General features: G+C 75.1%; 39 protein-coding genes (1 of these 39 running past the window's edge). 14 read left to right on the top strand and 25 right to left on the bottom strand.

Annotated features, from left to right (window positions below; genetic code table 11):
• From AWW66_RS09195 to AWW66_RS09175, 5 genes are all read left to right on the top strand, one after another.
• On the top strand, positions 1 to 1704 hold the 3' portion of the coding sequence (locus AWW66_RS09195) for a DUF8189 domain-containing protein (protein WP_067362717.1). The gene continues 30 nt to the left of window position 1, outside the view; only the last 1704 of its 1734 coding nucleotides appear in the window; the start codon falls outside the window, past its left edge; its stop codon occupies positions 1702 to 1704.
• A 445-nt stretch (positions 1705 to 2149) separates the two neighbouring features.
• Positions 2150 to 2560 carry a peptidase inhibitor family I36 protein gene (locus tag AWW66_RS09190; protein ID WP_067362714.1) on the top strand — a complete coding sequence of 137 codons (411 nt, stop codon included), beginning with the start codon at positions 2150 to 2152 and terminating at the stop codon, positions 2558 to 2560.
• A gap of 108 nt (positions 2561 to 2668) precedes the next feature.
• The gene (locus tag AWW66_RS34810; protein WP_211271888.1) at positions 2669 to 15460 is read left to right on the top strand and encodes a non-ribosomal peptide synthetase/type I polyketide synthase; all 12792 of its coding nucleotides are present in this window, start codon (positions 2669 to 2671) and stop codon (positions 15458 to 15460) included.
• 76 nt (positions 15461 to 15536) lie between these two features.
• Entirely contained in the window at positions 15537 to 16313 is a 777-nt protein-coding gene (locus AWW66_RS09180; RefSeq protein WP_067362706.1) for an SIR2 family NAD-dependent protein deacylase, read from the top strand.
• Positions 16314 to 16393: 80 nt separating this feature from the next.
• On the top strand, positions 16394 to 16783 hold the full coding sequence (locus tag AWW66_RS09175; RefSeq protein WP_157527297.1) for a MerR family transcriptional regulator: 390 nt from the start codon (positions 16394 to 16396) through the stop codon (positions 16781 to 16783).
• A 92-nt stretch (positions 16784 to 16875) separates the two neighbouring features.
• Here AWW66_RS09175 and AWW66_RS09170 read toward each other — a convergent pair whose 3' ends face one another.
• A complete protein-coding gene (locus tag AWW66_RS09170) occupies positions 16876 to 17310 on the bottom strand; it encodes a hypothetical protein (protein ID WP_157527295.1) in 435 nt (144 codons plus the stop codon).
• Positions 17311 to 18081: 771 nt separating this feature from the next.
• Here AWW66_RS09170 and AWW66_RS09165 point away from each other — a divergent pair.
• Positions 18082 to 18750, top strand: a complete 669-nt coding sequence (locus AWW66_RS09165) for a YceI family protein (protein ID WP_067362699.1) — start codon at positions 18082 to 18084, stop codon at positions 18748 to 18750.
• Between the two features lie 156 nt (positions 18751 to 18906).
• On the opposite strand, the gene AWW66_RS09160 is transcribed toward AWW66_RS09165, so the two are convergent.
• Positions 18907 to 20280 (bottom strand): cellulase family glycosylhydrolase, encoded by a 1374-nt coding sequence (locus AWW66_RS09160; RefSeq protein WP_067362696.1) that lies wholly within the window; start codon positions 20278 to 20280, stop codon positions 18907 to 18909.
• Positions 20281 to 20553: 273 nt separating this feature from the next.
• Between AWW66_RS09160 and AWW66_RS09155 the strand changes: the two genes are divergently transcribed.
• Positions 20554 to 21606, top strand: a complete 1053-nt coding sequence (locus tag AWW66_RS09155; protein ID WP_211271887.1) for a LacI family DNA-binding transcriptional regulator — start codon at positions 20554 to 20556, stop codon at positions 21604 to 21606.
• A gap of 120 nt (positions 21607 to 21726) precedes the next feature.
• Positions 21727 to 23217 (top strand): family 43 glycosylhydrolase, encoded by a 1491-nt coding sequence (locus AWW66_RS09150; RefSeq protein WP_067362693.1) that lies wholly within the window; start codon positions 21727 to 21729, stop codon positions 23215 to 23217.
• A 24-nt stretch (positions 23218 to 23241) separates the two neighbouring features.
• Here the strand turns inward: AWW66_RS09150 and AWW66_RS09145 are convergent, their stop codons facing one another.
• The gene (locus AWW66_RS09145; protein WP_211271890.1) at positions 23242 to 23628 is read right to left on the bottom strand and encodes a VOC family protein; all 387 of its coding nucleotides are present in this window, start codon (positions 23626 to 23628) and stop codon (positions 23242 to 23244) included.
• Positions 23628 to 23924, bottom strand: coding sequence for an ArsR/SmtB family transcription factor (locus tag AWW66_RS09140; protein WP_067362686.1), 297 nt, complete (start codon positions 23922 to 23924; stop codon positions 23628 to 23630). The genes AWW66_RS09145 and AWW66_RS09140 overlap by 1 nt, the downstream gene beginning before the upstream one ends.
• A 119-nt stretch (positions 23925 to 24043) precedes the next feature.
• On the opposite strand from AWW66_RS09140, the gene AWW66_RS09135 reads away from it, so the two are divergent.
• Complete coding sequence (locus AWW66_RS09135) at positions 24044 to 25156, top strand: calcium:cation antiporter (RefSeq protein WP_067362741.1); 1113 nt, start codon at positions 24044 to 24046, stop codon at positions 25154 to 25156.
• A gap of 93 nt (positions 25157 to 25249) precedes the next feature.
• Here AWW66_RS09135 and AWW66_RS09130 read toward each other — a convergent pair whose 3' ends face one another.
• From AWW66_RS09130 to AWW66_RS09120, 3 genes are all read right to left on the bottom strand, one after another.
• Entirely contained in the window at positions 25250 to 25687 is a 438-nt protein-coding gene (locus AWW66_RS09130) for a SitI3 family protein (protein ID WP_067362683.1), read from the bottom strand.
• A 14-nt stretch (positions 25688 to 25701) separates the two neighbouring features.
• Positions 25702 to 26124 (bottom strand): CdiA C-terminal domain-containing protein, encoded by a 423-nt coding sequence (locus AWW66_RS09125; protein ID WP_067362680.1) that lies wholly within the window; start codon positions 26122 to 26124, stop codon positions 25702 to 25704.
• Positions 26125 to 26273: 149 nt separating this feature from the next.
• Positions 26274 to 26801, bottom strand: coding sequence for a DUF6244 family protein (locus AWW66_RS09120; RefSeq protein ID WP_067362677.1), 528 nt, complete (start codon positions 26799 to 26801; stop codon positions 26274 to 26276).
• 212 nt (positions 26802 to 27013) lie between these two features.
• Here AWW66_RS09120 and AWW66_RS09115 point away from each other — a divergent pair, with 212 nt between their 5' ends.
• The gene (locus tag AWW66_RS09115; RefSeq protein WP_067362674.1) at positions 27014 to 27475 is read left to right on the top strand and encodes a PaaI family thioesterase; all 462 of its coding nucleotides are present in this window, start codon (positions 27014 to 27016) and stop codon (positions 27473 to 27475) included.
• On the opposite strand, the gene AWW66_RS09110 is transcribed toward AWW66_RS09115, so the two are convergent.
• The 17 genes from AWW66_RS09110 to AWW66_RS09030 form a co-directional block, all read right to left on the bottom strand.
• Positions 27454 to 29082, bottom strand: coding sequence for a beta-ketoacyl [acyl carrier protein] synthase domain-containing protein (locus tag AWW66_RS09110; protein ID WP_245648066.1), 1629 nt, complete (start codon positions 29080 to 29082; stop codon positions 27454 to 27456). The genes AWW66_RS09115 and AWW66_RS09110 overlap by 22 nt on opposite strands.
• A complete protein-coding gene (locus tag AWW66_RS09105; protein ID WP_067362671.1) occupies positions 29082 to 30167 on the bottom strand; it encodes a branched-chain amino acid aminotransferase in 1086 nt (361 codons plus the stop codon). Before AWW66_RS09105 ends, AWW66_RS09110 begins: the two co-directional genes overlap by 1 nt.
• Positions 30164 to 31423 carry a beta-ketoacyl-ACP synthase II gene (fabF, locus tag AWW66_RS09100; RefSeq protein ID WP_067362668.1) on the bottom strand — a complete coding sequence of 420 codons (1260 nt, stop codon included), beginning with the start codon at positions 31421 to 31423 and terminating at the stop codon, positions 30164 to 30166. Before fabF ends, AWW66_RS09105 begins: the two co-directional genes overlap by 4 nt.
• A 100-nt stretch (positions 31424 to 31523) precedes the next feature.
• Complete coding sequence (locus AWW66_RS09095; RefSeq protein WP_067362665.1) at positions 31524 to 33272, bottom strand: condensation domain-containing protein; 1749 nt, start codon at positions 33270 to 33272, stop codon at positions 31524 to 31526.
• A 34-nt stretch (positions 33273 to 33306) separates the two neighbouring features.
• A complete protein-coding gene (locus tag AWW66_RS09090) occupies positions 33307 to 34557 on the bottom strand; it encodes a cytochrome P450 (RefSeq protein ID WP_067362661.1) in 1251 nt (416 codons plus the stop codon).
• A 58-nt stretch (positions 34558 to 34615) separates the two neighbouring features.
• On the bottom strand, positions 34616 to 36499 hold the full coding sequence (locus AWW66_RS09085; RefSeq protein ID WP_067362657.1) for an ABC transporter ATP-binding protein: 1884 nt from the start codon (positions 36497 to 36499) through the stop codon (positions 34616 to 34618).
• Positions 36496 to 38499: an ATP-binding cassette domain-containing protein gene (locus AWW66_RS35930; protein ID WP_067362654.1), complete on the bottom strand. Its 2004-nt coding sequence runs from the start codon at positions 38497 to 38499 to the stop codon at positions 36496 to 36498. The genes AWW66_RS09085 and AWW66_RS35930 overlap by 4 nt, the downstream gene beginning before the upstream one ends.
• Entirely contained in the window at positions 38496 to 40490 is a 1995-nt protein-coding gene (locus AWW66_RS09075) for an FAD-dependent oxidoreductase (protein WP_067362650.1), read from the bottom strand. Before AWW66_RS09075 ends, AWW66_RS35930 begins: the two co-directional genes overlap by 4 nt.
• Entirely contained in the window at positions 40487 to 41281 is a 795-nt protein-coding gene (locus AWW66_RS09070) for an SDR family oxidoreductase (RefSeq protein WP_067362647.1), read from the bottom strand. The genes AWW66_RS09075 and AWW66_RS09070 overlap by 4 nt, the downstream gene beginning before the upstream one ends.
• Positions 41278 to 42426, bottom strand: a complete 1149-nt coding sequence (locus AWW66_RS09065; protein WP_067362644.1) for an acyl-CoA dehydrogenase family protein — start codon at positions 42424 to 42426, stop codon at positions 41278 to 41280. Before AWW66_RS09065 ends, AWW66_RS09070 begins: the two co-directional genes overlap by 4 nt.
• Positions 42423 to 45362, bottom strand: a complete 2940-nt coding sequence (gene aroA / locus AWW66_RS09060; RefSeq protein WP_211271886.1) for a 3-phosphoshikimate 1-carboxyvinyltransferase — start codon at positions 45360 to 45362, stop codon at positions 42423 to 42425. The genes AWW66_RS09065 and aroA overlap by 4 nt, the downstream gene beginning before the upstream one ends.
• A 41-nt stretch (positions 45363 to 45403) precedes the next feature.
• Positions 45404 to 46243, bottom strand: a complete 840-nt coding sequence (locus AWW66_RS09055) for an SDR family oxidoreductase (RefSeq protein WP_211271885.1) — start codon at positions 46241 to 46243, stop codon at positions 45404 to 45406.
• Positions 46240 to 46497: an acyl carrier protein gene (locus AWW66_RS09050; protein WP_067362638.1), complete on the bottom strand. Its 258-nt coding sequence runs from the start codon at positions 46495 to 46497 to the stop codon at positions 46240 to 46242. Before AWW66_RS09050 ends, AWW66_RS09055 begins: the two co-directional genes overlap by 4 nt.
• 30 nt (positions 46498 to 46527) lie before the next feature.
• Positions 46528 to 47658 (bottom strand): radical SAM family protein, encoded by a 1131-nt coding sequence (locus tag AWW66_RS09045; RefSeq protein WP_067362635.1) that lies wholly within the window; start codon positions 47656 to 47658, stop codon positions 46528 to 46530.
• A gap of 22 nt (positions 47659 to 47680) precedes the next feature.
• Entirely contained in the window at positions 47681 to 48400 is a 720-nt protein-coding gene (locus AWW66_RS09040; RefSeq protein ID WP_211271884.1) for a Phenylacetic acid catabolic protein, read from the bottom strand.
• A gap of 274 nt (positions 48401 to 48674) precedes the next feature.
• The gene (locus tag AWW66_RS09035; protein WP_157527293.1) at positions 48675 to 50237 is read right to left on the bottom strand and encodes a class I adenylate-forming enzyme family protein; all 1563 of its coding nucleotides are present in this window, start codon (positions 50235 to 50237) and stop codon (positions 48675 to 48677) included.
• A complete protein-coding gene (locus AWW66_RS09030; protein WP_067362629.1) occupies positions 50230 to 50478 on the bottom strand; it encodes an acyl carrier protein in 249 nt (82 codons plus the stop codon). The genes AWW66_RS09035 and AWW66_RS09030 overlap by 8 nt, the downstream gene beginning before the upstream one ends.
• Before the next feature lie 201 nt (positions 50479 to 50679).
• Here AWW66_RS09030 and AWW66_RS09025 point away from each other — a divergent pair, with 201 nt between their 5' ends.
• The 4 genes from AWW66_RS09025 (at position 50680) to AWW66_RS09010 (ending at position 55739) form a co-directional block, all read left to right on the top strand.
• Complete coding sequence (locus AWW66_RS09025; RefSeq protein WP_067362626.1) at positions 50680 to 51768, top strand: IS630 family transposase; 1089 nt, start codon at positions 50680 to 50682, stop codon at positions 51766 to 51768.
• 429 nt (positions 51769 to 52197) lie between these two features.
• Entirely contained in the window at positions 52198 to 53253 is a 1056-nt protein-coding gene (locus tag AWW66_RS33530; protein WP_067362622.1) for a hypothetical protein, read from the top strand.
• 250 nt (positions 53254 to 53503) lie between these two features.
• The gene (locus AWW66_RS09015) at positions 53504 to 55471 is read left to right on the top strand and encodes a non-ribosomal peptide synthetase (protein WP_067362619.1); all 1968 of its coding nucleotides are present in this window, start codon (positions 53504 to 53506) and stop codon (positions 55469 to 55471) included.
• The gene (locus AWW66_RS09010) at positions 55464 to 55739 is read left to right on the top strand and encodes an acyl carrier protein (protein ID WP_083978341.1); all 276 of its coding nucleotides are present in this window, start codon (positions 55464 to 55466) and stop codon (positions 55737 to 55739) included. Before AWW66_RS09015 ends, AWW66_RS09010 begins: the two co-directional genes overlap by 8 nt.
• A 5-nt stretch (positions 55740 to 55744) precedes the next feature.
• Here AWW66_RS09010 and AWW66_RS09005 read toward each other — a convergent pair whose 3' ends face one another.
• Positions 55745 to 57436 carry a condensation domain-containing protein gene (locus AWW66_RS09005; RefSeq protein WP_067362611.1) on the bottom strand — a complete coding sequence of 564 codons (1692 nt, stop codon included), beginning with the start codon at positions 57434 to 57436 and terminating at the stop codon, positions 55745 to 55747.
• Positions 57437 to 57671: the final 235 nt, after the last annotated feature.

The following is a 57671-nucleotide window of genomic DNA, read 5'->3' as shown; positions in this document are numbered from 1 at the left end:
GCGGTGAGCGTCGCGGGCGCGATGCTGGTGAGCACACCGGCAGTGGCCCAGCCCACGCCGGACCGCGCCGCGCTGGAACGGATCAAGGTCCGGCTGGACCACGCCACGACGGTGCCGGTCGGCGTGACCGGGTGGCACACCGACGCCGACGGGCACACGGTGGTGCTTCAGACGCTGCCGGGCACGGCCGGGGCGGCCCGGCAGTTCGCCCAGGACAACGGGGTGCCGCCGGAAGCGGTACGCGTCGACGAGATCGCCGGCCAACCCCTGCAGCAGTCGGACCGGCTGGCCGCCGGCCGGGGGTACCAGATCGTCGGGGCCACCCAGACCGCCTCCTGCTCGGCCGGCTTCGCCGTGACGGAGACGGCCAGCGGGGACGCCGGGTTCGTCACCGCCGGGCACTGCCGCGCCTTGCCGCAGCCCGGTCCCCTCGTCGCCGACGGCCGGCCGCTGGGCACCTGGGGCGGCCACGTCTTCCCGGACAACGACATGGCCTGGGTCCGCACGAACGCCACCTGGCGGCCGACCGCCGAGGTGACCGGCCTCGGCCCGGTCAACGGTGACGAGCCGGCCACCGAGGACACCACGGTCTGCCGCAGCGGCATCACCACCGGCGTCCAGTGCGGAACCGTCCTGGCCACGGACGTCACGGTCGTGTACCGCAGCCGGACCGGCGGCCCGGACAACCGGGTCGTCGGCCTGACGATGACCGACGCCTGCGCCCAGCCGGGTGACTCCGGCGGCCCGTTCGTGGCGGGCGACCAGGCCCAGGGCGTGGTCTCCGGCGCCACCGACGCCACCTGCGACCAGCCCGGCTTCCGGTCGTACTTCCAGCCCGTCCGGCCGATCCTGGAGCGCTTCGGGCTCACCCTGCGCCGCTACTGGCAGGGCTGGACCGAGGTGCCCGGCGGACAGTTCGTCACCTCCAGCCCGGCGGTGACGACCTTCGCCGGCAGCGAGTACGTCTTCGCCCGCCGGGCCGACGGCCAGATCGTCCACAACGCCCGCACCGGCACCCACTGGTCGGGCTGGTCCCCGGTGCCCGGTGGCCGCACCACCCCCGACGCACCGGCGGTCACCGTCCACAACAACATGCTCTACCTCTTCGTCCGGGACGACGCCGGCCGGGTCCACGTCCAGACGGCCACCCGGACGACGTGGTCCGGGTGGAGCGTGCTGCCAGGCGGCACCACCCCGAGCGCCCCCACCGCCGCGGTCGTCGACGGCAGGTTGCACCTGATCGTGCGGGCCGGCAACGACAAGCTCGTCGAGAACGTCCACGGCGACACCGGTTGGTCCGGCTGGAGCGTGCTGCCCGGCAACGGCACCACCCCCGACGCGCCCACGGTGACCGAGCACGACGGCACGCTGCGGCTGGCCGTCCGCGCCGAGAACGGTCGCATCTACCTGAACACGTACGCCAGCGGCGCCTGGGCCGGCTGGATCCCGGTCTCCGGCAACGGGTGGACCGCCAGCCCGCTGGGCCTCGCCAGCTACGACGGCCTGCTACGGCTGTTCGCCAGGGGCGGCAACGACCACCTGTTCACCGCCAGCTCCAACGGCACCACCTTCAGCCGTTGGGTCGAGTTGTCCGGCAACGGCGCCACCCCGAGCGCCCCGGCCGCCAACGTCTACGACGGCACGCTGCACCTGTACGCCCGGGGGCTGAACGACCGGGTCTACGTCAACACCGCCCGGTCCTGACCCCCGCCCGGCCGGGACCGGACCATCCGGTTCCCGGCCGGGTACGGTCCGGGACGTGGTGGAGCGGGTGTCCTTCTTCGATCCGGTGCATGGGATCGGCCTGCGGGTCGCTGCCGGTAGTGGCCGGAGCTGGTCGGCGCGGCCCGGCTGGACGACACCGGCGACCTGCTCAGCGTCCACCTGCGGCGGGACGGTCGGCTGCGCGCAGAGACGACGGGCACCACGTCACCCTGACCGTGCGCTGCCGGACGGCGGGGGACCGGCACTTCGGCACCCGTGAGGACCTGCCCGGCCTCGCCGGTCGGGTCCGCGCCGCGGTGGCCCGGACCCGTCCCCCGCACCCGTCGTAGCCCGGCCCGCCCCGACCGGCCCGCCCTGCGCAATGAATCGATGACTGCTAATCTCCACCTGTCCGCTCTTCGACCGACGGTACGGGGGTCTCGAGATGTCGATGCGCAGCCGGATGACGTACGGCCTCGCCGTGGTGGCGCTCACCGCCACGACCGTGCTCACGGCCGCCACACCCGGCACGGCCACCCCCGCGACGGCCACACCCCGGGCCGGTTACGCCGCCTCCGCCGTGGTCGACTGCCCGGCCGGCGCCCTGTGCCTGTTCGACCAGACCGGCTACGTCGGCACCCGACTCACCGTCGCCTCGGCGGTGCCCGGCGGCACCTGCGTCAGCCTGGTCGACCACGGCTTCGCCGGGCAGGCCCGCTCGGCGTTCAACACGCACTCCTCCGCCGCCGCCCTGTTCGCCAACGACGACTGCGTCGGCGGCCCTTACCAGGTGCCCGGCAACGGTGGCGTCACCGACCTCGGCTCGTTCCGGGCGACCAGCGTCTGGGTGCCCTGACATCCTCCGTCGCGGCCGGGACCGGCCCGGCCAGCGGCGCTGCCGCCGGTCGGCGATCCGCCCCGGCCGGCCGCCCGGGTACTCGATCATGGCCGATAGCATCGTCGCGTGCGGACAGTGCGCGGACCCGGCGGCCAACGGACGCTGCTCGACGTCCTCCTCGACGCCGCCGACCGGACACCCGACCAACTCGTCGTGCACGTCCGCGAGGACGGCACCGAACGGCCGGTCACCGTCCGCGAGCTGCGGGACGAGTCGCTGCGGGTGGCCGGCGGCTACCGCGCGGCCGGGGTGGCCCCCGGCACGCCCGCGATCCTGCTCGCCGACGCCGGGGACGACTTCCAGCCGATGTTCTGGGGAGCGCTCGCCGCCGGCCTGGTCCCGGTCCCGCTGCCGCCCGAGCCGGCCCGGGTGCGGGCGGTCCGTGACCTGCTCACCGACGCGGTGACGGTGACCGACGACGCCACCGCCGCCACCACCGACGGGCTGCCCGGCCCGGTGCTGCGGCTGGCCGCCCTGCGCGCCGGCGCCCCGCCGGACGACCTGCCCGCGCCCGCCCCGCACGAGGTGGCCTTCCTCCAGTTCTCCTCCGGCAGCACCGGCACGCCGCGCGGGGTGGCCCTGACCCACGCCAACGTGCTGGCCAACCTGGAGCAGGCCCGGGTGGCCAGCGGCGCCCGACCGGACGACGTCCTGGTCACCTGGATGCCGTACTTCCACGACATGGGGCTCATCGGCACCCACCTGACCCCGCTCGCCGTCGGCTGCACCCAGGTCCGCATCCCGCCGCTGGCGTTCGCCAAGCGCCCGGCGCTGTGGTTCACCACCGCCCACCGGCACCGCGCGACCCTGCTGTCGGCGGCGAACTTCGCTCTGGCCCTGGCGGTCCGGCGGGTTCCGGCGCAGACCCTCGCGGCGCTCGACCTGAGCCGCGTCCGGTGTGTCGCGGTGGGCGCGGAACCGATCTCGGCGGCGGTGTGGCGGGACTTCCTGGCGCACACCCGCCCGGCCGGGCTCGACCCGGCCGCGCTCCGACCGGTGTACGGGCTGGCGGAGGCGACCCTCGCGGTGACCTTCCCGCCACCCGGGGAGGTCGCGGTCCCGCTGCTGGTGGACCGGGACGCGCTGAGCCGGGGACGGGCGGTGGCGACGCACCCGGGCGGGCACGCGGTGGAGTTGATGGACCTGGGCCACCCGGTGCCCGGCTGCGAGGTCCGCGTCGTCGACGACCGGTACCGGCCGGTGCCCGACGACCGGGTGGGCCTGATCGAGGTCCGGGGCCCAAACGTGGCGCCGGGCTACCACCGCGCGCCGCAGGCCAGCCGGGAGACCTTCGTGGACGGCTGGCTGCGTACCGGCGACCTGGGTTTCCTGCGCGACGGCCGGCTCTGCGTCACCGGCCGCGCCAAGGACGTGGTCTTCGTCAACGGGCGGACGTTCCACGCCGCCGACCTGGAGGCGGTGGCCGTCGCCACCCCCGGCCTGCCGCCCGGGGCGACCGTGGTGCTCGGCTGCACCGACCCGGACTCCGGCGGGGAACGGATCGTGGTGCTGGTGTCGTGGGCCCGCCCGCCGGCCGGCGCGGCCGGGGTGCTCGACACGGTACGGGCCCGGGTGGCGGAGGCGGCCGGGCACGACGACGTCCGGGTGCTGCCGCTGCCGCCGGGCGCGTTCGCCCGGACCACCAGCGGCAAGCTCCGGCGGCGGCGGATGCGCGACCGGTACCTGGCCGGCGACTTCGCCGACCGGGAACGCCGCTGGCACCCAGCACCCCCGACCCCCGCCGGCCCACCCGAGGGACCATCCACCGGCACCCCCGAGGGCCCGTCGGACAGCGCCACCGCCGGCACGCCGGTGCGGACCCCGGCCGGGGACGCCGCGCGGCTGCCGCGCCGGGAGGTCGAGCGGATCGTCCGCGCGGTCTGGGCCCGCGTGCTGGACCGGCCGGCCGACACGATCGGGCCGCACGACCGGTTCCTGGCCATCGGCGGGTCGTCGCTGCGGGCGATGGAGGTGCTCGCCGGGCTGGAGGACGCCCTGGGCGCCACGTTCGACCCGGCGGACCTGCGGGACTGCCCCACCGTCAGCGCGCTGACCGACCGCATCCTCGCCGGGCCGGGCACGACGCCGACCCGACCGGCGGCGCCCCCGCCCGCTGGGCAGGCCGACCCGGGCGCGGGAACGACGCCGAGCGGGGGAACGACACCGGGCGCGGGGAGCACCCCGGCGGTGGGGGCCCCGCCGATGGCGGTGATCGGGATGGCCTGCCGGTTCCCGGGCGCGGACGACCCCGACGAGTTCTGGCAGCGCCTGGTCGACGGCGTCGACGCGGTCCGGCCGGTCCCGGCGCACCGGTGGACCCCGCAGGACGGGCAGCCCCGCTGGGGCGCCTTCCTCGACGAGCCGCTGCACGTCGACGCCGGTTTCTTCGGGCTCACCGACGAGGAGGCCCGGCTCACCGACCCGCACGCCCGGCTGTTCCTGGAGATCGGGTACGAGGCGTTGGAACGCGCCGGGTACGCCGGGCCCCGCCGCCACGGCCGGCGTATCGGTGTCTTCGCCGCGGTCGGCGAGAGCGCGTACCCCGAACTGCTGGCCGCCGCCGGGCCGGTCACCACACCGGCGGCGCTGGTCGGGAACCTGCGCAACCTCGTCCCGGCCCGGTTGGCGCAGCTCCTCGACCTCACCGGGCCGGCGCTCGCCGTCGACACCGCCTGCTCGTCGGCGCTCGTCGCGCTGCACCTCGCCGCGCGCAGCCTCGCCACGGGCGAGTGCGACCTGGCGGTGGTCGGCGGGGTCACCCTCACCCTCACCGAGACCGCCTACCGGCTGCTCGACAGCGCCGAGGCGCTCTCCCCCACCGGACGCTGCCGCGCCTTCGACGCCGACGCCGACGGCTTCGTCCCCGGGGAGGGCGGCGCGGCGCTGGTCCTGTGCCGCCCCGCCGACGCCCACGCCGCCGGGGACCCGGTGCTCGCCCTGGTCACCGGCACCGCGGTCGGCAACGACGGGCGGTCCCTGAGCCTGCTCGCCCCGAACCCGCACCGGCAGTGGGAGGTCATCGCGCGGGCGTACGCCGACGCCGGGCTCGATCCGGCCGACGTCTCCTACGTCGAGGCCCACGGCACCGGCACCGGGCTCGGCGACCCGGTCGAGGCGCGTTCGCTGGCCGCCGCGTTCCCGCCCCGCCCCGGCGGGACACCCCGCTGGCTGGGCTCGGTCAAGACCAACCTCGGGCACCTGCTCAACACGGCCGGGATGCCCGCGCTGCTGAAGGTGATCCTCGCCCTGCAGCACCGACGCCTCCCGCCGTCGCTGCACCACACCCGGCCGTCCACCCGGTACGACCTCGACGCCGCCGGGTTCGCGGTGGTCACCGAGGCCCGCCCGTGGACCGCGCCGGGGCCGCTGGTGGCCGGGGTCAACGCGTTCGGCTTCGGCGGCACCAACGCCCACGCCGTCCTGTGCGAGGCGCCGCCCGACCCGCCCGCGCCGGTACCGGTCGACGGCGAGCTCGGCGCGCACCTGGTGACGCTCACCGCGCACACCGCGTCCGCGCTGCGCCGCAGCGCCCGCGACCTCGCCCGGCACCTGCGCGCCCACCCGGACCTCGCCGCCGCCGACGTCGTCGCCAGCGCCGGCACGGCCCGCGACGACGCCCCGTACCGGTTGGCGGTCGTCGCCGGCGGTGACCTGGCCGACCGGCTGGAGGCCGCGGCGGGCGCCCTCGGGCAGGAGCCGGTCGGCCGCCGCCCCCGGACCGTGTTCGTCTTCCCCGGTGCCGGCTCGGTGCCCGCCCCGGTCGTCCGGGACCTGCACGACCGGCTGCCGGTCTTCCGGGCCCTGCTGGTCGACGCCTGCGCCGCCGCCGGACCGGTGGCCGGGCGGTCCCTGCTGTCCTGGTGCCTGGCCGGGCACCCCCCGGCGGAGGCGGACCGGCCCGACCAGCGGGTCACCGCGACGGTGGGCGTGGTGGTGGCGCTGGCGCTGGCCGGGCAGCTCACCGCGTGGGGGGTACGACCCGACGCGGTCCTCGGTGACGGGGTGGGCGAACTCGCAGCGGCTGCCGCCGCCGGTGCGCTGGGCGTCGGCGAGGCGGTCCGCAGGACCCTCGCGCTCACCGGTCCCGACCCCGCCGCTGCCGCCGGTGGCAGCGGCACCGGCGGCGGGGCCGGTGACCGGTGGCCGGCCGATCCCGGGGCTGCGACCCCGCCGGTTCCGCTGTTCAGCCCGGCGACCGGACGGTGGGACCCGCCGGACCCGACCCGGTCCGCGACCGCCGCGACGGACGGCCCGACGCTGCGGGCGGCGCTGCGCCGGTTGCACGACGACGGGTACGACACGATCGTCGAGCTGGGCACCGCCGGGGCGGCCGGCGAGATCGCCCGTGCCCTCGGCGCGCCGGGAGCCGAGCCGGTCCGGGTGGTCACGGTGCTGGACCCGCCCGCGCATCCGGCCACCCCGGCGGTGGGCACCGGTACCGCGGCACTGCTGGCGACGGTGGGGCTGCTCTGGGCCCGGGGCGGCCCACTCGACCGGCCCGCGCTGCACGCCGGCCGGCGGCGGGTGCCCGTGCCGACCTATCCGTTCGAGCGCCGTGCCCACCCGCCACCGGCCGTCCCGGAACCGACCACCCTGGAAACGGCCGCCCCGGAAACGGCTGTGCCGGAAACGGCTGTCCCGCTGCACCTGGTCGCCTGGCGGGAGGCGCCGCCGGTGGCGGGTGCCCTGCCGGCGCGGGTCCGGCTGCGCGGCCCGGGGGTCGGCGGCCCGTTCGCCGCCGCGCTGGCCACGGCGCTCACCGCCGCCGGAAGCGAGGTGACCGCCGGAAGCGAGGTGACCGCCGATCCAGCGGGTGGCACGGCGACGCCCGCCGGTACCGTGCCGGGTGCGTCGGCCCGATCCGCGCCGGCCGGGGGGCCGTCGGCACCGGCGGTGACCGTGCTGCTCGCCGGGGCGGCGGTCGACCCGCCGGACGTGGCCGCCCTCGACGCCGCCGTGACCGACCAGGTCGACGCCGTCCGGGCCCTGCTCGACACGGGGGTCGAGGGGCGGCTGCTCGTGGTCACCGAGGACGTGCACGTCACCGGGGCGGCGATGGAACGGCCCCGTCCGGTGCAGGCCGTGCTGGCGGGGCTGGCCGCCGCCCTCGCCGACGAGCGTCCGGGACTGCTGGTCCGCACCGTGGACCTGTCCAGCCTCGACGCTGCGACGGCCCGGGTCGACGCCGTCCGCCGGGAGCTGTCCGGGCTCACCGCCGACGCCACCCCGGACCGACCGGACGGTGGTGCCGGGCAGGCCCCCGCCGACGGGGTCGTGGCGACCGGGGTGGCCTGGCGGGACGGGCGGCGTCTCGCCCGGTTCCTCGTCGCGGCACCGACGCCCCCGGGCCGCTCCCCCGCCCGCGACGACGTGCCCGACGGCGCCAAGGACGGCCGGCCCGGGGCGGGCGGCGTCCACCTGATCGTCGGCGGCGCGGGTGGGGTGGGTGCCGCGCTGGCCCGTACCCTCGCCCGCGCCGGCCGGCCCACCCTGCTGCTCGCCGGCCGGGCGGAGCGGGCCCCCGCCGACCTGCTGGCCGAGCTGACCACGCTGGGGGCGACGGTGACGTACCACCGCTGCGACGTGACCGTGGCGGCCGACGTGGAGACGCTGCTGGCCGGGGTGCACCGGCTGGACACCGTGTTCCACGCCGCCGGCACGGTCCGGGTCGGCACGCTGCGGGCGAAGTCCACCCGGGACGTGCTCGCCGTGCTGGCTCCGAAGGTACGGGGCAGCTACCTGCTCGCCGAGGCGCTGCGCCGGCACGGCCATGACCGGACGGCGCTGGTCGGGTTCTCGTCGGTCAGCGCGGTCCTGCCCGGCCTGGCCGGGGCGATCGGGGACTACGCCGCCGCCAACGCCTTCCTCGACGCGTTCGCCGCAGCACACCGGGCCGCCGGCCGTCCCGTCCAGGCCGTCGGCTTCGCCGCGATCACCGACACCGGCATGGCGGTCCGCACCGCCCCCGGCCCGGCAGGCCGTCTCGGCCCGGCAGCCCAGCCCGGCCCGGCAGGCCGTTTCGGCCCGGCAGCCCAGCCCGGTCAGACAAGCCAGCCCGGCGGTGCGCGCCTCGTCGACCGGGCCGGTGCCGTCGCGTTGCCCGTTCACGACGCGCTGCGCGCGCTGGCGATCGCCCGCCGGCTCGACGCCGCCCACCTCGTCGTCGCGGACCTGCGGCCCCACCGGTCGGGTACCCCCGCCGACGCCACCGCCACCGGCCACCCCACAGCAGCCCGCACCACGGCCGGCCACACCGACACCGGCCACACCGTCACCGGCCGCAGCGGCACCGCCGGCCGCAGCACCGCAGCGGCGCTACCCGCCCCCGGCGACGTGCGCACCGTGGCCGGCCCCGCCGGCAGCCGCACCACCGGCCCCTCCCCACGACGGGACGCCGCGCACGGCGAGGGGCCGACCCGGGACGAGGTGGCGGGGCTGCTGCGGCGGCTCCTCGCCGAGCCGCTGCACCGCCGGCCCGAGGAGATCGCCGACGACACGTCGTTCCTCGCCCTCGGGCTGGACTCGCTGGCGGCGGTGGACCTGGTCAAGCGGCTGGAGGAGGACCTCGGCCGCGACCTGCCGGTCACCCTCTTCTTCGAGTACACCACCGTCGCCGACCTGGCCACCCACCTCACCGCGACCACCGGCACCGCACCGGCACCGGCACCGGCATCGGTGGAGCCGGTACCGGCGGAACGCGAGTCCGGGCCGCGGGCGACGGCGGCCGAGCCCTTCCCGCTGACCGCCGTGCAGCGGGCGTTCCACATCAACGAACGGCTCCACCCGACCGTCGCCAGCTACGCCTTCGTCCGGCAGACCGTCACCGGGCCCCTGGACGCGGCCCTGCTCGGGCAGGCCCTGGCCCACCTGGAGACCCACCACCCGATGCTGCGGGTCCGGTTCGTGCCCGGCGCCGCAGCCGGCACGCCCCGCCAGGTGCTTCCGCCCCCGGCGGCCCACCCGGACCCGGTACCGGCCTGGTACGAGGTACAGCCGCTCACCGGCACGCTCGCCGACCTCCAGGAACGGCTGTACAACACCCCGGTCGACCTCACCCGCCAGCCGCCGCTGCGGGCGGTCCTCGTCCGGGAGACCCCCGACCGGGCGCACCTGCTGCTGGTGCTGCACCACGCCGCCGGGGACGGGGTCAGCCTGAACCTGCTCAGCGAGCAACTGTGGGCCGGCTACACCGCGCTGGCCCACGGGCGGGCCCCGGCACCACCCCCGCCCGCCCCCGGCTTCGACACGTACGCCCGACAGGTCGGCCCGCCCACCCCGCCGGACCTGTCGTACTGGCGGGACCTGCTCACCGGCGACGGTTGGACGCTGCGGCTGCCGGTCGACGGCGACCCCGCCGGAGCACCCGCACCGCCGTACGTGACCCATCAGGGCGACCTGGACGCGGACCTGGTGGCGGCGTTGCGCGACCGGGCCGCCGCCGCTGGCGTCTCCCTGTTCCACCTGCTCCTCGCCGGGTACGTCCGCTGCCTGGCCCGGTGGAGCGGGCAGCGGCGGGTGCCGGTGACCGTGGCCCGGGCCGGCCGGGACGCCCGGCTGCCCGGCATCGGGCGGATCGTCGGCCCGTTCGCCGACACCCTGCCGCTGCGGGTCGACGTGGACCCCGACGAGCCGGCCGGGCAGCTCGCCGACCGGCTGCGGGTGGCCTGGTCGGCCGCGCAGCGGCACGGCTCGGTCGCCAGCCTCGACCTGGCCCGGCTGCTCGCCCGGCGCGGGGACGGTCCGCGCACCGCGAGCCCGGCCGGGTTCAGCTTCGCCCGGTTCCCGGTCGCCCGGGACCCCGGCTGCCCCGTCACCGTCGCCCCGACGGCGGCCGGCTCCGCGTCCGCCGCCACCCGCCTCAGCCTGCTCTGCTGGGAATCCGGCACCGGCCTCGGCCTGTCCTGGAACTTCCCGCTGCGCCTGTTCAGCCGGGCGACCGTGGCCCGGCTCGCCGCCGAGCACCGACAGGAACTCGTCGCCCTCGCCGCCGGCCCCGGGCCGGCGCTCGTCGCCCTCGCCGCTGGCCCCGGGCCGGCACCCGTCGGCCCCGCCGCCGGCCCGGGGCCGGATCTCGTCGCAGCCGCCACCGGCCCATGGTCGGCGATCGCCGGTGACCGGGGCGGCCACCCGGCGGCAACGGGCCCCGGCACCGGACAGCGGCGGCACCCCGGCGGGCCACCCGGGCCGACCGGTGACGGGGGCGACGTCACCGCCCGGATCCGGGCGGTCTGCCGGCGTACCCCGGAGGCGGTGGCGGTGGACACCGGCGACGGGACGGTGACCTACCGGGCGCTGGACCTGGCCGCCGACCGGGTGGCCGGGCTGCTCGCCCGGCATGGGGTACGCCCCGGTGACCGGGTCGGCCTGCTCACCGCACCCGGACCGCAGACGGTCGTCGGGGTGGTCGGGATCCTGCGGGCCGGTGCCGCCTGGGTACCGTTGGACGCCGCCCACCCGCCGGCCCGCCTCACCGACCAACTGGTCCGCGCGGGGGCCGAGCTGCTGCTGCACGACGACGACTGCGCCGACAGCGTGGCCCGGCTCGACGGGGCCACCCGGCCGGTCCGGCTCGCCCCGACCACGTTCGATCCGGCGGCCGACCCACCCACGGACACCGGGACCACGCGCCACGGACCCGAACCTGCGTCGCCCGCACCGAGCCCGGACCAACCGGCGTACGTGATCTTCACGTCGGGGTCGACCGGACGGCCGAAGGGCGTACCGGTCAGCCACCGGTCGATGCTCACCTACCTCGACTGGGCCATCGCCACCTTCGGCTACCGGCCCGGCGACCGGCTCGCCCAGACCTCGTCGAGCTGCTTCGACGCCTCGGTCCGGCAGATTCTGGCGCCCCTGCTCGTCGGCGCCACCGTGGTCACTTTCAGCCGGTCCCTGCTCCGCGACCCGGCGGCGCTGCTGTCCCGGATCGAGCGGGACCGGATCACCGTGTGGAGTTCGGTCCCCACCCTGTGGGAGCGGATCCTGCGCGCCGCCGAGGACCACGTGGCCCGGCACGGCGTCCCGCCGGACCTCGCCGCACTGCGCTGGGTGCACGTCGGCGGGGAGGAGTTGTCGCCGGTGCCGGTCCGGCACTGGTTCGACCTGTTCGGCACCGACTGCCGGATCACCAACCTGTACGGCCCGACCGAGGCGACGATCAACGCCACCTGGCACCTGATCGACCGTCGCCCGGACGACGCGGTACGCCGGCTGCCGATCGGCCGCCCGGTCGGCGGGGCGGTGGTGCGCGTCGTCGACCCCGACGGGCGGCCCTGCCCACCCGGCGTGGCCGGTGAGCTGTACCTGGGCGGCGTCGGTCTCACCGCCGGCTACCTCGGCGAGCCGGAGCTGACCGACGCGGCGTTCGTGATCCGTGACGGCCAGCGGTTCTATCGCAGCGGCGACCGGGGCCGCGTCGCGCCGGACGGCACCCTGGAGTTCCTGGGCCGGCTCGACGACCAGGTGAAGATCCACGGGTACCGGGTGGAGCCGGGCGAGATCGAGGCGGTGCTGCGGACCCACCCGGAGGTCACCTCCGCCGTCGTGCTGCACCGGGCCGACCCGCACCCCCGGTTGCACGCGTTCGTCCTGCCCACGCCGCCGGCCACCCCGAGCGTGGCCGTCCTGCGCGGCCACCTCGCGGCCCGTCTGCCGGAGCACATGGTCCCGGCCCGCATCCACCTGCTGGACGACCTGCCGCTGACCGCCACCGGCAAGATCGACCGCGCCCGGCTGCTTTCCCACACGGCGGCCCCGCCGGCCACCGTCGAACAAGCCACCCCGCCCGCCACCGGCACCGGCGGCACCGGGCTTGCCGCCCACCCCACCGTGTCCGGCACCGGCACCGGCACCGGCACCGAGGCGAGTCTGGCCCGCATCTGGGCCGGCCTGCTCGACGTGCCGGCGGTCGGTCCGGACGACGACTTCTTCGCCCTCGGCGGCGACTCCATCCTGGTCCTGGAGGTCTTCGCCCAGCTCCGGGACCGGTTCCCCACCGCGCCCAGCCCGACCGTCATCTACCAGCACCGGACCCTGGCCGCACTCGCCGCCGCGATCGACGCGACGATCACCCACGCGGCCGACACCACCGCGACCGACACCACCGCGACCGACACCCACGCGGCCGACACCGGGGCGGCCGACACCACCGCGACCGCCACCGCGACCGGCGGGACCGGCACGGCCACCGCCACCGACGCTGCCACCCACACCTCCGCTGCCACCGGCACCGGTCCAGGCCGACGCACCGGCGGCGGCAGCACCGGCGACGACAGCGGGCCGTTCCCGGTGACCGCGACCCAGCGCGGCTTCCTGGTCGCCGACGCGATCGCGCCCGGCGCCGGTACCGCCTGGCTCGCCCGCCTCCGGCTGCGCGGGCGGCTGCGCCGCGACCTCTTCCAACGCGCCGTCGACCTGCTGGTCACCCGGCACCCGATGCTGCGGACCGTCTTCCCGGCCGGTGCCCGGCCACCCGTCCAGCAGGAGCTGCCCGCCTCGATGCGGCTGCCGGTCGAGTACGAGACGCTCCGCCACCCCGCCGAGGTGGCCGCCCGGGTGACCGAGGAACGCCGCCGACGCTTCGAGCCGTGGGCGTGGCCCCTGCTCCGGCTGCGCCTGCTGACGGTCGCCCCGGAGGACCACGTCCTGCTGGTGCACGCCCACCACCTGATCGGTGACGGGTACAGCGCCGCCCTGCTGGGCCACGAACTGCTGGCCGCCTACCACGGACTGGACGCCGGGGCGACCGACCCGCTCCCCCCGCTGCGCACCAGCTTCCGGGACTACGTGACGCTGCTGGAGCGCCGTGCCGCCGGCGCACCGGACCCGACCGCGTACGCCTGGTGGGCCGGACGGTTCGGGTCGCCGTACCGGCCGCCGGTCCTGGCCGCCGGGACCGATTGGGCGCCCGGCGTCGGCCACCCCGACGACGCCGGCACGTCAGAGGGGGCCAGCCGACCGGCGCCGGTACGCGGCTTCACCCTGGACACCACGGTCGTCGCCGGGCTGCGCCGGCTCGCCGCCGGCGCGGCGACCACGCTGCACGCTCCCGTGCTGGCCGCGTACCACCGGGCACTGGCCCGCCACACCGGTCAGGACGACCTGGTCGTCGGGCTGGCCGTCACCGGACGCGACCATTCGCTGCCGGACCTGCACCGGGTCTTCGGCCCCTGCGCGGCGATGCTGCCGCTGCGCCTGACCGGCACCGGCACCTTCCCCACCGACCTCGCCCGGGTCGCGGCCGAGGTCGCCGCCGCCCGGCAGCACGCCGACCCGCCGGCCATCGCGGCGGCCGTGCCCACCGGACGGCCCGACGGCACCCCGGCCGGGGCCCAGTTCTTCTTCAGCTTCCTGGACTTCGACACGCTCGGCCCGGCAGCCGATCCGGCGCCGGCGGACGCCGACTCCCCCGGGGCGGCCCGGCTCAGCCTGTCCTGGGACGAGGAGAGCGAACTCGCCCCTCCACCGATCGGCACCGACCTGTTCCTGACCGCCCGGCCCGGACCCGACGGACTCCGGGTCACCCTGCGCGGCTCGCCCGACGCCGTGACGGCCGCCGACCTGGACCGCCTCGCGGACCGGCTCCGCGCCGACCTCAGCACGGCGACGGCCGACCGACCGGACCGTGGCACGGCCGACCGACCGGGCCGTGGCACGGCCGACCAACCGGACCGTGGCACGGTGGCCCGACCGGGTCCGGCCGCCATCACCGCGCCCACGGCGGTACCGTCGGCCAGGCTGACCGCGGCCATCGTCGGCTACCTGCCGCCGCCCGCGCAGCTCGCCGCGCTGGCCGGCCTGCCCGCCGGCAGCCTGCCCCGCGACCAGCTCCGCGCGCTGCTCTTCCCCACCGGCCGGCCCCGGCTGCTGGAGGAGCTGACCACCCCGCTGGGCACCTCCGGTTTCGTCTGCCTGCCCCGGTTCTCCGACGAGTTGGCCGGGGCCGGGGAGACCCTCGCCGCCGAGGCCGCCGCCGGGGTCGACCTCGCCGCCGACCTCGGCGCGGCCTGCGTCTCGCTCGCCGGCCTGGTCCCCGCCCACACCGGGTACGGCGTCGGCGTGCTCCGGCGGACCCGCACCGCCACGGCGGTCACCACCGGTCACGCCGTCACCGTCGTCTCCGTGGTCCTGACGGTGGAGGCCGCGCTGGCGGCGACCGGTCGGGGCCTGGCCGGCCGTACCCTCGCGGTGGTCGGCCTCGGCTCGATCGGCTTCTCCTCGCTGCGGCTGCTGCTGGCCCGCGCGCCCCGGCCGCCGGCCCGGCTCGTGCTCTGCGACGTCCCCTCGGCCGCGCCCCGCCTGACCGGCCAGGCCGCCAGGCTGCGGGCCGACGGCTTCACCGGCGCCGTCGAGGTCTGCGCGGCGACCCCGGCGACGCCCACCCCGGTGTACGACGCCGACCTGATCGTCGGGGCCACGAGCGCGGCGACCGAACCACTCGACGTCGACCGGCTCCGGCCCGGCACCGTCGTCGTGGACGACTCCTTTCCGCACGCGCTGGATCCCGCGCGGGCCCTGGCCCGGATGCGACGCGACCGGGACGTCCTCGTCGTCGGCGGTGGGCTGCTCCACGTCGGCGGCACGCGGCGGGCCGTACCGGTGGACCTGCCGCCGGCCGCGATCACCGCCCACGCGGCGGGCCTCGGCCTCCCCGGCGCGGTCGCCTCCTGCCAGCTCGAGGCGCTGCTTTGGGCGGCCACCCCGACCCTGCCGCTGGTGCACGGCCTGGTGGACGACCCCACGGCGGCGGCGTACGCGCGGGTCCTCAGCACGGCGGGGATCACCGCCGCGCCGCTGCACCTGCTCCACCATGCCGTCGGACCGGACCTGCCGGCGGCGCTGCCGGGCCGCCGGCCGTAACGGGGTGGCGGCGCGTCCCGCGGCCTGTGACACTCGTCGGCACACCGGCAGCACCCGCGTCCGCAGGAGGCACCGCATGGAACACGTCGTACCGCCCGAGGCGGCGGCGCTGCTGGCGCGGGCGCGCCGGGTCGTCGTCGTCACCGGCGCGGGCATCTCGGCCGAGAGCGGCGTGCCGACGTTCCGGGACGCCCTCACCGGGCTGTGGCAGCGGTTCGACGCCCAGGCGCTCGCCACCCCGCAGGCGTTCGAGGACGACCCCGACCTGGTGTGGGGCTGGTACGAGTGGCGGCGCAGCACCGTCCGGCGGGCCCGGCCGAACGCGGGGCACACCGCCGTGGCCGCGATCGAGGCCCGCCTCCCCGGCACCGTGCTCGTCACCCAGAACGTCGACGACCTGCACGAGCGGGCCGGGTCGAGGGACCCGGTCCACCTGCACGGCAGTCTCCTCGCGCCGCGCTGTTCGGGCTGTTCCCGGCCCGCGCCGCTGCCCGACGTCGCGGACGAGCCGGCCGAGGGGCGACGCGTCCCGCCGCCCCGGTGCGCCGGGTGCGCCGCCAGGGTACGGCCGGGGGTGGTGTGGTTCGGTGAGGCGTTGCCGCAGGCGGCGCTGGACCGGGCGGTCGAGGCGGCGGCCTCCTGTGACCTGCTGGTGACGGTCGGCACCTCCGGCCTGGTGTACCCCGCCGCCGAGATACCCCGGGTGGCCGCGCGGCTCGGGGCCACGGTGATCCAGGTCAACCCGGACGAGACTCCCCTGGACGCGGTCGCCGAGGTGAACCTGCGCGGGCCGGCGGCCCGGGTCCTGCCGGCCCTCGTCGCCGCCGCCTGGGGCGACACCATGCCGGCGTGACCACACATCACCCCGCCCGGCCCCGCACCGCCGTACCGCACGGAACGCGACAGTGGTCCGCGCCCGGCTACCCTGGGCCGATGGCAGCAGTTGACACCGATGTGAGGGACCGGACCGGTGCGGCGCTGAGCATCGGTCAACTCGCCACCGCCAGCGGGGTCAGCAGCCGCTCGCTGCGGTACTACGAGGAACAGGGTCTGATCGTCGCCCATCGCACCGAGTCCGGTCATCGCCGCTACGACCCGGCGTGCGTCGACCGGGTGGTCCTCATCCAGCGCATGTTCGCCGCCGGCCTGTCCAGCGCCGCGATCGCGCCGATCCTGCCGTGCATGCTGGACGAGTCCAAGCGCACCGCCTTTCTCGTCGGCGAGTTGCGCCGGCACCGCGACCGGCTGGCCGCCGAGGTCCGGCGTCAGCAGGAGACGGTCCGCATCCTCGACGAGGTCATCGACGAGTACGACAACCCCTGAGCCGGTGCCGCGTCCCACGGGCGGGCCGGGCCGCCACGAGCATGCCGGACATGGTCGTGGCGGCCGGGGCGACCGGTGGGGTGGGCGCGCGGCTACGGCGTGGTGCGGCCCGGCCCACCCACCAGGTACGGGTCGCGGTGCCCGTCGGCATCCTGGACCCGGAACCAGTACGCCGTGTCGGGTGTCAGCCCCTCGACGGTCACGGTGCCGAAGCGGTCCGGCCCGGAGACCGCCTGGGCCACCGGGTTCTGCCACTGCGCGGCGTCCTGCGCACTGGCGTAGAGGCTCACGGTGATCGGCAGTTCGTAGCCGCAGGGCGGGCCGAGCATGACGGAGTACCCGATCGACAGGCTCGTGGCGGTGCTCCCCGACACGTTGGCCACGACCGGCAGTACCGGCGGGCAGGCCACCGTCGGCGTCGGCGTCGGCGATGCGGCGGGGGACGTCGGGGCGGCGGTCGCCACCCCCGCCCAGCCGGCCAGGGTCACGGTCGCGGCGACCAGCACCGCGCCATACGTGCGACGCATTCGTACCTCCTCGTGGAGAACACACCGATCGCCGGGACGGGCGGTCGGTGCCGGGTTCGGGACTCCCCCGGTGACCCCGCCCGCGACGGGGCCGGACGGCTGGCGTCCTGGCTGGTCGACGGCGGGTCGGCAGGGGTGGACTGCCGCAGGGACTGCCCCGCACGCGGGCGGTGGACCCGCCCCGCGCGTCCCCTCGGCTCCGGTCGGACGATTCGCCCCGGCTCCCGGCCGCGACCAACCTCAGCCTGGCATTCGACATGCCTCGATGCAATGGGCGCTCGGCCGGCACCGCTCCGGCCGGCGCGCGGTCGGCCACGGGTGGCGCGGCCACGGCCACCCCGCAGGTCGCACCGTCGTCGCCCCGGACCGGGCCCGGCAGTCCCCCACCGCCGGACCCGGCCCCGCCCAGACCACCCCACCCCGCCGGACGAATGTCGAGAATGTACGGCGGCATTCACTGCCGTACGGTCATCGACCCGGCACCCCCTTTGGCGTCGGAATCCCGATTAGCTGCCCCGGCCGGATCTGCCCCGATACGACGCCTGCGGAGGCCCGGAATTGCGCGCAGCGTGACCGCCCGGGGACGGGGCAAATGGTCCGGCCGCCGCCCCGTGGTGATTATCCTCACGACTTCTGCTCCTGCTGCGGACAACCGTCGCCCTGGCCTCCCTATGCTGGGCGCCGGAATGCTCCTCCGGCCGTCTGCAGCCGCCCGACCAGGGCGGGTGGGCGACGCGGCCGTGAGCGTGTCGGGGAAGGAAGGCACGAGCGATGACCGGTTCCACCCGGGTCTGGGACGGCATGACCATCCCCGCCGCCGGCAGCTATCAACTCGACGCCGGGCACAAGCGAATCGGTTTTCTCGCCCGACACATGATGGTGAGTCCCGTCCGGGGCGAATTCCGCGACGCGAGCGCGCACATCCTCGTCAAGGACGATCCGTTCGAGTCGTCGGTGACGGCGACCATTCAGGCGGGCAGCCTCGACACGGCGAACGCCGACCGGGACGCCCATCTCCGTAGTGCGGACTTTCTCGACACCCAACGGTTCCCGACCCTGGAATACCGCAGCACCGGGATCACCTCGCTGGAGCGCAACGACCCGATCTTCTACTGGGCCAAGCTGAAGAGTCACCGGCTCGGCCGCCGGGCGGCGCTGGACGCGCCGGCGGCCCCGGCGGCGAACCCGGCGACCGGGCGGTTCGTGCTCTCCGGTGAGTTGACGGTCAAGGGCATCACCCGCCCGGTCGACCTCCAGGTCGAGTTCGGCGGTGCCCGGCGCGACCCGTACGGCCAGGACATCTTCGGGTTCAGCGCGACGGCGGAGATCGACCGCGAGGAGTACGATCTGCTCTGGAACGTGGCCCTGGAGGCCGGCGGGGTGCTGGTCGGGCGGACCGTCCGCATCGAGATCGCCGGTGAGGCGATCCGGCAGGGCTGACGCCGGCCCGCCACGGCACGGGGCCGCGACGACACAGGGCCGCGACGCACGGGGCCGTGACGACACAGGGCCGTGACCCACCTGCCGGAGTGGGTCACGGCCGCTGCGGCCGGCGTCCGGGGGCGTACCCCGGAGGTCCTTCGCGTGGCGCGTCGGTCAGCTCGCGCTACAGGTCAGGGCGGGGCTGCCGTTGGTGCCGTTCCAGGAGCCGAGGAACCCGAAGCTGGTGCTGGCCCCGGCGCCGAGGCTGCCGTTGTAGGTCACGTTGCGGGCGGTGACGGCCGACCCGGTGGCGGTGACCGTCGCGTTCCAGGCGTTGGTGACGGTCTGGCCGTTGGCGAACGTCCAGGTGACGGTCCAGTTCCGGATCGCCGCGTTGCCGGCGGTCACCCGCACCTCACCCTGGAAGCCACCCTGCCACTGGTTGAGCACCGTGTACGTGGCGCTGCACGCACCGCCGGTCGGCGGGGTCGTCGGCGGAGTCGTGGGCGGCGTGGTCGGCGGGGTGGTGGGTGGCGTCGTGGGCGGGGTCGTCGGCGGCGTGGTCGGGGTGGTCCCGCCGAAGATGGAAGCCTCCACCGAGGTCGCCCGGATGCCGTTGGCCCCGTTGATCACCCGCTCGCCCCAGGTGGTGCGCCGGTTGGGGTCGAAGTCGAGCACCATGTCCAGGATCGGGTCGGTGTTGCCGCTCCACGACCAGGCGAGGTACCCCAGGTCGCGGGCCTCGGCCTCGGCCAGCAGGGTCTCGTGGTCGACCTCGCCGCTGGCGAACTGCCAGCCGAACTCGCCGATCACCAGCGGCCAGCCGTTACGCTCGAAGTGGTCCAGGTAGCTGATGATGCTGGCGGCGGTGTTGTAGACGGCGTACATGTGGATCGAGAGCACAGTGTTGTCGCGGGAGTCGGCGTCCAGGATCGTCTGGGCGTTGGCCCGCATGACGTTCTGCCAGTCCTGACCCCAGTTCGGGCCGTCGACCATGAGCAGGTGCTCGAAGCCGTTCTGCCGCATCCGCTGGATCGCGGCGGTGGTCGCCCCGGTCCACTGGGCGGCGTTGACGTTGCCGATCGGCTCGTTGCCGATGTTGATGACGACGTAGTTCTCCTGGCCGACCAGGGCGGCCTTCTGGCTGACCCAGTAGTCGACCGCCTCGTCGAGGGAGGCGGCGGCGCCCTCCTCGCCGTACCCGGTGGTGTCGTGCACCTCCAGGACGCAGATCAGCTTGTTCTGCTTGCACAGGGAGATCACCTGGGGCACGTCGTTCGAGGGGCCCCAGCGCTTGCCGGTGCCGAGCACCACCCGCACGGTGTTGGCGCCGGTCGCCTTGATGTCGGCGAACGAGTCGGTCTCGCCGGTGAACCAGACGTGCGGGTGGTTGACCCCGCGCATGACGAAGGGCCGTCCGTTGGCCTCGACGATGGTGCCGTCGCTGATGTGCAGGCCCACGGCCGCGTGGGCCGGCGGCACGAACATCAGGAGGGAGCCGACGAGCGCGCCGAGCGCCACGCCGAGCATGGTGAGTCGTCTTCTCATGACCTGCCTCAGAGGGGAAGGCCCCGCAGCGGGGGGCCACAGCCGACGCCACGGGCATCGGACCCCGACGATCGCTGCCCAGGCGGTCGCGGATCGGCCCAGCCCATCGACGTTGTTACGTTTGTAATCCGGCTCGTGAAGGAAGATACTCGTCGAACACCATCGATGCAACGCGCCAACTCCGAAATAATTGCCGTCGTCGCGGGTCGGTCCGCGCGACGACGGCACCCCGCACGGTCCGCCGTGCCGGGCCCCGGGAGAGGAGCAGCAACGGTGGACGAGCAGCCGGGCCACCGCGTCGGCATGCGGGACGTGGCGCGGGTGGCGGGGGTGTCGGTCTCCACCGTCGCCAACGTCCTGAGTCGCCCCGGTATCGTCGCGCCGCCGACCCGCCAGCGGGTCGAGCAGGCGATCCGCCGGGTCGGCTACGTCCCCAACGGCCCCGCCCGGCAGTTACGCGGACGGCCCAGCCCCATCGTCGGCGGCGTCATCGTGGACCTGGCCAACCCCTTCTTCGCCGAACTCAACCGGGGCATCGAGGACCGGCTCGCCGAGGCCGGCTGCCTCGTCCTGGCGTGCAGCACCGACCTGCAACCGGCCAAGGAGGCCCGGATCCTCGACGTCCTGCGGGAACAGGCGGTCCGGGGCATCATCGTCTCGCCGGTCGGGCCGGACCTCACGGCCGTCCTGGAGACGAGCCGGCGCGGCACCCCGGTGGTCCTGGTCGAACAGCCCCGGGGCCCGCTCGACCTCTGCGCCGTGTCGGTCGAAGACGCGCTCGGCGGCCGGGTCGCCGCCGAGCACCTGGTCGCGCTGGGCCACCGGCACCTCGCCTACCTCGGCGCGACCGTCGAGCCCGGCACCGTGCCGCGCCGCCGCACCGGTGCGCGACAGGCCCTGGCCGATGCCGGCCTCGACCCGGACCGGGCCCTGCTCGACCTGCGCATGCCGATCCACCCGCCGCCGCTGGCCGACGCCGCCGCCGCGGCGGCGGACCGGATCCTGGCCGCCCGGCCCACCCCGACCGCCGTGATCTGCTTCAACGACACCGCCGCCGTCGGCGTGCTCCAGGGCCTGACCGCCCGGGGCCTGCGGGTACCCGAGGACATGTCCATCGTCGGCTACGACGACCTGCGCTTCGCCACGCGGATCGCGCCCGCGCTGACCACGGTGCGGCAGTCGCCGTACCAGCTCGGTCACACCGCCGCCGACCTGCTGTTGGACGAGTCGCGCCCGGGACACACCCACCACGACGTGCGGTACCGACCGACCCTGGTGGTCCGCTCCTCGACCGGACCACCGCCGGCCCGGACGCACCGGCACTGAGCGGCGCTCCGGACCACCGGCACCGGCCGACCGACCCGCCAATACCTTGACAGTCATCGATGTTAACGCGAACCTGGGGACGCGACACCGGCCGGCCCACCGCCACCGTGTGGAGGACAGATGCTGCCACCCCACCGTCCCACCGGCTCCCGGCGCGCCGCCCCCGGCCCCCGCCGGCACCGGCAGTCGCGGCTGGTCGCGGCGTTGCTCGTGCTCGCCGTGACCGCCGGCCTGCCGGTGGCCGGGCCGGCGCACGCCGCGCCCGCGGTCAGCTACACCAACCCGCTGGTCAACCAGCGGGCCGACCCGCACATCGTCCGGCACACCGACGGCTACTACTACCTGACCGCCACCGTGCCCCAGTACGACCGGATCGTGCTGCGGCGCGCGACCACCCTGGCCGGGCTGGCGACCGCGCCGGAGACCACGATCTGGCAGCGCCACGCCAGCGGCGAGATGGGCGCCCACATCTGGGCCCCGGAGATCCATTTCATCAACAACCGGTGGTACGTCTACTTCGCGGCGGGCCGCAGCGACGACGTCTGGCGGATCCGGATGTACGTGCTGGAGAGCACGGCGGCGAACCCGCTGACCGGTTCGTGGACCGAACGCGGCCGGATCACCACGCCGTGGGACACCTTCAGCCTGGACGCCTCGACGTTCGTGGCCAACGGGGTGCGCTACCTGACCTGGGCGCAGCAGGAGCCCGGCATCGCCACCAACTCCAACGTCTACCTGGCCCGGATGGGCGCCAACCCGTGGCAGATCACGGGCCCCGTGGCCCGGCTGGTCGTGCCCAGCTACGACTGGGAGACCCGGGGCCACCGGGTGGCCGAGGGGCCGGCGGTCATCCAGCGCAACGGGCGGATCTTCCTGACCTACTCGGCCAGCGCCACCGACGCCAACTACTGCCTCGGCCTGCTGAGCGCCTCCGCCACCGCGAACCTGCTCGACCCCGCCGCCTGGACCAGGAGCCCCACCCCGGTCTTCGCCAGCAACGCCGCCACCGGCCAGTACGGCCCCGGACACAACTCGTTCACCGTCTCCGAGGACGGGCAGAGCGACATCCTGGTCTACCACGACCGCAACTACCGCGACATCACCGGCGACCCGCTCAACGACCCGAACCGCCGGACCCGGCTCCAGAAGCTGTACTGGAACGCCGACGGCACCCCGAACTTCGGCATCCCGGTGCCCGACGGCGCCACCCCGGTCCGGCTGCGCGCCCACGACCTGTCCACCAGCTACGTCCGGCACTACGAGCACCGGGCGCGCGTGGAGCCGAACGTGACCAACCTGGCCGACTCGCAGTTCCGCATCGTCACCGGTCTCGCCGGGTCCGGCACGGTGTCGCTGGAGTCGACCAACTTCCCCGGCTACTACCTGCGCCACCGGGGCTACGCCGGTTACGTCGAGCGCAACGACGGCTCGGCCCTCTTCGCCGGCGACGCGAGCTACCACCGCCGCCCCGGCCTGGCCGCCAGCGCCGGGATCTCGCTGGAGTCGCAGAACGTCCCCGGCCGGTACCTGCGTCACCGCGACGGACTGCTCCAGCTGGAACCCGTCGCGTCGGCCGCCGAACGGGCGTCGGCCACCTTCCACCTGGAGTAGACCGCCGCCACGCGGGGCGGGTGACTACTTCACAGCGGCGATCTGGATCAGGTTGCCGCAGGTGTCGTCGAGGACGGCGGTGACCACCGGCCCCAGGTCGGTCGCCCCCTGGGTGAACTCGACGCCCAGCGCCGTGAGCCGCTCGACCTCGGCGTACACGTCGTCGACGGCGAACTGGGTGAACGGGATGCCGTCGGCGACCAGGGCCTGCTTGAACGGACCCGCCGCCGGGTGGCCGTCCGGCTCCAGCAGCAACTCGACGCCGTCCGGGTCGGCCGGGGAGACCACGGTGAGCCAGCGGGCGCCACCGGCGGGCACGTCGGTCTTCTTGATGAACCCCAGCTTCTCGGTGTAGAAGGCGAGCGCCTTGGCCTGGTCGTCGACGAGCACGCTGGTGACGTTGATGCGGATCACGGGTTCGATACCTCTCGGTCGATGGGCCACCGGTCGACGATCGAGCGCAGCGGGCTCGTGTCGAGGTGGTGGAACTTGTACCGGCCCTGTCGCCGGGTGTGCACCAGGCCGGCCTGTTCGAGCACCGCGAGGTGCTGCGAGATGGCCTGGCGCGAGGAGGCCAGGCCATGCTTCATGGTCAACCGGCCGCAGATCTCGAACAGCGTCTGCCCGTCCCGGTCGGTCAGCTCGTCCAGGATGACCCGTCGCGTCGCGTCACTGATCGCCTTGAACAGGTCAGGGTCCGCGTCCACAGGCACAGTTATAGGCAAGCGCGCACTTGCCTGTCAAGTCGACACCCGGGCCCGGTCGGCCCGCCCGCGTGGCCCTCCGCACAATGGTGGCGGGAACCGCCCTCCGGCATAGTGTGATCATGAAGAACCGGGCGCTCGACGTACGACGCCGACGCCGTGACATCGGACGCGTCGTGGACCTGCTGCTGTGGTGCGCGACCGCCGTCGCCGCGGTGCTCGCCGCCCTCGCCCACCACGGCGGCGCCTCCCCGGTGCTGCGGTTCCTCGGCACGCTGGGCGCCATCACGCTCGCCTCCGCGGTGCTCGGCCGGGCCCTGGACCAGCTCGGGGGTCGGATGCGCCCGGCCGCCATCGGCACCTTCCAGGCGGTCGTCGGCAACCTGCCCGAACTCATCATCTGCATCTTCGCGCTGCGCGCCGGACTCGTCACCGTGGTCCAGGCCGCGCTGATCGGATCGGTGCTCAACCTGCTGCTGCTCGGCAACGGCCTGGCGTACCTCACCGGCGGGCTGCGCAACGGCACGATGACCATCGACGGCCGGCACGCCAAGGTCACCCGGGTCATGCTCGTGCTGCTGATGGCCACGCTCATCACCCCGGCCATCGCGGTCAACCTCGGCACCCCCGCCGCGGAGCACACCACCGCCGTCTCGTACGTCGTGGCGATCGCCCTGCTCACCGTCTTCGTGGTGTCCCTGCCGTTCCGCCTCGGCAAGAACGCCGACGCGCCGCCGCCCGTGCACAACGGCACCGGCGAGGCCAAGGTCGGCACCTGGCCGCTGCCCCGGGTCCTCGTCCTGGTCGCGGTGGCCGGTCTGCTCATCGCCTTCGAGGCGGACTGGCTCACCAGTTCCCTGGGACCGGCCACCGAGGCGATGAACCTCGACCCCGCCTTCGTCGGCCTGTTCCTGGTGGCCACCGTCGGCAACCTGTCGCAGCTCGCCCCGGCGGTGCAGCTCAGCCTGCGCGGCGACGCCGACACCGCCACGGCGATCACCATGGAGGGCGCGTTGCAGGTCGCGCTGATGCTCGCCCCCGTCCTGACCCTCATCGCCCCCCTGCTCGGCGCCGGGGAGTTCACGCTGATCTTCCCGCCGTTGCAGATCGTCGCCGTCATCGTCGCCGCCCTGCTGGTCGTCTTCGTCACCATCGACGGCACGGTGAACCACCTCGAAGGGCTGGCGCTGGTCGCCCTCTACACCGTCCTCGGCTCCCTGTTCTGGTGGGGCTGAGGCCCGGCCACCGCCCCGACGGGTCACCGGCCACCGGCCCGGCTACCGGCCCGCCGTCACGGTGACGCCTGCCCGCGGCGGGGCCGTAACTCGTCAGAGCGGCAGGTCGTGGTGCTGCCACCAGCTCTGTCGATGCTTTCGCACCGTCCCGCCGACCCGGGTCAGCAACAGCCAGTTGGCGTTCAGCACCAGGGCCGCGTCCTCGGGCCGATGGTCGAGGACGGCGGAGACACCTCGGAGCATGGCGGGGATGCCCCGCTCGGCCAGCGCATCCTTACCCATCGCGAAGTCGACCTGGAGGTACCTGTCGGGTTCCCAGACCCACAGGGATCCGTCCTCGTCCTCGGCGTCGTAGTAGCCGTGGTGCCCAGCGATGATGTCGACGCCGTACCCGAGCGCGTCGTCGAACCTCGAACTGAGCATCGGGCTGCCGGAGGCTGTCCGGCCCTCGGCGGCCCCCGGTGCGACGACCTCGGCGACCTCGCGCGCAGGAAGGTCACCTGTGAGGATCAGTCGGAACTCGATAGCCACCTCAACCGCCTTCGTCAGTCCCGTCGGACGATCTGAATGATCTCACCGTCGCCTCGCACCGCCACGAGTTCCTTCAGGTCCGGCACCGGCCAGTCGTCGAACTGTTTCTGGAGGGCACGCACATCTCCACGCCAGTCCTCCAGGTTCAACACCACGCGCTGGGTCTGCCCCTTGTCGACCTTCTGCCGGACCTCATCCCAGACACCGCGTACCGACTTCGGCGGGGTCGGCGCGTAACAGTCGAAGACATGCCCTTCCACCAGGTAGTCCGGCGTCCTCCCCGGATCTCCCGTGTCGCCGGTGACGAGCCGGGCCTGCGCGATCTCCGGCCTGGTCGGGTTCTGATGGACCTGGTAGCCCCGCGCCGCGACCGTGTCGGCACACTCGTTCTCCAGGTGCAGGGACCGCCGTACCTCGTCGTCCTCGCTCGGGGAGATCGTCGTGCGGCGGCCGGTGGGGCAACCGCCCCGGGTGCCCGTCGGCCGCCTGGTCCAGGCGGGCGGGAACGCGGGGTCGCCGGGCGCACCGTCGGCAGGGCGGGGCGGGTCGACGCCGGGGCTGGTCGGTGGGGTGCCGCCAGCCCCGGTCAGTTTCCCGAGGAGCCGAGCTGACGGGCCCGGTCGACGGTCGCCTCGACGGCCTGCCGCGCGCTCTGGGTGCGCTGCACCAGCAGCACCAGGACCTGCTTCACGCTGTCCAGCGTCTGCAACAGCGGGCCGGGCTGGCCGCCCTGCAACACGGCGCTGACGAGTTGCCGGGCCTCGTCGACGTGGCTGATGGTGGCGATGCAGGCCTCCCGGGCGGCGGTGACGCCCTGCTGTACGGGGGCGAGCGCGGCGATCGTCTCCTGCGGGGTGGCCCCCCGGGGTACCGTCGTGCTGGCCTTGACCGCCTCGCCGGCGCTCGTCGCCAGCGCGGTGAGCCCGGCCTGGACGGTGGCGAGGGCGTTCCGGACCCGGGCGATGCCGGCGGCGACCGCGGTGAAGCCGGTGCCGGCGGCCCGGACGGCGACCTCCTGGGCCTGGTTGTCGGCGGCGGCGGTCAGGCCCTGGGCCCGCTCGACCCCGGCCAGCAGGGCGTGCAGTTCGCCGGTGATCTCCTCGACAGTGGACATGGCTGGGACCTCACACGGTAGCGGGATCAGGGGTCCGAAACCTACCCGGTTCCGGCGGTGGCGGCAGCGTCGGGTGGTGACCGGCGCGCCGCCCGGACCGTCCGTCACCCGGTGGCCGACGGGCGGTGGTGTCAGGTTGACGACCGACCGACCGGCGGGACGCGACGCCCGACCAGCCTGTCGGACAGTGACGGACACCTATAGTGAGCGCCATGCGCGCACACCCGGTGATGTCGATGGACCAGGCGCGGGCGTGGCTCGCCGAGGTCCTGCCCGACACCGACGCCCGGCTGCGGGTCGAGAGCGTCGACGGCAACCGGGTGGTCTGCGCCGCCGGCCCCGACGGTCTCGAACGTCGGCGGGACGGCCCGCTGTCCGGGCCGGCCATGTTCTGGGCCGCCGACCTGGCCGGCTTCGTCGCGGTCAACGTCCTGCTCGGCCCGACGCCCTCGATGGTGCTCGCCACCAGCAGCATCAGCTTCCTGGAGCCAGCCGAGCCCGGGGTGCTGCGCGTCGCCGCCGAGGTGGTCAAGATCGCCAGCCGTTCGGCGGTGGTGGACGCGCGGGTCACCGACCACCGTGGCCACCTGGTCGCCATGGCCACGCTGCACTTCGCGTTGCCGTCGCGGGCCGGTCGGGTGGCGCTGGCCGCTCAGGCCGGGGCCGCGACGTAGGTGCCGCGCTGCCACGGATAGGTGGGCAGCGTGACGACCGTCCGGCCGGGCGCCGCCGGCACCGGCTCGTCCGGGGCGAGGGTCCGCACGGCCGGGTGCGCCGTACCGCCGGCCAGCGCGGCCAGCGCCGCCGCCGCGTCGCCCGCGTCGGCGGCGGCGACCCACACCGCGTGCCGGAGCCGGGTCCGCCCGCCGGTGGCGGTGTCGGCGAACGCCGGGTATGCCTCGTCGGGCAGGGACGCCAGGTGGTCGGCGTACCGGCGGGCCAGCGCGGCGAGCGCCGCCGGGGTGGCCGCCGAGACCAGCAGCCCGGCCGCCGCGCGTCCCGCCACCGTCGGATCGGTGACGGCCGGCTCGGGTGGCGGCGCGGGGGACAGCACCGCGTACGCGTTGGTGCCGCTCATGCCGTACGAACTCGTCGAGGCGCAGCCGCCGAGCCGCTGCTCCCACGGCACCGGTGCCACCGGTATCTCGATCCCGGTGCCGGTCAGGTCGATGCGCGGGTTCAGCGTGGCGTAGTTGGCTTGCGGCGCGATGACCCGGTGGTGCAGGCACAGCACCGCCTTGATCAGTCCGAGCGCCCCGGCCGCCGCCTCGGTGTGGCCGACGTTGCCCTTGACCGAGCCGACGTACAGTGGCCGGCCGTCGCGGCGGCCCAGGCCGGCGACGATCGCCGCCACCTCGGCGGGGTCGCCCAGCGGGGTCCCGGTGCCGTGCGCCTCGTGGAAACCGACCTCCCCGGCCGGCACCCCCGCCGCCGCGAGGACCGACTCGATGAGGGTCGCCTGCGCCGACACGTTCGGGGTGGTGAACGTCGCGGTCCGCCCGTCGTGGTTGATCCCGGTACCGCTGATCACGGCGAGGACGCGGTCCCGGTCCCGGCGGGCGTCCGCGAGCCGCTTCAGCACCAGCACGCCGCAGCCCTCCCCCCGCACGAAGCCGTTCGCGGCGGCGTCGAAAGGCCGGGACCGGCCGTCCGGCGACAGCGCGCCGGTCTGTCCCACGGACCGGGTGGTGTCCGGGGCGAGGATGAGGTTGACCCCGCCCGCCACCGCCACGTCGCAGTCCCCCACGGCCAGCGCCCGGCTCGCCGTGTGCACCGCCACCAGCGACGACGAGCACGCCGTGTCCAGCGCGTAGACCGGGCCGCGCAGGCCCAGGGTGTACGCGATCCGGCCGGCGGCGAAGCTGTGCCCGTTGCCGATCGTCCAGGACGAGTTCGGGTCGCCGGAGAGCCACTGCCAGTAGTCCCGGCCGGTGATGCCGACGTAGACCCCGGTGGAGGCGGCGACGGCGGCCACCGGGATGGCGGCGTCCTCGAACGCCTCCCACACCACCTCCAGCAGCAGCCGGTGCTGCGGATCGAGGACGCGCGCCTCCCGGGGCGAGATGCCGAAGAACTTCGGGTCGAAGTCGAACGGCGCGTCCAGGTAGCCGCCCCGGGTGACCATGCCGTCCCACCCGGCCCCGAACCTGTCGCGACGGTCGGCGGGCAGGTCGCCGGTGAGGTCCCGGCGTCGCAGGATGGCCGACCAGTACGCGTCGAGGCTGGTCACCCCGTGCGGCGCCCGGACGGCCATCCCGACCACGGCGATCGGTACGCCCACTACAGCACCCGGTGCATCCAGCCGTGGGTGTCCTCGGCCCGGCCGTACTGGATGTCCAGCAGGTGCTCGCGGAACTGCCGGGTGTACGTGCCGGGCTCGCCGTCGCCCACCGACGCGGTGAACTCCTCGCTCTTGAACCCGACGATCGGCGTGATCACGGCGGCGGTGCCGGCCGCGAACGCCTCGGTGACCGTCCCGTCGGCGAGGCCGGCGCGCAGTTCGTCGAGGCTGATCGACCGTTCGACGGGCTTCAGCCCGTGCGTGGCGGCGAGCGTGAGCACGCTGTCGCGGGTCACCCCGTCGAGGATGGTGCCCAGGCTCGGGGTGAGCAGTTCCTGGTCGGCGGTCACGAAGAACACGTTCATGGTGCCCGACTCGTCGATGTCGCGCCGCTGCTCCCCGCCCAGGTAGAGGACCTGCTCGCAGCCGTGCTCCAGCGCCTCCCGCTGCGGGTCCAGGCTGGCGGCGTAGTTGCCGCCGCACTTGGCCGACCCGGTGCCGCCGATCGCCGCCCGGCTGTACCGGGTGCTGATCCACAGGGTCACCCCGGTGACGCCGCCGGGGAAGTACGCCCCGGCCGGGCAGGCGATCACCGAGTAGGTGACCTGCCGGGCCGGGCGCACGCCCAGGAACGCCTCCGTGGCGTACATGAACGGGCGCAGGTAGAGGCTCTGCTCCCCGCCGTACCCGGGCACCCAGGCCTCGTCGGCGCGGACCAGCGCGGCCACGCTCTCGACGAACGTCTCCTCGTCGAGTTCGGGCAGGACCAGCCGGCGCGACGACGCGGCGAAGCGGCGCGCGTTGAGGGTCGGCCGGAACAGCCACACGCTGCCGTCGGCGTGCCGGAACGCCTTGAGCCCCTCCAGGATCTCCTGCGCGTAGTGCAGGACCGCCGCGCCGGGGTGCAGGGTGATCGGCGCCAGGGCGGTCACCTGGTGGTCGTGCCAGCCCGCGTCCGGCGTCCAGGCCACCGTGACCATGTGGTCGGTGAAGTACCGGCCGAACCCGGGGTCGGTGAGGATCTCCTCCCGGGTCTGCGGCGGGGTCGGGCGGTCCGTCGGCCGCACCTGGAACTGGACGGTCATGCGGGCTCTCCTTGGGACAGTCTGTCGGTGAACACGGCGACGCAGTTCTGCCCGCCGAAGCCGAAGGCGTTGGTCAGGGCGGTCCGCACGGGCAGTTCCCTGGCCTGGTGGGGCACGTAGTCGAGGTCGCACTCCGGGTCCGGCTCGGTCAGGTTGATCGTGGGCGGCACGATCTGCTCGCGGATCGCCAGGGCGCAGACCATCGCGCCGAGCGCGCCGGCCGCGCCGATCAGGTGACCGAGCATGGACTTCGGCGCGCTGACCGCGACCCGGTCGGCGGCCGTACCGAGGGCCGCGCGGATCGCCACCGTCTCCGTCCGGTCGTTGGCCTGCGTGGACGTGCCGTGGGCGCAGATGTAGTCGACCTCGTCGGGGCGTACGCCGCTGCGGCTCAGCGCCTGCCGGATCGCCGTCGTGGCGTGCACCCCACCCGGGGCGGGGGCGCTGACGTGGAAGGCATCGCTGGTCAGCGCGCCGCCGGCGAGGACCGCGTAGTGGCCGGCGCCCCGCCGCCGGGCGTGCGCGGCCGACTCCAGGACCAGCACCACGGCGCCCTCGCCGAACACGAAGCCGTCCCGGTCGGCGGAGAACGGTCGGCTGGCCCCGGCCGGGTCGTCGTTGCGCTCGGACATGGCGCCCATGCTGACCAGGCCGGCGAACATCGCGGGCGTGATCGCCGCGTCGGTGCCGCCGCAGACGACCACGTCGGCCTCGCCGCTGAGGATCAGGCGGCGGGCGTCGAGCAGCGCGTACGCGCCGCTGGCGCAGGCCAGCGCGCTGGCGTTGACCGGCCCGTGCGCGCCCAGGTCGATGGCGATCTCGCAGGCCGGCATGTTGGTCAGCGAGGAGGGCACGAACTGGGCGCTGGGCGCGGACGGGACCGGCGCGAGGAGGCCGCGGGTGGCCGCCTCGACGGTGTCGAAGCCCGCGACGGCGGCGTTGACCACCACCCCGACCCGGTCGGCGCCGGCCTCGTCGACGGCCAGTCCCGCGTCGGCGACGGCCTCCCGGGCGGCGACCACCGCGAACTGGCTGAACCGGGCCATCCGGCGGGCCCGTTTCGGGGTGAAGTGGGCCGCCGGGTCGAAGCCCCGCACCTCGGCGGCGATCCGGGTGGGCAGCGCGGTGGCGTCGAAGGCGGTGATCGGGCCGACCCCGGACGTACCGGCCAGCAGGCCCTGCCAGGTGCTGTCCCGGTCCAGGCCCAGGGGGGTGACCGCGCCGATGCCGGTGATGACGACGTCGCCCGCTAGCATCCCGACACGGCCTCACTTCTCCGGCACCGACCAGCCGACAGCACACTATCAATCACCGTGACTGCCCGGCGGGCGTCCGCGGTCGCGCCGCTGCCCCCGTTCACGCCGGTCGTCCCGACCCGCGCGCGGCGACGGGCGCGTCCCGCCAGGCCGCCGGCCCGCTGCCGGTGCGTGGTGCCGCCGCGCAGATGACGTACTCCGTCGGTGCCGCGACGCCGGTCTGGCCGGGCAGCAGGTCGAGCACCCGCCGGTGCAGCGTCCCGGGCGACAGCGACGGGTCGGCGACGTACGCCGTCAGGTGCGCGCCACCCGTCGGGTCCCGGTCGGTGACGACGGTCGCGGTGGCCCCGTCGGCGGCCCGGCGGACCAGGTCCGCCACGTCGTCGGGGCGGACCCAGCCGGTGTCGGTCCGGACCCAGTCCGCGCCCCGCCGGGCCGGGGTCAGGCCGATCCGCGCCGCCACCTCGGAGACCCGGATCTCCTCGGTGACCGCGTCGCACAGCAGCGTCTCGATCCCCCGCACGATCGTCTCGCCGGCCGGTGCCGGCAGGTACGCCGTGTCGACCAGCAGTCCGAGCCGGCACCGCCCGTCGCCGGGGTTGCTGGCGGCGACCATGAAGGTCATGTCGCTTCTGGTGAGCGGGTCCAGTCGGGTGTACTCGGAGGCGCGGCGCAGGTCGGCGAGCTGGGCCGGTCCCGGGGCGGGGCCGGTCGGGGCCCAGTCGTTGCCCCGGTGGCCGTTGTTGAAGTACGCGGACAGGTCGAACGACACGCCCCGCCGCCGGCCGGTCTCCGTCACCACCCGGTGGACGCCGGCCGGGTCGCACTGGGCCCGGCGGTACGCGTCGAACGCGGGGCGGTGGACCTGGCGGATGGCGGTGAGCAGGTCGACGTCGGAGACGGTGCAGGTGAGCAGGGCGTCCAGGGTGTTCAGGGCGATCAGGTCCCGGCTGCGCCGGTCGAGCCGGTTGCCGGTGATCAGCTTGAGCACGCAGGTGTCATGCCCGTTGTACGCGGTGAGGATGACCGTGGTGAGGCCGAGCAGCACCGTCGAGAAGGACGTCCGGGTCCGGGCCGCCAGGGTGACCGCCGCCGCGGTGACCGCCGCCGAGTCCAGCAGGTGCCGTTCGATCGGGTGGTCCCCGGTCGGGGCGCGCGGCACGTCGAACATCGACGCCGGGGCGGTGGCGAGGCCCTGTGCCCAGTGCCGCAGTCCCCGTTCGCTCTGCTGCCGGCCGGCCTCGGAGGACTGGTACGCGGCCTGTTCCAGCGGCTGCGGGGCCGGGGACTCCCGCGTCGGCGTCCCGTCCCCGTTCCCGTCGAGCCGGTCGAGGAGCAGGTCGACGAGGGTGCCGAAGGACCAGCCGTCGAACGCCAGGTGCGAGCCGACCAGCGCGAGCCCGGTGACCCGGCCAACGGCGTCGACCACGCCGCCGACCCGCAGCGGCCACTCGGTGTCGTGGTCGAACGCGGCCTCGGTCAGCTCCTGCGTCAGGTCCGCGCCGACGCGGGCCGGGTCGCCCCCGTCGTCGACCACGGTGACCTCGTACGTGCCCGCCGCCGCCACCTGCTGCCGCGGCTGGCCGGCCGACTCGACGTAGTGGGTCCGCAGGGTCTGGTGGTCCTCGATCAGCGTGCGCAGCGCCGCGAGCAGCCGGTCCGGCGGCACCGGCGTGGCGAGCACGAGCGTGCGGCCGATGTTGAACTGGTTGGCCTCCTTGCCGAACCACCGCAGCGGTCCCCACATCACGCTCTGCGCCCAGGTCAACGGCCCGGACGCGGCCTCGCCCGCCGCGAACGGCAGGTCGAGGCGGGTGGCCACCGCGCCGCCGGTCGTCGTGTCACTCACTGGGGTCCTCCCTTGTCGGCTGCTGCTCGGTCGCTCACGCCGGCTGCGCGACCGGGTCCGGGGACTTCGGGGTCAGCCGCAGCGGCAGGTGGTCGAGCCCCCGGAACGCCGGGCTCGGTACCTTGACCAGCTCGCCGATCAGCTCGATGTCGTCGGTGCGGTCGATGAGCATCCGCAGGAACGTGGCCGCCTGCAGGCGGGCCAGGTGCATGCCGACGCAGGTGTGGATGCCGGCGCCGAAGCCCAGGTGGCCGTCGGTGCGCCGGTCGATGCGGTACGCGTCGGGGTCGGGGAACTTGCGCGGATCGCGGTTGGCGGCGGCGAACGACAGCTCGACCCGGGCGTCCTTCGGGATGGTGGTGGTGCCGACGACGACGTCGCGGGTGGCGGTGCGGAAGACGTTCTGCACGGGCGGGTAGAAGCGGGCCGTCTCCTCGATGGTCGCCGGGACCAGGTCGGGCCGTTGCCGGACCAGGCGGAACTGGTCGGGGTGGTTCAGCAGGGCGTCCAGCATGTTGCCCAGGAAGTGGGTCATCGTCTCCTGGCCGCCGACCAGCAGGGTGAGGCAGAGCCAGAGGATCTCGTTCTCGGTGACCTTGCCCTTGGCCGCGGCGGCGAACAGCTTCGAGACCACGTCGTCGCGGGGCGGTTCGGCCCGCCGTCGGGTGAGCAGGCCGCCGAGGAAGCTGGACAGGCCGGCGACCGAGGCGAGCGCGGACTTCGCCGCCCGCAGCCGCAGCGCGTTCTCGTCGGGGTCGTCGGGCGCCCGCTCGCCGACCTTCGCGTTGGCGACGAAGCTCTCCAGCACGCCGGCGGTGAGCTTGAGCTTGGCCAGGTTGTCGTGGGGCACCCCGACGATCGTGGTGACCACCTTCACCGGCAGCAGGATGATCGCCTGCTGCACCAGGTCGATGTCGCCGGTGGCGACGGCCTCGTCGAGCAGGTCGCCGCAGACCTTCTCGATGAAGGGCCGCCAGAACTGCACGCCCCGGGGCGAGAAGTCGTGCCGGATCAGGCCCCGCATCCGGGTGTGGTCCGGCTGGTCCAGCCCGAACAGCACGGGCAGCGTCGACCGGTGGTACGCGATCCCCTCGGCGGAGGAGAGTCCGGCGTGGTCCTTGGCCGCTGCCTTGACGTGGTCGTGGCGGATGACCAGCCACATGTCGCGGTCGGGCAGGTACAGCGGTTCGTCGGCGCGCAGCAGCCGCTGGTACTCGGGATAGGGGTCGTCCATGGCGCTCGGGGAGAAGGGGTCGAACTCGTCGGTGTGCGATGCGCTGATCACTGCCGTTCCTTCCGCAGGTCGCCGTTTCGGGTGGGCGGGACGCCGGCGTCCGCCCTGGTCACCGGTACGCCCGGGCGTGCAGGTCGAACATCTCCGCGTAGCGGCCACCGGCGCGGACCAGGTCGGTGTGGCGGCCAATCTCGGCGACCCGCCCGTCGGCGAGCACCACGATCAGGTCCGCCACCGCGACGGTGGAGAACCGGTGCGACACGAAGACGCTGACCGCGCCGGTCCCGGCGGCGATCCGGCGGGTCTGGAGCCGGTACCGCTCGAACAGGGCGTGTTCGGCCTCGGCGTCGAGGGCCGCGGCGGGCTCGTCGAGGAGGACCAGCAGGGGGTCGTCGCGCATGAACGCTCGGCCGAGCGCGAGCTTCTGCCACTGGCCGCCGGAGAGTTCCGCGCCGTCGGTCCAGCTGCGTCCCAGCGGGGTGTCCAGGCCGGCTTCCAGGTCACCGACGAGGTCACCGGCGCCGGCCCGGTCCAGGGCGGTCCGGACGGCGGGCTCGTCGTCGAGCCGGGGCAGGTCGCCGACGCCGACGGTCTGCCGGGCCGGCAGCTCGAACCGGACGAAGTCCTGGAAGCCGGCCGCGATCCGGGCCCGCCACGCCGGCAGCGGCAGGTCGGCCAGGTCGACGCCGTCGACGAGGATTCGGCCGCTGGTCGGGCGCAGCAGCCCGCACACCAGCTTGACCAGGGTGGTCTTGCCGGCGCCGTTGTCGCCGACGACGGCGACGGTCGCCCCGGCCGGCAGGTGCAGGTCGAGGCCGCTGATCGCCGGCTGTTCCGCGCCGGGGTAGCGCAGCGTGACGTCGACCAGCCGGATGCCGTCGCGCAGGCGGGCGGGCAGGACGGCGGCCGGCGGGGCGGGCCGCCCGCCGTCGTCCGGGCCGGCGGCCCGGACCAGAAGGTGGCGGCCGTCGTCCGGGGCGGCGGCCCCGGCCGGGGTCCGGCGGCCGTGGTCGGGTCCGGCGGCCCCGACGAGGGCGTGGACCTCGTCGAACCGCTGGTAGACGCTGCGCAGCCGCTGGAGGTCCTGCAACACCCCGACCGCCGCCGCCACCTGCTGGTTGACCTGGGCGGCGATGGCGATGACCAGGATGACGTCGCCGATCCCCCGCCGGCCGGCGACGGCGTCACGCAGGATGAGCAGGACGGCGGCGATGTAGCCGGCGGTGAAGGCCAACTGGCCGGCCATCCGGATCAGGCTCGCCCCGCCCTGCGTCCGCCACAGTCGCCGGGTGCTGTCCTGCCACAGCGCCCGGTGGCGTCGCCGTACCTCCTGCTCCAGGCCGAACGCGCGCAGCTCCTTGCCGGCGGCGGCGGTGGTGGCCAGCCGGAACAGGCCGAGCGCCCGCCGGGTGGACTCGGCGGTGGCCTCCCGCGACCGGTCCACCCGCCGCTCCGCCCACCGCCCGGCCAGCAGCGGCGGTACGGCGACCAGCGGCAGCAACAGCAGCAGCGGGTTGAGCCAGGCCAGCACCGCCGTGGTCAGCGCCATCGCCACCGCCAGCCCGACACCGGTCAGGACGGCCTGCAGGCCGACGCGCAGCTGCTCGATGTCCTCCTCCAGGACGGTGACCTTGTCGGCCAGGTCCGTCTGCTCGAAGTGGGCGGTGCCGGGTGACCCGTTGGTGGCCGCCATCAGCTCCTGGTGCAGGTGCAGCACGTCCAGCTCGGACAGTTCGAAGTAGGCGATGTGCGCGAAGTGGCTCAGCGTGAGCCCGGCGATGAGCAGGGCGGCCACCGCGACACCGGCGAGGCTCGCGGCGACCGGCCGGCCCGTGTTCGCGGCGTCGAACAGCACCCGCAGCATGATCGCCACCAGAGGCCAGGCCGCCGCGCCCGCGACGACCAGGACCAGGGCGGTGACGGCCTTGCGCCGGTCCTGGCGCAGCGAGGTCCGCCACAGGGTCCAGGCGGCCGACAACAATCCGTGACTCATCTGCCGCTCCCCTCCCGGATGGTTGCGGCCGGGGTGCCGCGCTCCGGTGGGTGGTCGTCGCCACCGGAGGGTCCGTCGTCGCCCGGCGGGTGGTCGCCGTCGGGCTGCGGGAGGAACCGGGCCGCCTGCAGGTCGAACAGCCGGGCGTACCGGCCGCCGTGGCGGCGCAGTTCCTCGTGGGTGCCCTGCTCGGTGACCTGGCCGTCGGCGAGCACGATGATGTGGTCGGCGCGGCGGACGGTCGCGAACCGGTGCGAGATCAGCACCGTGGTCACGCCCGCCGTGGCGGCGATGACCTCGTCGAAGAAGCGGGCCTCGGCGCGGACGTCCAGGCTCGCCGTCGGTTCGTCGAGCACCAGGACCGTCGCGCCGTGCCGGACGGCGAACAGGGCGCGGGCGATGGCGAGGCGCTGCCACTGCCCGCCGGAGAGGTCCACCCCGCCCCGCAGTTGCCCGGACAGCGGGGTGTCCAGGCCCCGGGGCAGCGCGTCGAGGGTGTCGAGGATGCCGGCCGCCTCGGCGGCCGCGCGGATGCCGGCCCGGTCGTCGGCGTGCGCGGCGGCGCCGAGCGCGATGTTGTCGGCGGCGCTGGCCTCGTACCGCAGGTAGTCCTGGAAGATGACGGCGAGGGTGGCGCGCCACTGCCGGGCCGGGACGGCGTCGATGGGGCGGCCGTCGGCGGTGATCCGGCCGCCGGTCGGGGTGGCCAGCCGGGCCAGCAGCTTGACCAGGGTGGTCTTGCCCGCCCCGTTGAGCCCGACGATCGCGGTGCACTGCCCCGGGGGCAGGGTCAGGTCCAGGTCGGTGAAGACCGGGGTGGGTCGCTGCGGGTAGCGGTAGGACACCCCCTCGAAGCGGATCACGGCGGGGGCGGTCGGGCCGCGCCGGGCGGGGACCGGCGTCGGGGCGGGGTTGCCGGTGTCCCGGTCGGCGGGGGCGGTGCGGGCGGCCATGCCGGCGCGGAACGCGCCGACCGCCCGGTAGGCGTTCATGCCGAACTGGGTCTGCACGTCGGCCTCGGGGTAGAAGTCGCCGAGCTGGATCGCCGCCAGGACGGCCTGGATGACCAGGGCCAGCCGGGTGATGTCGACCTGCCGTTGGCCGCCGGCCACGCCGAGGGCGGCGAGCACCGCGACGAGCGCCACCAGTCCCACGGCCGTGTACGCGAAGTAGGGCTTGAGGTAGACCCGTCGCCGTTCGGTCCACACCGGGCGCATCCAGTCCAGGTACGCCGACCGGTGCTGGTCGCGCAGCCAGGGCAGGAGCCCGAACACGCGGATCTCGGTGGCCGCTGCCGGGCCGGTGGCGATCCGCCGGAAGTACGTCAGCCTGCGCGCCCGGGCCACGACCGTGGCGTAGATCGCCGCGTACTTGCGCAGGCCACCGCGTTGCCCGTGGCGGAACACCAGGACGGTGACGAGCAGTCCCGCGCCGGCGAGCCAGGAGAACGCGTACCCGACGACCACGGCGTACCCGGTGAGCTGCCCGTAGCGGGCGAGCAGGGCGAGCATCCCGGCGGCGGCGGCGCCGGGGCTCTGGACGCCGTGCTCGACCTCGCGGGCGGCCTCGCTGAGCTGGTCGGTCACCGCCTGGTCGGCCAGCGGTTCCAGGCCGACGCTGCCGAGCGCGGCGTCCATCAGCTCGTCGGCGACCCAGCCGTCGATCCGGCGCTGCACCAGCAGTCCCGTGGTGACCTGCACCTGGGCCAGGAGCTGTTGCGCGCCCAGCGCCACGGCGGCGAGGACGAACGCGGTCACCAGCCGCTCGAAGGCCGGCGAGTCGACGCCGTCGCGGACGGCGGCGGGCAGCCGGCCGACGAGCAGGCTCGTCTGCACGACGAAGAGCACCGGCGCGGCGGCGAGCAGCACGTTGGTGACGACGGCGGCGGTCACCGCCGTCCGTCCGGCGCGCGGCAGCAGCCGCACGATGCGCCACCGGTCCACGGTGGTGCGCCGCAGCGCGCCGAGGGGGGACGCCGATTCCGGCCCGGCCACGGTCATACGCGTTCCTCGATCTCGACGGGTGGGGTGGTCCGGTGCGCGACGTGCTGGAACGCCACGGCGGCGGCCCGGCCCTGGTCGAAGGCCCGGACCGCGTCCAGTCCGGTGCTGTCCCGCGCGCCGCCGACGACGTGGTGCCAGACGCCGGCCCGGCGGGCCGTCGCCACGAGCGCGTCGTTGGGAAGCTGGCCGGCGGCGATCACCACCGTGTCGGCGGCGACGGTCGCGCGGTGCCCGTCGGCGTCGGTGTAGTCCACCGCGTCGGGGCCGATGCGCAGGTCCCGCACGCCGGGCACGACGGCGACCCGCTGCCGGCGCAGCTCGGCGAGGACCGTCCAGCGGGTCGACCGGCCCAGCCGGGGACCGAGCCGGTCGCCCCGGTGCAGGATCGTCACCTGGCGGGGCGGCGTCGCCGACCCGGGGTGGCCGGCCAGGTGCGCCAGGTCCACGGCGATGCCGCCGCCGCCGACCACCACGACCCGCCGGCCCAGCGCGCCGTCGGCGAACGCCGCCGGGTAGTCGAGCACGTGCGGCAGGTCGACGCCGGGCAGGTCCAGCCGCCGGGGCCGGACCCCGGTGGCCACGACCACCCCGTCGTAGCGGCGGAGCAGGTCCGCGTCGGCGGCGGTGACCGGCCGGCCGGTGCGCAGGTCGCCGCCGAGCCGGGCCAGTTCGGCGGTCAGGTAGCGGATCGCGTCGAGGTAGTCGGCCTTGCCCGGTACCCGGCCGGCCAGCCGGAACTGGCCGCCGGGTTCCTGGTCGGCCTCGTAGACGGTGACCCGGTGCCCGGCCAGGGCCAGGTCGTGGGCGGCCTTCAGGCCCGCCGGCCCGGCCCCGACGACGGCGACGGCGCGCGGCGGCCCGCCGGTGGGCGGGGGCGTCTCGTGTTCCCGCCCGACGGCCGGGTTGACCATGCAGGACACCGGGTCGTCCACCAGTGACCGGTCGATGCAGGCCTGGTTGCAGGCGACGCAGACGTTCACCGGCCGGCCCCGGCGACAGCGGTCGACCAGGGCCGGGTCGGCGAGGAACGGCCGCGCCATGGAGACCAGGTCCAGTGGGGTGCCGGCCAGCACCTCCTCGGCCTGGGCCAGCCGGGTGATCCGGTTGCTGGTCGCCACCGGGAGCGCGCCGACGGCTTCCTTGACGGCCACCGCCACCGGTACCCAGTGTCCGGGTGGGACCAGGGCCTGGACCGTCGGCACCGGGGACTCGTGCCAGCCGACCCCGACGTTGAGGGCGTCCGCGCCGGCGGCGGCCAGCGCGCGGGCGTACCCGGTCACGGTGTCCCGGTCGGTGCCGCCGGCCATCAGGTCGTCGCCGGTCATCCGGACCACGACGGGGAAGTCGGGGCCGACGGCGGCGCGGACCGCCCGGACCACGGCCGTGCCGAAGCGCATCCGGCGGTGCGGGTCGCCGCCCCACTCGTCGTCGCGCTGGTTGGTCAGCGGGGACAGGAACTGGTCGAGCAGGTACCCCTCGGAGCCCATGATCTCCACGGCGGCGAAGCCGAGGTCCCGGGCGTGGTGGGCGCCCCGGGCGAAGTCCGCCACGGTGGCCTCGACCTGGGCGGGGTCGAGGGCGTGCGGGGTGTGCCGGGAGAACGCGGAGTACACCGCCGACGGCGCGACGGGGTGCGGGCCCCCGGTCGCCGGCCGGGCGTACCGGCCGGCGTGGAACAGTTGCAGGGCGAGCAGCCCGCCGGCCTCCCGTACCTCGGTGGCGACCCGGCGCAGCCGGGCCCGGAACCGCGCGTCGTCGAGCACCCCGTACCCGGGCCCGCCGGCGCCCACGGCGCTGACCGCCGCGCCCCCGGTCACCATCAGCCCGGCGCCGCCGCGTACCCGCGCGAGGTAGAACGCGGCCAGTGACCGCCCGTCGTCGTCGCGGTTCTCCCAGCCGAGGTGCATCGCCCCGGTGACGACGCGGTGCGGCAGCGCCAGCCGGCCGATCCGGCCGGGGCGCAGCACGTGTTCCAGGACCTCCGTCATCTCAACGGGGCACTCAGATCTTCGAGGAACGGCGGCGAGACGATGGACAGGCCGCCGTCGACGACGAGGGTCTGCCCGGTGACGTACTCGGCCGCCGGGGAGAGCAGGAACGCGACGACGTCGGCGACCTCCTGGGCGGTCCCCGTCCGGCCCTTAGGGATCTTGGGCAGCACGGTGGAGAGCGGGGCCATGCCGGGCACGTCGTAGAAGTACTCCGACGACTCGGTGGTGATGATGCCGCCGTTGACCGCGTTGACGTTGATGCCGCGTCCGCCGAACTCCAGCGCCATGTACCGCACCCACGCCTCGATCGCGGCCTTGGCCGCCCCCAGGTTCGCGTAGGTGGGGTAGGCGCGGATGCTGCCGTAGCTGGACAACGCCACGATCCGGCCCCCGTCGCGCATCAGCCGGACGGCGTGCTGGCAGCCGAGCACGAAGGCCCGCATGTTCATCGCGTACGAGCGGTCCAGGTGGTGCGGTCTGAGGTCCAGGATGTTCTTGAACGAGCTGGCCGCGGCGTTGCAGACGAAGAAGTCGAGCCCGCCGAACTCGGCCTCGGCGGTGGCGAAGAGCCGGTCGATCTCCTCGGGCTGCTCCACGTCGGCGGCGACGGTGACCGCCTTCGCGCCCAGTTCCTCGATCTCGGTGCGGACCTGCTCGGCGAGGTCCGCGTTCTTCTTGTAGTTGACGACGACCGAGCAGCCGCCCTTGGCCAGGGTGAGGGCCAGCGCCCGGCCGATGCCCCGGGAGCTGCCGGTGATCAGTGCGGTCTTGCCGTGGTAGTCGGTCACTGTCGCCCCGCCAGGATCTCTCGTGCGATCACCGTCTTCTGGATCTCGTTGGTGCCCTCCTCGAAGCGCTGCGCGCGGGCGTCGCGGTAGACCCGCTCGATGGGGCTGCCCTCCCAGTAGCCGATGCCGCCGTGCACCTGCAACGCCTTGTCGGTGACCCGGGTCAGCATGTCGACGGCGACGAGCTTGGCCATCGAGGAGAGCGCGTCGGCGTCGGTCGCGCCGGCCTCCCACCGGCGGGCCGCGTGCAGGGTGAGCTGCCGGGCGGCCTCGATGTCGGCGGCGTTCTCGGCGAGCGCGAAGGAGACCGCCTGCCGGGCGGTGAGGGGCTTGCCGAAGGTGACCCGCCGGCCGGCGTGGGCGACCGCCAGTTCCTGGGCGCGTCGGGCCAGGCCGACGCAGGTCATCGCGACGCCGATACGGCTGGGGGTGAGGAAGCCGCCCAGCGCGACCGCCAGGCCGGCGCCCTCCTCGCCGAGCCGGTTCGCCACCGGCACCGGCGCCCGGTCGAAGACCAGGTGGGCGTGGTCGGTGCCGCGGACGCCCATGGTGTCGGGCATCGGCTCGACCCGGACCCCGGCGACCCGCCGGTCCACCATCAGCGCGACGGTGCCGTCCTTGCCGGCGGTGCCGGCGAGGCGGGCGAAGAGCAGCCAGTAGTCGCAGCTCACCCCGAAGGTGATCAGGTGTTTCTCGCCGGAGAGGTGGTAGGTGTCGCCCTCGCGGACCACGCTGGCACGCAGGTCCGCCCCGGTGCCGGCGACGGGTTCGGTGAGCGTGAACGCCACCCGCAGGTCCCCGGCGACCTGCGGCAGCACGAACCGTTTGCGCTGCTCGTCGGTGGCGAACTGGTCCATCGCCCGCCAGACGCCGTTGCAGACGTGCACGATCATCCGCAGCGAGGCGTGCGACATCGAGAACAGTTCCAGCAGCCGCAGGTACTGGCTGAAGGAGAGCCCGGCGCCGCCGTACTCGGCGGGCGCGGCCAGCCGCAGGTAGCCCCGGTCGCGCAGGTCGTGCCAGAGCTCCGGGGGCACCGTCCGGGTGCGTTCGATCGTCTCGGCGTACTCCTCGCCGGGCCCCCGGACGAACGATTCGACCTCCCGGGCGAGTGTCGCGAACGCCGCGCCGTCGTCTTCGGTCACTGGGTCTCCTCGCTGATGATCTTCTTGAGCTGGTCTCGGAGCAGGAACTTCTGCACCTTGCCGACGACGTTGCGGGGCAGTTCGGCCACCGTCTCCAGCCGCTCCGGCCAGTACTGCTTGGCGAGCTTGTGCTCGTCGAGGAAGCGCTGCATCCCGGCGAAGGTCAGCGGCTGTCGCGGCACCACGAAGGCGCAGGCCCGTTCGCCCAGGCGGGGGTCGGGCATGGCCACGATCGCCACGTCCCGGACGGCGGGGTGGGTGTGCAGGAGCTGCTCCACCTCCGCCACGGGGATCTTCTCCCCGCCCCGGTTGATGACGTCGCGGACCCGGCCGGTGATCCGGACGAACCCGGCGTCGTCGATGACCGCCAGGTCGCCGCTGCGGTACCAGCCGTCGGGGGTCAGCGCGGCGGCGGTCCACTCCGGCTGGTCGAGGTACCCGACGAAGAGGCAGTCGCTGGAGACCTCGAAGTTGCCCTCCGCGCCAGCGGGCAGCACGGCGCCCGCGTCGTCGGTGACCCGGACCCGGACCCCGCGCAGCGCCCGGCCGTCGGTGCCCCAGGCGTGGGCGGGCTCGTCGGTGGGCGCGGACAGGGTGCCGAGGCAGGACTCGGTGGACCCCCACGCGCCGCAGACCGCCGCGCCGAGGGTCGCGCGGGCCTGCCGGGCCAGCGCGCGGGGGACGGCCGCGCCGGTGGCGACGAAGGTCCGCAGCGCCGCCGGTGGCTCGCCGCCGTCGGCGACGGCGTCGACCAGGTCGGCGAGGAAGGGCGTGGCGGCCTGGACGAAGGTCGCGCCGGTGCGGTGCAGGGTGACCAGGGCGGTCGGACCGTCCCAGACCGGTTGCAGCACCACGGGGGCGCCGAGGACGAGGCCGACCCACATGCCGTAGAGGAAGCCGGTCTGGTGGGCCAGGGGCGACGGCACGTACAGCCGGTCGGCCGCCGTCAGGCCGAGGTGCCGGGCCTGCATGGCCGCGGCGCGGGTCAGCGTGTCCATCCGGTGCAGCACGCCCTTGGGCGCGCCGGAGGTGCCGGAGGTGAACAGGAGTTGCGCGAGGGCGTCCGGGGCGGGCCGGTGGGCGCGCAGGGCCGCCGGGTCGGGGCGTTGCCGGGCGGTCGCCGCGTCGAAGCGCTGCCACCGCGCCCCCGCCGGGGTGTCGGGCAGCGCCCCCGTGCCACCGACGACCAGGACGTGCGCCACGCCGGGCGGGTCGGGCGCGGCGAGCACGGCCGCCGTCTCGGCGACGTGGTCGCGGCCCCGGAAGCGGTGGCAGACCACGAAGACCCGGGCCCGGCTGCGCCGCAGCAGGTCGGCGACCTCCCGTTCGCGGAAGAACGGCATCATCGGGCAGCACACCGCCCCGATGCGGACGGTGGCCAGGGTGAGCACGACGAACTCGTGCCAGTTGGGCAGCTGCCAGGCGACCACGTCGCCGGGACCGACGCCCAGTTCCCGCAGCAGCGACGCCGCCTCGTCGGCCCGCCGGTCCAGTTCCCGCCAGGTGAGCGGGCCGCCGGGGCGGCCGGGCGAGGCCGCCTCGATGACGGCGTGCTGGTCGGGCTGCGCGCGGGCGTGCCGGCGCACCAGGTCGCCCAGCACGACGGCGGCCAGCCGGCCCGGCGTGGGCACCGCCCGACGCGGGTCCGGCCGTACGGGCGCCCGGTCGACCGCCATGTTCATGCCGATCCCGTTCATCTGGTCCAGGAACCGGGGGTACGAGATCCGGTGCGCGTTCGGGTAGGTCAGTCGGCTCTCGCCGGTGGCCCGGGAGGCGGCCACCGCCAGCGCCATGAGCACCCGGTGGTCGTTGAAGGAGGACAGGTCCGCCTCGCGTAGCTGCGGCACGCCCTCGCAGAGCAGCCGGTCGCCGTCCAGCCGGACCCGTCCGCCCATCCGGTTGAGCTGCGCCATGGCCGCCACCCGGTCGGACTCCTTGAGGCGGACGTGGGCCACGTTCTCCAGCACGGTGGTGCCCCGGGCGTGGGCGCCCAGCACGCTGAGCACCGGCAGCATGTCGGGTACGGCGCGGCAGTCCACCCGGACCGGGGCCAGCCGGGAGCCGTCGTGGCGGACCCGGACCCAGCCGGTGGCCGGGTCGCGCCGCAGCGGCAGGCCCATCTCCCGCAGGTACTCCAGCAGGTCCGCCTCGGGGTGGTCGAGGTCGCCGGCGCCGACCGCCGGCAGTCCCCGGAACAGCACGTCGGAGGGGTGCAGGGCCGCCGCCGCCAGGCCGAAGGCCGCCGCGCCGACGTCCGGGGGCAGGTGGACCACCGCCGGGGTGGCCCGCTGGCCGGGATCGATCTCGAACCGCCGGCCGTCGGCGCGGACGGTGACGTGCAGGCCGAACTGCCGCATCATCGCGATGGTCAGGTCGACGTAGGAGCGTTCGTTGAACGGGCCGACGACGTCGACCACCGTCGGGCCGGTGGCGAACGGGCTGACCAGCAGCAGACTGGAGATCCACTGGGAGAGGGTGCCGGGGATCTCGACCCGGCCGCCGGTCGGCGGGCGGGCCGGGATCCGGATCGGCAGCAGCCCGTCGGTGGCGGTGATCTCCACGCCGATGCCGGCCAGGGCGTCGAGCAGCGGCCGGATGGGCCGGCGGCGGAAGTACTTCTGCCCGGTGATGGTGACCGGGGCGCCGGCCAGCGCGGTCAGCCCGGTCAGGAAGTACAGGGTGGTGCCGGAGCTGCCGACGGAGACCTCGGGACGGACCGGCTGGTAGCGCCCGCCGCGCACCACGAACGTGTCGGCGTCGACGGTGATCGAGGTGCCGAGGTCCCGCAGGGCGCCGATGGTGTGCCGGACGTGGCCGGCGCCGCAGGCGCCGTGGATGTGGCTCGTCCCGTCGGCCAGCGACGCCAGGATCAGGGCCCGGTGGGCGTGGTACTTCGAGACGGGGATGTCCAGCTCCCCCGCGAGGGGTTCGCCCATCCCCTTGACGACAAGGCGCACGTTCGCTCCCCCAGTCCGGGTCAGCCGGTCGCGGTCTCGGCGGGCGGCGCCGTCGCCGCCGGGGGTACCCCGACCCCGCCGAAGACGGCGTGCATCCCACCGTCGGCGTGCACCACCTGCCCGGTGGTGTACCGGGACAGGTCCGACAGCAGGAACAGCACCGCGCCCACCACCCGTTGCGGGTCGGTGCGGTCCCAGCCCAGCGGCGCCCACCGTTCGTACTGCTCGGCCAGGTCGGCGAAGGTCCGCACGCCGCGCGCCGACACCGTCTCGACCGGCCCGGCGGCGACCAGGTTGGCCCGGATGCCCGCCGGGCCGAGGTGCAGCGCGAGGTACCGGCAGACCGCCTCCAGGGCCGACTTGTACACGCCCATCCAGCCGTAGCCGGGCAGGGCGCGGGTCGAGTCGACGGTCAGCCCGACCACCGCGCCGCCGCCCGGGGCGCGGCCGAGCAGCGGCGCGAGCGCGGTGGTGAGCTGCTGGAACGAGTACGTCGAGGCGCGGAAGCCGTCCAGCACGCCGCCGGCGGGCGCGCCGACGAAGCCCGGCCCCAGCGCCTCCGGCGGCGCGGCGGCGATGCTGTGCACCACCCCGTCGAGCTGGCCCCAGCGCTCCTGCACCTCGGCGGCGAGCGCCTCGACGCTGGCGTCGGACATGACGTCCAGGTCGAGGATCTCGGGGCGGGTCGGCAGCAGGTCGGCCACCTTCCGGGTGATCCGGGCGACCCGTCCGAACGAGGTCAGCACGACCTCGCAGCCCTCCCGCTGGAGCGCCGCCGCGACGTGCCAGGCGATCGACTCGTTGTTGAGGACCCCGGTCACCAGGTAGGTGCGCTTGGCCAGGCTGAGCAGCGAGGTCAATGCGACGCGCCCGCGACGATCCGCGCCACGAGCTGCCCGATGGTGACGTCCGCCAGTTCGCTGCGCGGGATCTCGACCTGGAACTCCTTGACCACCATGGCCATCAGGTCGGCGACGTCCAGCGAGTCGATCTCCAGCTTGTCGAACTTGGCGTCCGGGCTGATGGCGTCCTCCTCGACGCCGAGGTCGATCAGCTCGGCCCGGAGCCGCTCCTCGACGACGGCGGCGGTGATCGGGGAAGAGGGGGAAGACATGCGGGGCACTCCTTCGGTCGGGGTGGGTGGCTACGCGGCCAGCGGCGCGCGGCGGGCGAAGTGCGGCGAGTGCTGCTGGGCCCAGTACCACTGGCGCCAGTAGCTCTCGGCCAGGTCCAGCCAGGTCTCCAGCCGGCCCACGTCGTCGAGGAACCGGTTCATGCTGACCAGCAGCCAGCTGTAGACGCCCTGGCTGTCGCGGCAGTCCGCGCAGTTGCCGGAGGTGCAGCAGAACTGCAGGGTCTGGTAGTCCGCGCCGTAGACCGCGAAGCCGTCCAGGACGGGGTTGCCGTTGCGGATCCGGTCGGCGTGGTCCGGGTGGTCGACGCTGATGCTCGGGCAGACGTCGTACCCGAACTGTCCACCCCAGTGGCTGCGCCCGGTGATCAGGGTCTCGATGAAGTACGGGTGGCTGACCACGGTGTCCGGGTACTTCTGCTTGATCCGCAGCGCCTCGGCGAGGGTGCGCTGCTCGTTGTCGATGCGCAGCGCGTGGTCGCTGCCGTGGTCGGAGTAGAAGTTGAAGGTGACCTGGTTGCCGTTGTCCTGGATGGCGCGCACGGTCGGCTCGACGTACTGCAGGCCCTCCTCCGACAGCGCGTAGACGAAGATCACCCGTGGGTCGTTGCGGTAGTGCCCGAGCGCGGTCTCGAAGAGCCCGGTGAAGGACGAGCCGTTCGGGCGGTACCCGCGCAGGGAGTCGTCCAGCGGGCCGCCGCCGAAGAGGCTGATCGCCACCGCGACCTTCTCGAACCCGGCTCTGGGCAGCGGCCGGATGCCGTTGGTCGAGATGGTGACGTAGGGCAGCCGCTCGACGAACGGCACCACCCGCTTCAGCACCAGGGTCGGCTCGCCACCGATCAGGGTCGCCTGGGTGACGCCCCGGGTGACGAGCTGGTCCACGAACTCGGAGATCACCACGGGGTCGGAGGTCTCCGGGACCGCCGCGTCGAAGCCGCCCTCGAAGTACCAGCAGCCCTTGCACCGGATGTTGCAGGTGGTCGTGAGGTGGACCTCGGAGGCGGTGACCCGCAGGCCCATGTCGCGGACGGCGGCCAGCCGTCCGGCCAGGTCGGGTCGACCGGCGAGCAACGACTGCAGGCGGGCCTTGGCCTCCTTGCGGGACGGGGGCCGAGGGTTGATCGCTACGGGGGTGGGCATGGCGCCGGTGTCCCTTCGATCGTCAGCTCGGGACGACGAGCCCGAGCGCGTGGATCCGGGGGGTGACCGTGGCGAGCCACTTCTCCAGGGCCTCCCGGTTGTTGGTCTGGCGCAGCCCCCAGCGGACCGCCCGCTTGGAGCGTTCCGAGTCGGGGGTGCCGAAGAGGTCCTTGAAGACCGGCCACAGCCGGTCCAGGGCCGCCTGGAGCTGCTCGCGACCCTCCTCGGTGACCGCCAGGTTGCGGCACACCCGCGCGCCGTGCGCGATGTGGATCTTCTCGTCGAGGATGATGGTGCGCACGGCGTCGGCCCACGGCTTGTAGCTGCCCTCGGCGAACTCGCGGATCATCAGCAGCGCGCTCTCCTCGCCGATGTAGGAGTAGATCCCGCGCTCGGCCCAGGTCGTGCACTGGTGCAGCCGCTTGTCCGAGAAGAGCTTCCGCTCCTCGATCGTCTGCTCCTCCATGTAGGAGGTGTCGATGCCGATCTCGGCGAGCACCCGCTTGCCGATCTTGTAGTGGTCGTACTCCTCGGCGGCCCGCTCGGCGCACACCTGGCGTTCCTCGGCGTTGGGCGCCATGGGCAGGAACATCATGGTGTAGTCGTCCCCGCCGGAGAGCTCACCCTCCGTGTTGATCATGATCTGGCTGATCAACGCCTTCTGGTACGCCCGGGGCATCCGCTTCAGCTCTTCGGGGGTACGGACCACCACTTCCTCGTCATCGAGGATCTCGACTGTCATGACTGACCACCTCCTGTCGACAACGGCCACGAATGGTGTCGGCGAATGGACCGGCGTCCCGTCGCGCCGTTACGGCGGGACCACCCGAACGCCCGATTCGGACAAATGGTTGGGAGCGCTTCCACCGACACGTGGCCCGCATCCTGGAAAAAGTTGTCACTACCGGGTCAGTGCCCGCCGGGAAATGTCATCCCGGTGCGCACCGGCGCACATTTCTCTCGTCGACGCTTGTCACGACACCGCCCCCGATTCTCCGCACCTCGCCCGAATCAGCTCACACCAGGCTCTCGACCGCCAGGCGCTGCACGTCCGGTCTCTGGATCTTGCCCAGCGGCGTCCGGGGGAAGCTGTCCACCCCGAGCTGCGTCAACGCGACGAACCGGCGCGGCACCTTGAAGGGACTCAGGTGCGCCAGCAGCGTCGCGCGCCAGGCGTCGTCGGCGGCGGCGGCACCGGGCAGCAGGGTGTACACGAGGACCAGCTCCACCCCGGTCACCGGGTGCGGCAGCGCCGCGACGACCCCGTCCTCGACGCCGGCCAGGTGCGGCACGACGTTTTCGATCTCGGCGGGGTAGACGTTCTCCCCGTTGACGATCACCATGCTGTCCATCCGGTCGACGATGGTCAGCTCGCCGCGCTCGTCGAGGTGCCCCAGATCACCGCTGCGCACCCACCCGCCGTCCAGCCGCTTCGCGGTCAGCTCCGGCGCGTCCTCGTACCGGGTGAAGATGCTCGGCCCGCTCAGCAGGACCTCGCCGTTCTCGCCCGCCGGGAGGTCCCGCCCGTCCGGGCCGACGACCCGGACCCGGGCGAACGGCACCGGCGGGCCGGCGGTCCGCCGCTCCCCGGGTGCCCGGTCGCGCGGCTCCACCGTGGTCAGCGAGGTCATCTCGGTCATCCCGTACACCTGGTACACCGGGATGCCGAAGGTGCCCTCGAAGCGGTGGATCAGCTCCGGGCTCAACGCCGACCCACCGGCCAGCACACCCTTGAGACTGCCGGCGGTCGGCCGCTGCGGGCGGTCCGCCAGGTTGGCCAGGTACGCGTTGACGACCAGTGTCCAGGTGGGCCGGTGCCGGTCCACGTAGGCCCAGAACCGCACCAGCGCCGTCTCGGAGCGCACGCACACCGACCGCCCGCCGGACCACAGCGGGGTCAGCGTCGGGAAACCCTGCCCCCCGGCGTGGAACATCGGGATGACGTTGAGGAAGACGTCGTCCCGGCCGGCGTCGGCCCACTCCACCATGGCCAGCGCGTTGGCGAGCAGGCTGCGGTGCGACAGCACCACGCCCTTGGGCACGCCGGTCGAGCCGGAGGTGTAGACGATCTCCGCGTCCGGCGTCCCGTCGTCGCCGGCCGGGGTCAGCTCCCCCCGGTACGCCGCGCCGCGCGCGAGGACGTCGGCGAGGAAGGCCTCCCCGTCGTCCACGGTCAGCCAGGGCACGTCCCGCCCCACCTTGGCGGCGGTCGCGGCGGGCCCGATCACCAGCGCCGGCCCGGCGTGCGCGAGCAGCGCGTCCAGCTCCCCCGGCCCCGACTTCGGGTTCAGCGGCACGAGCATCCGCTGGGCGGCGATCACGCCGACGAACAGCGCCGCGGCGAGCGAGGAGTTGTGCAGGACCGTCGCCACCCGGGCGCCCGGCGGCACCCCGTACTCGTCGAGCAGGGCGGCGCAGCCCCGGGTGAAGGTCAGCACGTCGGCGAAGCTCACCGTCCGACCGCCGGGCTCGGCCGGGACCAGGTACGGCCGGTCGCCGTACCGGTCGGCGGCGGCCGAGACGAGGTCGAGCAGGTTCGTGGTGACCGTGAGGTCCGGCGCGGCCAGTGGACTAGGCATCGGCCGCGCCACCGGGGGCCGCCCCCCGCACCACGTCGCAGAGGCGGGTCACCGTGGGGTTGTCGAAGATGACGTCGACGACGTCCACCCCGTAGGCCGTCTCGACGCGGGTCACGATCTCCACGGCGGCCACCGAGTCCATGCCCAGGGCGATGAGGTCGTCGTCCGTCCCGAGCGTGGACCGGTCCAGCACGTCGGCGCAGATGGCGGCCATCTGCGAATCGAGATCGTTGGTGGTCACTACAGCGGGCTCCCTGTCAGGTCATTTCCACGGGCCACCGCGACCGGCGGCGGCGAACGTTTTCCGTGGCGTCGGGACTCGTCGGGACCATACCGACGACGTCAGGGCCTGTCCAGAACAGCGCGGTGATTCAATTCCGGGCCGCAAACAACCCGACAATCCGCGCCAGAAATTCGTTCATGTACATGTATCATCCGCGTCATGGGGAAGGGTCGACCGAAGACCGCATTGACTCTCAGCGACGAGGAACGGGCCCAGCTCGGCCGGGGCGCGCGGGCGGCGAGCTCCACCCAGGCGTACGCGCTGCGCTGCCGGATCGTGCTCGCCTGCGCCGACGGCGCCACCAACGCCGAGGTCGCGGCCCGGTTCGGCGTCTCGCCGCCGACCGTGGGCAAGTGGCGCTCGCGGTTCGTGGCCCACCGGATGTCCGGCCTGGCCGACGCGCCCCGGACCGGGCGGCCCACGACGGTCGGGCAGGACCGGGTGCGCCAGGTGGTCACCGCCACCCTGGACGCGCCACCGGACCGGACGCGGCGCTGGTCCCGGGCCGCGATGGCCGCGCACAGCGGGCTGTCCGCCTCGACGGTCGGGCGGATCTGGCGCCGGTTCGACCTCCGGCCGCACCTGCAGGACGGCCTCCGGCTGGCCACCGACCTGCGGTTCGTGGCGCGGGTCGTCGACGTGGTCGGCATCTACGAGCACCTGCCGGAGCGGGCGGTGGTGCTGTGCACGGACGAGAACCGGCCGGCCGCCGCCCCGGCGCCCGCACCGCCGGGCGGCCCGGATCCGTGCCTGCCGTCCCCGGACACGACCGACCCGCCGGCACCGCCGGACGTGGTCGGCGCCGCCGGGGCCGGCGAACCGGACCGCCGGGCCCGGGGCTGCGCGTACCGCCGCTTCCTGCGCGCCGTCGACCGGGCCGTCCCCGCCGACCTGGACGTCCACGTCATCAGCGACAACGTGGCCCTGCACGACACCGCGCCGGTCCGGGCCTGGCTGGCCCGCCACCCGCGCTTCCACGTCCACTTCACCCCCGCCGGGCCCACCTGGCGCGACCAGGCCGCGCAGTGGGTCGCCCGCTTCGGTGGCACGGTCCCGGCCCTCGCGCCGGAGCCGACGCCGCCCGGCCCGGCGGCGACCGACCCCGGCGCCCCCGTCGCCGGGGCCGGGCACCCGGAATGCCTCGCATGGGTCAAAGCCGCCGAAGCCGTCCGCGACGCCCTGGACAGACATCTGGAACGGACTTGCGGCGTGGCCGCGCCAGCCGGCCGGCAGGCAGCCGAACGCTGAGGCCGGCGAGTCCCAGCAGGCGGTTACCCACCGGCCCGACGGCCGGGGCTCCACCCGCCCGCCGGCTGGCCGGGCCGGCCGCGCCGGTCGGCCCGGCCCGCAGGGCGGCGACCGGGCGGCCCGGCGGGCGGCGGCGGTCCGAGCCGGCCGCGCACCGGTCGGCCGGACGGGCGGCGGTGGTCAGAGCCGGCCGCGCACCGGACGGCGGTGGTCCGGGCGGGGCCGGCCGGGCGGGCGTGCGCCGTCTCGTCGCGTGTCCATCCGGTCCCCCCGGCCGACCCGGCGGACGAAGTGGCCGATTCCCCCGGGCCGCCGGCTGCGGGATGGTGGTCGCCGAACCCCACCGACCACGGTGGACCCGACGGCCGTACCCGGCCGGCGACGTGGGCGTCCCTGCCCGCGCCCGGCCCGGCGGAGCGAGGAGACCCGATGCGGCATCCCCCCGGGCCGCCCACCGGTGACGCGGTCGTCGACGATCCGGGTTTCGCGCACGGCGACTGCCAGGACACCGCGTTCGGCACGCTGCTGCGGCTGGCCGGCGTCGCCCACCCCGAGGACCTGCTCCTCGGGGACCTCGCCTTCGAGGTGGGTGTGGACCGGGGCGTCGCCGACGGGCTGTCCCCGGCGTACCGGACCGGCGGCCCACTGCCCCCGGCCACCGGCCCGACCGGCACCGGCATCGGGCTGGTCGAGCACCGGGCCGCCGACCTGCCCCACCTGCACCGGCACCTGCGCGACCGGACCCGGGGCGGGCGGGCGGTCGCCGTCACCGTCGACCAGTACGGCTACGAGCCGGCCCCGTTCCACTTGCGGGCCCACGTGCCGCACCACCTGGTGGTCACCGCCGCCAGCGGCGACGACGTCGAGGTGCTGGACAGCTTCCCCCGCTCCCGGTTCAGCGGCCGGGTCGCGCCGGACCGGTTCGCCCGGTGGGCCGACTCGCCGCACCTGGGCGCCGCCCGGTACCGCACGGTGGAGCTGACCGTGGCGCCCGGCGCGACCGACGCGGTGACCGGCTGGCTGGCCGCCACCTGGCGGGACCAGGTCCGACGCAACGTCGCGGCGATGCTCGACCCGGCCGGCCGGCACGGGGTGGCCGCGATCGGGCTGGTCGCCGACCGGCTGGCGGAGTGGCTGGCCGGGCCGGACTTCCGGGCCGACCCGGGCCGGCGGCGGGAGTTGCCGGTGAGCAGCTTCACCGACCTCGGCGCGCTGCGCCGGGGGCACGCGCTCTGGCTGTCCCGGGTCGCCGCGCTGGGGCACCCCGCGCTGGCCGAGTGCGCCGACCGGCTGCGCGCGGTGTCCCGACAGTGGGACGTCGCCGCCTCGCTCTGGCTCGCCGGCGGGCCCGCCCCGGTGACGGACCCGGCCGCCGCCGACCTCGTCGCCCGGGGCCTGTACCAGGTGCCGAAGCTGGTCCGCCTGATCGCCGCCGCCGAACGGCGGGTGGTCGAACAGCTCGACGCCGCCGTCCGCCAGGGATGAGCCCTCACCGCCGTCCGCCCCGGGTGGACGCCGGGCCGCCCGGACCGGGCGGCGATTCGGGTGTCCAAATCGGACGAAGGCCGCCACCGGTCCCGACGCCATTGACCGGCCGGCCGACGAAGGGCTAGGTTCTCGCTGGTCGAAGCGCTTCGACGCCCGCCCCGGCCAAGCAGCCGGGCGACGAGTCGGCCGACCGCCCCACCCCGCATGGCCCCACCACCCCTCGCGCCCGGCGACGGGAAGGAGTCCGATGCCCACCCCCCAGGCCCCGGTCCGTGTGGAGGCCACCGTCCCACCGCCGGCCGCCTCGGTCATCGCCCTGCTGGAGCAGGTCGCGGCCCGCACCCCGGAGGCCGCCGCGCTGGTCGAGGACGGCACGGTCACCAGCTACCGCACCCTCTGGCGGGACGTCGAGGCGCTGGCCGCCGCCCTGCTGCGTGACGGCGTCCGCACCGGCGAGCCGGTCGGTGTGACGGTCCGCCGTTCGGCCGCCGGGATCGGCGCGCTGCTCGCCGTGCTGCGGGCCGGCGCGGCGTACGTCCTGCTGGACCCCACCGACCCGCCGCACCGCCTGCACGACATCGTGCGCGGCTGCGGCCTGCGCCGGCTCCTGCTCGCCGCCCCGCTGCCCCCGGCCGTCGCCGCCGGCCTGCCGGTACGGACCATCGAGCCCACGCCGTCCCTCGCCCCCGACCCGGTCGGCGCGCCGGACCCGGTCGTCGACCCCCCGGCCGGCGACCCGCTCGCCTACGTCCTGCACACCTCCGGCTCCACCGGCGCCGCCAAAGGGGTCCTGGTCGGCCACCGGGCCCTGGCGACGGCGGCCACCGCGCTGGTCGAGGCGTGGCGGATCACCCCCGGCGACCGGGTGCTCAGCTTCGCCGCGCTGACCTGGGACACCAGCGGCGAGGAGACCTACACCAGCCTGCTCGGCGGGGCGACCCTGGTCATCGACCGGCGGGCCACGGACGGCACGGTGGCGGGGCTGCTCGCCGCGGTCGCGGACCACGCGGTCACCGTCGTCGACCTGCCCACCTCGTTCTGGTACGAGGTGGTGGAGTTCCTCCGGCTGACCGGCCGGCCGCTGCCACCGTCGCTGCGCCTGGTCGTCATCGGCGGCGAGGAGGTCGCCGCCGGACCGGTCCGTACCTGGTGCGCGCTGGTGCCCGACCGGGTCCGGCTGGTCAACACGTACGGCCAGACCGAGACCGTGCTGGTCACCCACCAGGCGGAGCTGGGCGGCGCCGCCGGGCGCGGGCTGCCCGACGGCATGCCGGTACCGATCGGTCGGCCGCTGCCCCACGTCCGTCAACTCCTGGTTCCGACAGCGCCCGGCTCCCCCATCGCCGAGCTGTACGTCGGCGGTCCGTCGCTCAGCCTCGGCTACCAGGCCCAGCCGGAGGCCACGGCGCAGCGGTTCGGTCCGGTGCCCGGCGCCGGCGACGAGCGGATGTTCCGCACCGGTGACCTGGTGACCACCGGCCCGGACGGTCAGCTCGGCTACGTCGGCCGGGTGGACCGGCAGCTCAAGGTCCGCGGCCACCGGGTTGAGCCGGAGGCGGTGGAGCGTGCCCTGCTCGGCCACCCGGCGCTGGTCGCCGCGGCGGCGTACGGGGTCGACGCGGCGGCCGGCGGCCGGCACCTCGCCGCCGCGGTCGTCCCCCGGGCCGGCGCGGCCGTGACCGGCCCCGAGCTGACCGGCTGGCTGCGCGAGCGGCTCCCCGGGCACCTGGTGCCGACCCGCTGGTCCGTCCGTGCCGCCCTGCCGCTGCTGCCCAACGGCAAGGTCGACCACGCGGCCCTCACGGCGCAGGACCGCACCCGCCCGGTCGACCCGCCCGCCGGCACCACGCCCGACAGGCTTGGCGGCACCGGCACGGCGGGCGACGGCGCAACGGCGGAGGCCGTCGGCGCGGCGGGCGGTACCGGCGCGAGGGGGGACGGCGGGGCGGCGGAGAGCAGCGGTGATCCCGTCGTCGCCGAGGTCGCGTCGATCTTCGGCCGGGTCCTCGACCGGGCGCACGGGCCGGACGACGACTTCTTCGACGCCGGTGGCGACTCGCTGCTCGCCGCCCGGCTCATCTCCCGCCTCTACCGCCGGTTCGACGTCGAACTCACCTTCGTCGACCTGTTCGAGTGGCGGACACCCCGGGGCCTGACCCCCCTGCTCACCCCGGGCCGGCGGGCCGACGACGCGACGGAGCCGCGCCATGGCTGAGCCGGCCCCCCGGCATTTGGCGGAGATCCTCGCGGTCTGCGCCCAGGTGCTCGGCCGCCACACCGCCGCCGAGGAGAACTTCTTCGAGATCGGCGGCGACTCGATGACCGCCATCGACCTGTTCCTGCGGCTGGAGGCCCGGCTCGGCGTCGACCTCGACGTGACGGTGTTCTTCGAGGCCCGGGACTTCCGCGAGCTGGCCGCCCGGCTCGCCGCGTCCGGCACCGGGCACCCGGTGGACCCGCCCGCGTCCGGTACGCCCGGATGAGCGGGTCACCAGGCCCGGCGCAGCCGCCCCGCCAGCCCGGTCAGCGACTCCGGCCGGGCGAAGTCGTCGGGCACCAGTCCGGTCCAGCCGGCCTCGGCGAGCCGGGCGAGCACCGCCGGCACCAGCAGCAACCGGCCGCCCACGGCCAGGTAGCACCGGTCCGGATCGACGTCGTCGCCACCGTGGAGTCGCGCCACCGCGCCGCGCAGCGCCGCCAGCGCCGGGGCCACCGGGCCCGCGTCGTCGTGGGCCGGCGGCGGGTCCAGTTCCTCGTCGGGGCGCAGGCCCACCCGTACCGGGTCGCCGAGGTCGCCGCCGAGCCGGGCGGCCACCTGGTCGAGGGTCAGGTCCGGGCCGGCGAGGTGCGCCCGCAGGATCCGCTCCGGGCCGGCCAGCAGCGCCCGCATCTGCCCCGGGTCGAGGACCATGCTGTTGAAGCTGGCCAGGACCCACGTCGCAGCGGGCTCGATGGTGGTCATCAGGTACGCGTCGAAGCCGTCCCGGTCCGGGGTGACCTCGTTGCGCCCCATCGCCAGCTCCAGCTCGCCGGAGGTGGCCAGCAGGTCGGTCAGCTCCCGGTCGTCGCGCCCCAGCAGCTCGGTCAGCTCCGGGCTGTGGTCGAAGTTGACCGTCGTACCGGCCGCGAAGGGGACACCGCGTCGCCGTTCCTCGGCGGCCAGCGTCTCGCGCAACGTGAGCTGACCCACCCGGTACCGGCTCTGCACCCGGAACATCCGTACCCGCACCCGCTCGATCAGCGTGCCCACCGACGGATTGTCCGAGACGTCGACGGTGGTGGGGAGGATGCAGTGGTAGCAGCCGACCGTGCCGCGTTCCCCGGTGGTACGCCCGGCGAAGTGGTTGCGCACCACGGTCGCCGGTTCCCCAGACATGATCGCCAGCAGGGCGTGCACCAGCGCCGAGTACACCACCGTGGGGGTGGTCCGGTGCCGGCGGGCGGCGAGCACCAGCGCCGGCGCGAGGGCGGCGGAGCGGTACGAGGCGCCGTACCGCTGGAACACGCCCGGCCGGGACGGCACGAACAGCCGGGCGGGCAGGTGGCGTACCTCCTCCCGCCAGAACCGTTCCGCGGCCTCGCGGCCCGGCACCAGCTCGCCGGAGGCCTCGGCCCGGGCCGAGTCGGCGGGCTGGTGGCCGACGTCCCCGGCCCGGTCGGGCCGGTCCACAGCGGACCGTTCCGCGTCGGGCCGGTCCGGGTCGGGTGGCGCGTCGCCGCACGCCTCGACCAGCTCGGCCCGCACGAGCCGTTGGCTGTGCCCGTCGAAGACCGCGTGGCTGACCACGACCAGCAGCTCCACGACGAGCTCGTCCCAGCAGACCACGCCGAAGCGGACCAGCTCGGTGTCGGCCGCGGTGAACGGCGGCTCGGTCAGCGTCGCGCGGAACGCCGCCCGGGCGGCGTCGGACTCCGCGTCGCAGAACCGGACCGACGGCTCGCCGGGGGCGTGCACCACCTGCACCGGCGTCCCCGCGTCGTCGAGCTGGAAGGTGGTCCGGAGCGCCTCGTGCCGGGCGAGCAGCCCGCGCAGCGCCGCCAGCGCCCGTGGGTACGGGATCGGCGGCTCGGGACGGTACTCGACCGTGACGGCGTTGCAGTCACCGGTGAGCAGCTTCCACCACTCGAACTGTTGCGCGCCGCCGAGCGGCGCCCGCCGGATCTCCGCCCCCGCGCTCACCGCACGATCATGCCACGACCGCCCGGCCGGATCGGACGACGGCCGGGGCCGGCCCCGAGGAGCCGACGATGACCAGGGGCGACCCCGAGGAGCCGGGGACAACCACCGGCGCAGGCACCGGATCCGGTCCGAATCGGACGGTCGCGGCACCGTCCACACCCGATCCCGCCGGCCCGGCCGGGGGGCCGCCGCTGCCCCCCGAGGCGGTGGCGGCGACGCTCCAGCCACCCGGCCG

The sequence above is a fragment of the Micromonospora rosaria genome (assembly GCF_001567585.1).
GTDB lineage: Bacteria > Actinomycetota > Actinomycetes > Mycobacteriales > Micromonosporaceae > Micromonospora > Micromonospora rosaria.
This window is presented reverse-complemented; position numbering and strand designations above follow the sequence as displayed.

Excerpts from the sequence above, each read along its gene's own strand:
- AWW66_RS09190 (WP_067362714.1), top strand. The coding sequence starts at position 2,150 with ATGTCGATGCGCAGCCGGATGACGTACGGCCTCGCCGTGGTGGCGCTC.
- AWW66_RS09180 (WP_067362706.1), top strand. The coding sequence starts at position 15,537 with ATGGAACACGTCGTACCGCCCGAGGCGGCGGCGCTGCTGGCGCGGGCG.
- AWW66_RS09175 (WP_157527297.1), top strand. The coding sequence starts at position 16,394 with ATGGCAGCAGTTGACACCGATGTGAGGGACCGGACCGGTGCGGCGCTG.
- AWW66_RS09170 (WP_157527295.1), bottom strand. The coding sequence starts at position 17,310 with ATGCGTCGCACGTATGGCGCGGTGCTGGTCGCCGCGACCGTGACCCTG.
- AWW66_RS09165 (WP_067362699.1), top strand. The coding sequence starts at position 18,082 with ATGACCGGTTCCACCCGGGTCTGGGACGGCATGACCATCCCCGCCGCC.
- AWW66_RS09160 (WP_067362696.1), bottom strand. The coding sequence starts at position 20,280 with ATGAGAAGACGACTCACCATGCTCGGCGTGGCGCTCGGCGCGCTCGTC.
- AWW66_RS09150 (WP_067362693.1), top strand. The coding sequence starts at position 21,727 with ATGCTGCCACCCCACCGTCCCACCGGCTCCCGGCGCGCCGCCCCCGGC.
- AWW66_RS09135 (WP_067362741.1), top strand. The coding sequence starts at position 24,044 with ATGAAGAACCGGGCGCTCGACGTACGACGCCGACGCCGTGACATCGGA.
- AWW66_RS09120 (WP_067362677.1), bottom strand. The coding sequence starts at position 26,801 with ATGTCCACTGTCGAGGAGATCACCGGCGAACTGCACGCCCTGCTGGCC.
- AWW66_RS09115 (WP_067362674.1), top strand. The coding sequence starts at position 27,014 with ATGCGCGCACACCCGGTGATGTCGATGGACCAGGCGCGGGCGTGGCTC.
- AWW66_RS09105 (WP_067362671.1), bottom strand. The coding sequence starts at position 30,167 with ATGACCGTCCAGTTCCAGGTGCGGCCGACGGACCGCCCGACCCCGCCG.
- fabF (WP_067362668.1), bottom strand. The coding sequence starts at position 31,423 with ATGCTAGCGGGCGACGTCGTCATCACCGGCATCGGCGCGGTCACCCCC.
- AWW66_RS09085 (WP_067362657.1), bottom strand. The coding sequence starts at position 36,499 with ATGAGTCACGGATTGTTGTCGGCCGCCTGGACCCTGTGGCGGACCTCG.
- AWW66_RS35930 (WP_067362654.1), bottom strand. The coding sequence starts at position 38,499 with ATGACCGTGGCCGGGCCGGAATCGGCGTCCCCCCTCGGCGCGCTGCGG.
- AWW66_RS09075 (WP_067362650.1), bottom strand. The coding sequence starts at position 40,490 with ATGACGGAGGTCCTGGAACACGTGCTGCGCCCCGGCCGGATCGGCCGG.
- aroA (WP_211271886.1), bottom strand. The coding sequence starts at position 45,362 with ATGGGCGAACCCCTCGCGGGGGAGCTGGACATCCCCGTCTCGAAGTAC.
- AWW66_RS09050 (WP_067362638.1), bottom strand. The coding sequence starts at position 46,497 with ATGTCTTCCCCCTCTTCCCCGATCACCGCCGCCGTCGTCGAGGAGCGG.
- AWW66_RS09045 (WP_067362635.1), bottom strand. The coding sequence starts at position 47,658 with ATGCCCACCCCCGTAGCGATCAACCCTCGGCCCCCGTCCCGCAAGGAG.
- AWW66_RS09040 (WP_211271884.1), bottom strand. The coding sequence starts at position 48,400 with ATGACAGTCGAGATCCTCGATGACGAGGAAGTGGTGGTCCGTACCCCC.
- AWW66_RS09035 (WP_157527293.1), bottom strand. The coding sequence starts at position 50,237 with ATGCCTAGTCCACTGGCCGCGCCGGACCTCACGGTCACCACGAACCTG.
- AWW66_RS09025 (WP_067362626.1), top strand. The coding sequence starts at position 50,680 with ATGGGGAAGGGTCGACCGAAGACCGCATTGACTCTCAGCGACGAGGAA.
- AWW66_RS33530 (WP_067362622.1), top strand. The coding sequence starts at position 52,198 with ATGCGGCATCCCCCCGGGCCGCCCACCGGTGACGCGGTCGTCGACGAT.
- AWW66_RS09015 (WP_067362619.1), top strand. The coding sequence starts at position 53,504 with ATGCCCACCCCCCAGGCCCCGGTCCGTGTGGAGGCCACCGTCCCACCG.
- AWW66_RS09010 (WP_083978341.1), top strand. The coding sequence starts at position 55,464 with ATGGCTGAGCCGGCCCCCCGGCATTTGGCGGAGATCCTCGCGGTCTGC.